Raw genomic sequence first — 57,671 nt, forward strand, 5'->3', positions numbered from 1 at the left:
CGCCGGCATGAAGCCCATCGCCACGATCCCGCACGCGCTGCACACCATCGACGTCGCGACCGGAGAGGACGCTGCCGCGCACCACCAGCGCTCGGACGTCTGCGCGGTGCCCGCTGCGGGTGTCGTTGCCGAGGCCATGGTCGCGCTCGTGCTCGCGGACGCGGTGCTCGAGAAGTTCGGCGGCGACAACGTCGTCGAGACCAAGCGCAACATGGACGCCTACCTCGCGGCCATCCCGGAGACCCTGCAGACCCGCCGCGCCGAGACGACAGCCTCGCCGGCGTCGCACACCTCGGCCTGGTGAGCGAGCAGTCGACGACGACGTCGACCGCTGGTCCGGCCGGGCGGCCCGTCGTCATCATCGGGCCGATGGGCGCCGGCAAGTCGAGCGTCGGCAAGCGGGTCGCGAAGGCGCTCGGACTGCCGTTCACCGACACCGACCGGATGATCGTTCGATCGCACGGACCGATCAGCGGCATCTTCGCCGCGCGTGGTGAGACCGAGTTCCGGGCACTCGAGGCGCAGGCCGTGGCAGACGCGATGACGATCGGCGGGGTGATCTCGGTCGGCGGCGGTGCCGTGACGCACGGAGCCACGCGCGAGGCACTGGCCGGTGCGCGGATCGTGCTGCTGACGGTGTCGCCCGAGGCCGTCGCCGAGCGGATCTCCGGGACCAAGCGCCCGTTGCTCGCGACCGGCGGGATCGATGCCTGGACGACGATCGCCGACGAGCGCGCGGCCACGTACGCCGAGCTCGCCCACGTGGTCGTCGACACCTCGCGCCGTCCGATGTCGCGCGTCGTCGAGGACGTCGTCGCCTGGGTCCGGGCCCACGATCCCGAGTCCGCCGACACCCATCCCGACCAGGAGGAACTGTGACCGCACCCACGAACGACGTCGCCCTGCCCGAGGGCACGACCGAGATCCTCGTCGGCGGGCTCCGATCTGCGGAACCGTCGGCGGTCGGTTCCGCGTCTGACGGGTACGCGGTGTCGGTCGGCCACGGACTGCTCGGCGTCGTGCCCGCGGTGCTCGGTCGCGGTGTCGCGAAGGTGCTCATCGTGCACGCCGGGCCACTCGGTGCGCGCGCGGAACAGCTGCGCGCCGCACTCGTCGAGGCAGGGTACGAGGCGCTCATCGCCGAGGTGCCCGACGCCGAGGCCGGCAAGCGTGTCGAGGTCGCGGCGTTCTGCTGGCAGATCATGGGGCAGGCGGACTTCACCCGCACGGACGCCGTCGTGGGGCTCGGTGGCGGCGCCGTCACTGACCTCGCCGGGTTCGTGGCCGCGACCTGGCTCCGCGGCATCGCGTGCGTGCAGATCCCGACGAGCGTGCTCGGCATGGTCGACGCGAGCGTCGGCGGCAAGACGGGCATCAACACCAACGAGGGCAAGAACCTCGTCGGCGCGTTCTCGGCCCCGCGTGCCGTCCTCGTCGACCTCGACCTGGCGACCACGCTCCCGAAGAACGAGATCCTGACCGGGTTCGCCGAGATCGTGAAGGCGGGGTTCATCGCCGTGCCGGAGATCCTCGACATCGTCGAGGCGGACGTCGACCGGGTGACGGACCCGACCACGCCGGAATTCCGTCGGGTCGTCGAGCTCGCGATCGACCTGAAGGCCCGTGTCGTGTCCGAGGACTTCCGCGAGCAGGGCACGCGCGAGATCCTCAACTACGGGCACACCCTCGGGCACGCGATCGAGCACGCGGAGCGGTACCAGTGGCGCCACGGTGCTGCGGTCGCGGTCGGCATGGTGTTCGCGGCCGAACTGGCACGACTGACCGGGCACCTGGACGACGCCACGGTCGATCGGCACCGTGCGATCCTCGACTCGCTGTCCCTGCCGACGAGCTACCCGTCGGGTCGCTGGCTGGGCCTCCTCGCGACGATGCGCCGCGACAAGAAGGCCAGGGCCGGCATGCTGCGGTTCATCATCCTCGACGCGGTCGGCAAGCCCGTCGTGCTCGAAGGTCCGGAGGACGCGATGCTGTTCACGGCCTACCAGGAGGTCGGCGCGTAGCCGTCGGTCGCCGTCCCGGGCCCGTCCTCACTTCCAGCGGAGCCGGTCCCGCATCCGGCGCCGCCACCAACGGAGCCGGAGCGAGATGGTGATCGGCTCGCCGTCCCACACCCGCCGTGCTTCCTCCTCGGTTCGGCCCAGCGAGCGGAGGGCGCCGAGATAGGTGATGTGGAGCTGTCGTCGCACCGACTCGCTGTACTTGAACTGTCCGGTCATCGTCCGGGATCCCCTTCCGGCGGCTCGTCGCACCGCGTCTCTGTCAGCCCGGCGATCTTCCCTGCGAGGTCACGATCGCTCGGTCCGGCCCACCGTACGAACCGGAGCTGGTCCAGCACAGTTGCGGGGATGTCGTATCTCGCACGATCCGGTCGGTCGAGCTCCTGCACCGCCCAGGACAACCGCTCCCAGAACCGCGCGCGCTCGTTCGACCGCCGTGCACTCCGCGCCGTCGCGACGCTCATCGCGGCTGCGACGAGCGCGCTGCACGCCGCGACCACCGCGGCCACGACCGCGGGTTCCCAACCGTCCATGTGTCCTCCCGTCACCGATGCTGGCCGGTGATGCGTGCCTCCAGGCCGAGTGCCCGGCCACCTGTGGACGTGCGGCCGTCCTGCCGGACCTGTGGAGAACAGCCGTCCGCTACACTCGTCCGAGGCGTTCCCGCCCGTCGCGCACCGCGCACGGCCGTGCGGAACCCGATGGGCGCAGCCCGACCGAAGAGCCCGAGCTGGTCCCGGATCCGGACCGCCGGCACACGACACGCGAAACGGAAGAGAAGCGCATGGCGAGCACCACGGACATCAAGAACGGCGCCGTCCTCAACATGGACGGCCAGCTCTGGAGCGTCATCGACTTCCAGCACGTCAAGCCGGGCAAGGGCGGCGCGTTCGTCCGCACCAAGATGAAGAACGTCGTCTCGGGCAAGGTCGTCGACCGCACGTTCAACGCCGGTGCGCGCCTCGAGTTCGCCACGGTCGACCGTCGCGACTTCCAGTACCTCTACACGGACGGTGACCTGTTCGTCTTCATGGACACCGACACCTACGACCAGGTCAGCATCCCGGCCGAGATCGTCGGCGACGCCAAGAACTTCATGCTCGAGTCCTCCACCGCGACGATCGCGATGAACGAGGGCAACCCGCTCTACGTCGAGCTCCCCGCGAGCGTCGTGCTCGAGGTCACCTACACCGAGCCCGGCCTGCAGGGCGACCGCTCGACGGGCGGCACGAAGCCCGCGACGGTCGAGACCGGCTACCAGATCCAGGTCCCGCTGTTCCTCGAGACCGGCACGAAGGTCAAGGTCGACACCCGCACGGGCGACTACCTCAGCCGGGTCAACTAGGGATGAGCGCACGCTCCAAGGCGCGCAAGCGTGCCCTCGACATGCTCTACGTGGCCGAGGTCCGGGAGCTCCCGATCGGCGAGGTGCTGAGCACCGAGACCGTCCGGCACCTCGACAACCCGGAACGCGCCTCGAGCTGGGACTACGCGCGGCAGATCGTCACCGGCGTCGCCGACTGGAAGTCCGACATCGACCGCATCATCGTCGACCACGCGCAGGGCTGGACGATCGCCAGGATGCCGGTGATCGACCGCAGCATCCTCCGCGCCGGGGTGTGGGAGATCCGGTTCAACGACGAGGTCCCGAACCCGGTCGCGATCGCCGAGGCGGTCGAGCTCGCGCAGTCGCTCTCCACGGCCGAGTCGGCGGGGTTCGTCAACGGCGTGCTCGGTGCCGTGGCGGGGGAGCCGCGGAACGCCGCAGCGACCGCTGCCGGCCCCGGTGACCCGATCGCCGACGGACTCGTCGTCGCCGAGGGCGACGACCCGGAAGAAGACGACGACGACATGACGGCCGGCACCGCGCGCTAGGCTGCTCCCGACAACCACGTCCTTTAATGCCGTCCTGTGAGGCGGGGAAGGAGGTCGCCGTGGGAACCAGAACGGTCCTGCAGCAATCCGACATCACGCGCGCGCTGACGCGTATCGCCCACGAGATCCTCGAGGCCAACTCCGGGGCCTCCGACCTCGTGGTCCTCGGGATCCCCACCCGGGGCGTCGTGCTCGCGGACCGTCTCGGCGCGGTGCTCGAGTCGATCGAACCCGAGACCTTCGGTCCGGCGTCCGAGCGTGTCGGCCGTCTCGACGTCACCATGCACCGGGACGACCTGGGCCGTGGCCTCGGCCGGACACCGCAGCGGACCGTGATCCCGGCCGGTGGCATCGACGGCAAGGTCGTGGTGCTCGTGGACGACGTCCTCTTCTCCGGCCGGACGATCCGGGCGGCCCTCGACGCGATCCAGAACATCGGTCGTCCGCGGGCGGTCCGACTCGCGGTCCTCGTCGACCGCGGGCACCGGGAGCTCCCGATCCGTGCCGACCACGTCGGCAAGAACCTGCCGACCGCGCTCGCGGAGCGGATCTCGTTGCACCTCGCCGAGACCGACGGTGTCGACGAGGTCGTCATCGAGGGCGGGGTGGCCTGATGCGACACCTGCTCTCGACGAAGGACCTGTCCCGCGACGACGCGATCACCCTGCTCGACGTCGCCGAGGAGATGGCCGAGGTCAGTTCGCGCGAGGTGAAGAAGCTCCCCGCCCTCCGCGGCAAGACCGTCGTGAACCTGTTCTTCGAGGACTCGACGCGCACGCGGATCTCCTTCGAGGCAGCGGCGAAGCGCCTGTCCGCCGACGTCATCAACTTCGCGGCCAAGGGCTCGAGCGTCTCGAAGGGCGAGTCGCTCAAGGACACCGTCCAGACCCTCGGCGCGATGGGTGTCGACGGGATCGTCATCCGGCACGGGGCGTCGGGCGCGCCGCGCGTCCTCGCCGACAGCGCGTGGATCGACGCCGCGGTCGTGAACGCCGGCGACGGCACGCACGAGCATCCGACACAGGCCCTGCTCGACGCGTTCACCATGCGTCGTCGGATCCACGGTGTCGGTTCCCGGGGACGCGACCTCGACGGCGTACGGGTCCTCATCGTCGGCGACGTGCTGCATTCCCGGGTCGCACGGTCGAACGCCTGGCTCCTCCGGACGCTCGGCGCACACGTGACCTTCGCCGCGCCGCCGACGCTCCTGCCGTCGACGCCCGAGCCGTTCGGCGCCGCGGTGCACCACGACCTCGACGTCGCCCTCGCGGAGGATCCGGACGTCGTGATGATGCTCCGGATCCAGCAGGAGCGGATGAACGAGGCCTTCTTCCCGAACCCGCGCGAGTACACGCGGCACTGGGGGCTGACGGCGCAGCGGTTCGCCCGGTTCGACGTGCGGACCCTCGTGATGCACCCCGGACCGATGAACCGCGGGCTCGAGATCGCCGGGGTCGCGGCAGACGACCCCCGCTCGACGATCGTCGAGCAGGTCGAGAACGGCGTGTCGGTGCGGATGGCGGCGCTGTACCTGACCATGACGAGCGAAGCGACGCCAGCACCGACGTCCACCAGCCAGGAGGCGACAGCATGACCGCAGCACATCTGATCCGCAGCGCTCAGCTCGTCGACGGCACCCGCGCGGACATCCGCGTCGAGGGCGGCCGCATCCGAGCGGTCGGGTCCGGACTGGACACCACCGGCGCCACGGTCGTCGACGCGGACGGGCTCCTCGCCCTGCCCGGCCTCGTCGACCTGCACACGCACCTGCGGGAGCCCGGCCACGAGGAGTCCGAGACCGTGCTCAGCGGATCGCGCGCGGCCGCTGCCGGCGGTTTCACCGCCGTCAACGCGATGGCGAACTCCTCGCCGGTCGCGGACACCGCCGGGGTCGTCGAGCAGGTACAGGCGCTCGGAGACGCGGCGGGCTACGTGACGGTCCGCCCGATCGGAGCGGTGTCCCAGGGACTCCAGGGCACGCACCTCTCCGAGATCGGCGCGATGGCGACGTCCCGCGCCAGGGTCAGGGTCTTCTCCGACGACGGGTCCTGCGTCGCCGATCCGCTGCTCATGCGTCGGGCGCTCGAGTACATCAAGGGCTTCGACGGTGTCCTCGCGCAGCACGCGCAGGACCCCCGACTCACGGTGGACGCGCAGATGAACGAGGGCGCGCTGTCCGCCGAGCTGGGTCTCGCCGGGTGGCCGTCCGTGGCGGAGGAGTCGATCATCGCCCGCGACGTCCTGCTCGCCGACCACGTCGGGGCCAGGCTCCACGTCTGCCACGTGTCGACCGCCGGCAGTGTCGAGGTCATCCGCTGGGCCAAGTCGCGGGGCATCGCCGTCACGGCCGAGGTCACCCCGCACCACCTGCTGCTCACCGAGGACCTCATCGCCGGGGCCGACGGCGCGGCCGGCTACGACGCCCGGTACAAGGTGAACCCGCCGCTCCGGCGTCGCGAGGACGTCGACGCCCTCCGTGCGGCGCTGGCCGACGGCACGATCGACATCGTCGCGACCGACCACGCGCCGCACCCGGCCGAGGCGAAGTGCTGCGAGTGGCCGGCCGCCGCGAACGGCATGGTCGGCCTCGAGTCCGCGCTGAGCGTCGTGCACGCCGCCGTCGTGAGCACCGGACAGCTCGACTGGACGGACGTCGCGCGGGTGCTCAGCGAGGCACCGGCACGCATCGGCCAGGTCTCCGGCCACGGGCAGGGTGTCGTCGTCGGCGCGCCGGCGGAGTTCACGCTCTACGACCCGTCCGCGGCTCGGGAGTTCGCCGTCACCGACCTCGCCGGCCAGTCGTCGAACTCGCCGTACCTCGGCATGACGCTGCCCGGGCGGGTCGTCGCCACCTTCCATCACGGGTACCCGACGGTCCTCGACGGCACGGTCCGGCCCACCGAGGAGATCGCCGCCGCAGCAGCAGCCGCAGCCGCCGCAGCAGCAGCCGGAACCGCAGGCGTGGCACCGGCGGGGGCCCCCGCATGAGGTGGCTCGCCGGCGCGATCATCCTGCTCGCCGTCGCCGCGCTGTTCCTCGCGATGGCGCGCACCTGGCGGACGCGCAGCCGACGTCAGGCGGAGGTCGTGCCTCCCGTCCGTGTGCCGGCCGACCTCGGAGCCGCGACCGCGGAGTTCGACGGCTTCTACGTGGCGACGACCGTCGCCGACGACCCGCTGCAGCGGATCGCGTCCGGTCCGTGGGGCTTCCGGGGTCGCGGTGGTGTCCGCACCCACGACCGTGGTGTGGTGATGACGCTCGCCGGCGCGGACGACCGCTTCGTGGCGTGGTCCGACGTCCGCGGTGCGGACCGCGCGACCGCCGCGATCGACCGCGTGGTCGAGCCGGGCGGACTCGTCCGACTGCGATGGACGGCGACCGGCGCCGCGGGTGCGACGGACCTGGACAGCTACTTCCGGTTCCCGGCGGGTGACGCGGGCGTGCTCGCAGCGCTCCGGGGACCGATCAGCAACGACACGAAGGACCCGCTTGCGGGCGACGAAGGAGAACGATGACACGCGAACGGGCACTGCTCGTCCTCGAGGACGGCACCGAACACGAGGGATGGGCCTACGGCGCCCGCGGCCGCACGCTCGGCGAGGTCGTCTTCGCCACCGGGATGACCGGGTACCAGGAGACGCTCACCGACCCGTCCTACGCGGGGCAGATCGTGGTGCAGACCGCACCGCACATCGGGAACACCGGCGTCAACGACGAGGACCCGGAGTCCGGGCGGATCTGGGTCGCCGGCTACGTCGTGCGCGACCCGAGCCGCGTCGTGTCGAACCACCGCGCGACCGCGAGCCTCGACGAGCACCTGGAGCGCGACGGCATCGTCGGCATCTCGGGTGTGGACACGCGGGCGATCACCCGCCGCATCCGCGACACCGGTGCGATGAAGGGCGGGGTGTTCAGTGGCGCCGACCTCGACCTCGACGAGGGCGAGCGCCTCCGCATCGTCACCGAGCAGGACGGGATGGTCGGCCGGAACCTGTCCGCCGAGGTCTCCACGGCGGACGAGTACGTGGTCGAACCGGAGGGCGAGCGCATCGGCAGCCTCGGGGTCCTCGACCTCGGGGTCAAGACGAGCACGGTCCGCTACCTCGCCGCCCGCGGGTTCGAGGTGCACGTGCTCCCGCAGGACGTCACCATCGACCGGCTCCGCGAGCTCGACCCGGACGCGCTCTTCTACTCCAACGGGCCGGGCGACCCGTCGGCATCGGACGCGCACGTCGCGCTCCTGCAGGAGAGCCTCCGCGACGGTCGGCCCTTCTTCGGCATCTGCTTCGGGAACCAGCTCCTCGGGCGGGCGCTCGGGTTCGGCACCTACAAGCTGCCGTTCGGGCACCGCGGCATCAACCAGCCGGTGCTCGACACGACCACCGGCAAGGTCGAGATCACGAGCCAGAACCACGGGTTCGCGGTCGACGCCCCGATCGGGGAGACGCTCGACTCGCCCGCAGGGTTCGGTCGCGTCGAGGTGAGTCACCACAGCCTGAACGACGACGTGGTCGAGGGACTCCGCGCCCTCGACATCCCGGCGTTCAGCGTGCAGTACCACCCCGAGGCGGCCGCCGGACCGCACGACAGCATGTACCTCTTCGACCGGTTCCGGGACATGGTCGTGGCGCGGAAGGCCGGGGAGCCGCTCGACGCGGCGACGGCTGACGCCACCACACCGGCAGGGTCACCGGCAGGGACGGACGGGAGGCCCGGGGCCGGGTCCGGCGCACCGGTCCCGACCGCCTCGACGAACGCACCCATGCCCGCACCGACGATCGCCTCGACGACCGCACCGACGACCGCCTCGACGAACGAAAGCAGCAACTGATGCCGAAGCGCGCAGACATCTCCTCCGTCCTGGTGATCGGCTCCGGGCCGATCGTCATCGGGCAGGCCGCCGAGTTCGACTACTCCGGTACCCAGGCGTGCCGCGTCCTCCGCAGCGAGGGCATCCGAGTCATCCTGGTCAACCCGAACCCGGCGACGATCATGACCGACCCGGACTTCGCCGACGCCACGTACATCGAGCCGATCACGAACGCCTCCCTCGAGGAGATCATCAAGCTCGAGCGTCCGGACGCAGTGCTCCCGACCCTCGGCGGCCAGACCGCCCTCAACGCGGCGATCGCGCTCGACGAGGCCGGGATCCTCGAGCGGCACGGCGTCGAGCTCATCGGTGCGAAGGTCGACGCGATCCAGCGCGGTGAGGACCGGCAGCTCTTCAAGACGCTCGTGCTCGAGTCCGGCGCGGACGTCGCCAGGAGCCACATCGCGCACACCGTCGACGAGGCCAAGGCGTTCGCCGAGGACCTCGGGTACCCGCTCGTCATCCGGCCGTCCTTCACCATGGGCGGTCTCGGCTCCGGTCTCGTGTACACCGTGGACGAGCTCGTCCGGATGGTCGGCGACGGCCTGCACGCGAGCCCGACGACCGAGGTCCTGATGGAGGAGTCGATCCTCGGCTGGAAGGAGTACGAACTCGAGCTGATGCGGGACAACTTCGACAACACCGTCGTCGTCTGCTCGATCGAGAACGTCGACCCGGTCGGCGTGCACACGGGGGACTCGATCACGGTCGCCCCGGCCCTGACGCTCACCGACCGCGAGTACCAGAACCTCCGCGACATCGGCATCGACATCATCCGCCGTGTCGGGGTCGACACCGGTGGCTGCAACATCCAGTTCGCGATCGACCCGGCGAACGGCCGGGTGATCGTCATCGAGATGAACCCGCGCGTCTCACGGTCGAGTGCCCTCGCGTCGAAGGCCACCGGGTTCCCGATCGCCAAGATCGCGGCGAAGCTCGCGATCGGCTACCGGCTCGACGAGATCCAGAACGACATCACGGGCGTCACACCGGCGAGCTTCGAGCCGACGCTCGACTACGTCGTCGTCAAGGTCCCGCGGTTCGCGTTCGAGAAGTTCCCGGCGGCCGACGCCACGCTGACCACGACGATGAAGAGCGTCGGCGAGGCGATGGCCATCGGCCGGAACTACGTCACCGCCCTCCAGAAGGCGCTCCGCAGCCTCGAGAAGCGCGGGTCGAGCTTCCACTGGGACACCCCGGCCGCGGAGCTCGACAAGGCCCACCTGCTCGAGGTGGCCTCGGTCCCGACCGACGGCCGCATCGTCACCGTGCAGCAGGCGCTGTACGCCGGCGCCACGAGCGCCGAGGTCTTCGACGCCACCGGCATCGACCCGTGGTTCATCGACCAGATCGTGCTCATCAACGAGGTCGCCGCCGAGGTCCGTGACGCCCCGGAACTCGATGCCGACACCCTCCGCTGGGCGAAGCAGCACGGGTTCAGCGACCTGCAGATCGCCGGCCTCCGGAGCGGGCGCGCGACGGGTGCCGACGGGACCGTGACCGACGAGCTCGCGGTCCGGGCCGCCCGGCACGCGCTCGGTGTCCGCCCGGTCTTCAAGACCGTCGACACGTGCGCGGGCGAGTTCCCGGCCCTGACGCCCTACCACTACTCGAGCTACGACTCCGAGTCCGAGGTCGTGCCGAGCGATCGGAAGAAGGTCGTCATCCTCGGGTCGGGACCGAACCGCATCGGGCAGGGCGTCGAGTTCGACTACTCCTGCGTGCACGCGTCGTTCGCGCTGAACGACGCCGGGTTCGAGACCATCATGATCAACTGCAACCCCGAGACGGTCTCCACCGACTACGACACGTCCGACCGCCTGTACTTCGAGCCGCTCACCGCCGAGGACGTCCTCGAGGTCATCGAGGCCGAGTCGGCGTCCGGCGAGCTCGTCGGCGTCGTGGTGCAGCTCGGCGGGCAGACCGCACTTGGCCTCGCGAAGCCCCTCGAGGCGGCCGGGATCCCGATCCTCGGCACGACCCCGACGGCGATCGACTCGGCCGAGGAGCGCGGGCAGTTCTCCGCGATCCTCGACGAGGCCGGGCTGCTCGCGCCCCGCAACGGCACGGCGCACGACCTGTCGAGCGCCACCGCGGTCGCCGAGGAGATCGGCTACCCGGTCCTCGTCCGTCCGTCCTTCGTGCTCGGTGGTCGCGGCATGGAGATCGTCTACGACACCCCGTCGCTCAGCGACTACTTCGACCGCGTCGAGGACCAGGCGATCATCGGCCCGGACCTCCCGCTCCTCGTCGACCGGTTCCTCGACGACGCCGTGGAGATCGACGTCGACGCACTCTTCGACGGCGAGACGCTCTACGTCGGCGGCATCATGGAGCACATCGAGGAGGCCGGCATCCACTCCGGCGACTCGGCGTGCACGCTGCCCCCGGTCGGCCTCGGACGCGGTGAGATCGACGCCGTCCGGGTCGCGACCGAGAAGATCGCCCGCGGCGTCGGCGTGAACGGCCTGCTCAACGTGCAGTTCGCGATCGCCGCCGGGGTCCTCTACGTGATCGAGGCGAACCCCCGCGCGAGCCGCACGGTGCCATTCGTCTCGAAGGCGCTCGGGATCGCCCTGGCCAAGGCCGCCGCGCGCGTGATGACCGGTACGAGCATCGGCGAGCTCATCGCCGAGGGCCTGCTGCCCGAGCGCGACGGGTCGGTCGTGCCGATGCAGGCACCGGTCGCGGTCAAGGAGGCCGTGTTGCCCTTCCGCCGGTTCCGCACCAAGGACGGCCAGGTCGTCGACAGTGTGCTGAGCCCGGAGATGCGCTCCACCGGCGAGGTGATGGGCATCGACCGCGACTTCCCACGGGCGTTCCTGAAGAGCCAGATCGCGGCGTACGGCGGACTGCCGACGTCGGGCACGGTCTTCGTGAGCGTCGCCGACACCGACAAGCGCGCGATCGTCCTGCCGGTGCACCGCCTCCAGCAGCTCGGCTTCACGATCATCGCGACCGAGGGCACCGCGGAGATCCTCCGTCGGAACGGGATCGAGGTCGGGCTCGTCGGCAAGTACAGCGCCGGCGGCGAGAGCGTCGTCGACCTGCTCGCGCGCGACGAGGTCGACATCGTGATCAACACGCCGTCGGGTGCGGCGGGTCGCGCGGACGGCTACGAGATCCGCGCTGCGACCGTGGCGGCGGACAAGCCGATCTTCACGACCATCGCGCAGCTCGGCGCCGCCGTCGCGGCGATCGAGACGATCGGGACACCGCACTCCGTGCGGAGCCTGCAGGACTACGCGCTCGAGCGAGCGACCTGGTGACCAGCGCAACCGCAGGGCGGACGGGAGGCGCGGTGTCGTTCGGCACGCGCCTCCAGTCCGCCATGCGGTCGCGTTCGGCGCTCTGCGTCGGCATCGATCCGCACGTGGCCACGCTCGACGCGTGGGGGCTGTCGCGCGACGAGGCGGGCCTGACCGAGTTCGGTGCGGTCCTCGTCGACGCCGCGGCGGGGCGCGCCGCCGCGGTGAAGCCCCAGGTGGCGTTCTTCGAGGCGGCCGGCTCGAGCGGGTACCGGGCGCTCGAGACGACCATCCGGCGGGCACGGGACGCCGGCCTCCTCGTCATCGCGGACGCCAAGCGCGGTGACATCGGCACCACGGGGGACGCCTACGCGGCCGCGTGGCTCGACGCCGGGTCGCCGCTGGCCTCCGACGCGCTGACGGTCTCGCCGTACCTCGGGTTCGGCGCGCTCGCGGGCACGATCAGGACCGCCAGGACGAACGGCGCCGGGCTCTTCGTCCTCGGCGCGACGAGCAACCCCGAGGGCCGGTCCGTCCAGACGGCGCTCGTGCAGGAGGGGCCGCGTTCCGGGGTGTCGCTGGCCGCCGGTATGGTCGATGACGTGGCAGACGACAACCGACGTGCGGACGGGGCGGGGATGGGATCCCTCGGCCTCGTGCTCGGCGCGACCCTCGACCTGACGGACTTCGGCATCACCGAGCGTGCCGTGGCGACCTCGCCGGTCCTCGCACCGGGGTTCGGTGCACAGGGCGCGCGCATCGAGGACCTCCGCACGGTGTTCGGTGGGATCGCCGACCAGGTGCTCGTCAACGAGTCCCGTGGGCTCCTCGGGGACGGCCCCGCCGGCGTGCGGCGTCTCGTCGCCGACCGCGCCGAGCGGATCGCGGCGGCCCTGGCGTGAGCGGCACGGACGCCCCTGGTCAGACACCCCCCGACGTCGATCGCGTCGCGGCCGCACGTGCCGCCGTGGCCGCTCGTCGCGCCCGCGCCGCGGTGAAGGCCGACGTCGCGGCCGGGGTCCGGACCCCGCTCGAGGTGGCCCAGGCCGCCTGGACCCCGCTGCCGGTCGACACCGCCGACGCGGATCCCGCATCGGCCGAGCGGTCCATGCGGGTCCGCGACCTCCTCACGAGCATCCAGGGCATCGGCCCCGCGCGTGCGGAGATCGTGATGGGGTCGCTGCGCATCGCACCCTCGAAGCGGCTCGGCGGCCTCGGAGTCCGACAGCGGGGTGAGCTCGCCGACTGGTTCGTCGCCCGGTCCAGCAGGTCTCGCGGCTCGTCCAAGCTCGTCGTGCTCGCCGGACCGACCGCCGTCGGCAAGGGCACCGTCTCGGCCTACATCCGCGAGCACCACCCCGAGGTGCTGTTGAGTGTCTCCGCGACGACGCGCGCGCCGCGTCCGGGCGAGATCGACGGCGTGCACTACTACTTCGTCGACGACGCAGAGTTCGACCGCATGGTCGCCGACCACGAGATGCTCGAGTGGGCCGTGGTGCACAACTCGTACCGCTACGGCACGCCCCGCCCGCCGATCGACGCCGCGCTCGACGACGGCAAGAAGGTCATGCTCGAGATCGACCTGCAGGGCGCCCGACAGGTGCGCACCGCGATGCCGGAGGCCGTGCTGGTCTTCCTCCTGCCGCCGACGTGGGAGGAACTGGTCCGCCGGCTCATCGGCCGCGGCACCGAGGAAGCCGCCGAGCAGCAGCGCCGGCTCGACACCGCGAAGGTCGAGCTCGCCGCGCAGGACGAGTTCGACGTGCGGATCGTGAACTCGGATGTCAGCACCGCGGCGCAAGAGGTCGTAGACTTGTTCCTCGCGCGCTGAGACCGTTCGTCTCGCGCGCCCGCACGCATCAGCACCTGTTCGCATCGCACATCGAGGAGTCACCATGGCCGACCGTTCCAAGGGCATCATCGACCCGCCCATCGACGACCTGCTCTCCAAGGTCGAGTCGAAGTACGCCCTCGTGATCTTCGCGTCCAAGCGCGCCCGGCAGATCAACGACTACTACGCCGACCTGCACGAGGGTTCGCTCTTCGACAACGTCGGACCGCTCGTGGACTCCACGATCGACGACAAGCCGCTGTCCGTGGCGATGCACGAGATCAACGAGGACAAGCTCACCGCGACGCCGCAGGCCGCCGCTCCCGTCGCCTGACCCGGCTCATCGACACGTTGCGTCCTGATCACGTGCCTGCCGCACTGCGCCTCTTCACGTCGGAGTCCGTCACCGAGGGCCACCCGGACAAGATCTGCGACCAGATCTCGGACCGGATCCTCGATGCCCTCCTGACGGTCGACCCGGCGAGTCGTGTGGCGGTGGAGACGCTCGTCACCACCGGCCTCGTGCACGTGGCGGGTGAGGTCACGACGTCCGGGTACGTCGACATCCCGACGATCGTCCGTGACGTCATCACCGGCATCGGCTACAACTCGTCGGAGGTCAGCTTCGACGGCCGGACCTGCGGCGTCGAGGTCTCGATCGGATCGCAGTCCCCGGACATCGCGCAGGGCGTGGACGTCTCGCTCGACGCACGGACCGCCGCCGCGACGGGTGTCGACGGGGGAGACCCGCTCGACCGCCAGGGTGCCGGCGACCAGGGGATCATGTTCGGGTTCGCGACGAACGAGACGCCCGAGTACATGCCGGTCGCGATCTGGCTCGCCCATCGCCTCGCCGAGCGGCTCGCGGCCGTCCGGAAGTCCGGCGAGCTGACGTTCCTCCGTCCCGACGGCAAGACACAGGTCACCGTCGGGTACGACGGCGTCGTGCCCAGGACGGTCGAGACCGTCGTGGTCTCGACCCAGCACGCGCCGAGCATCTCCCTCGACGACCTGACCGCCGAGGTCACGGAGCACGTGATCACTCCGGTGCTCGCACAGTCCGACCTCGACTGGTCGCACGTCGAGATCATCGTGAACCCGACGGGCAAGTTCGAGATCGGCGGCCCACAGGGTGACGCCGGGCTCACCGGCCGGAAGGTGATCGTCGACACGTACGGCGGTGCATCGCGGCACGGTGGTGGCGCGTTCAGCGGCAAGGACCCGTCGAAGGTCGACCGCTCTGCCGCCTACGCCATGCGCTGGGTCGCGAAGAACGCCGTCGCGGCGGGGCTCGCGGACCGGCTCGAGGTGCAGGTCGCCTACGCGATCGGTCGCGCGGCCCCCGTCGGGCTCTACGTGGAGTCCTTCGGCACCGGACACGTGGCGGACGACGTCATCACCGAGGCGATCCGGTCGGTGTTCGACCTCCGCCCCGCGGCGATCATCCGCGACCTCGACCTGCTCCAGCCGAAGTACGCGGTGACGGCGACGTACGGCCACTTCGGGCGGGAGCTCCCGGGGTTCACCTGGGAGACGCTCGACCGCGTCGAGCAGCTCCGCGTCGCAGCCGGGCTCGTCCCCGTCGCGGTCTGACCACTCGATGAGCGGGGCCGACGCCGGACCGCCGGTCGCTGACGTCCAGCGTGCGGTCGGGGACCGGGCGGTCGACGATGCCCGTCGGCCGGTGATCGCTCGCGTCGTCCTGGATTCGCCGCTCCCGCAGCTCGACCGGCTGTTCGACTACCGCATCCCGGACGCCATGGCGGAGACCTGCGTCCCCGGTGTGCGGGTGAAGGTGCCCCTCCGCACCGGGAACCGGATGGCGGACGCGTACGTCGTCGAGACGCTCTCCGAGAACGCCTACCCCGGTGAGCTCAGCGTCATCGAGGACGTCGTGTCCGCGGTGCCGGTGCTCGCGCCGGAGATCTGGCGACTCGCGCGTGCGGTCGCCGACCGAGCGGCGGGCGTGGCCAGCGACGTCCTGCGTCTCGCGGTGCCGCCACGGCAGGTCCGCGCAGAGAAGGCGTTCCTCGCCAGGGACACGTCGGTGGTCCGCCCCGCGGTCCTCGCCCCGTCGATCAGCGCGTACCCCGACGGCGTCGTCGAACGGCTCGTGGTGAACGGCGGTCGCGCGGCGCTCACCGCGGTCGCGCACCCGATGCGCCTCGCCGACGACTCCTGGGTGTCCGGCTGGGCGATGACCATGGCGCAGGCCGCCGCCAGGACGATCGCCACCGAACGCTCCGCGGTGCTCATCGTGCCGGACTTCCGCGACCTCGCCGAACTCGAGCGGGCCGTCACGTCGTTCGTGCCCGCCGAACGCGTGGTCCGGTTCGACGCCAAGCAGACGAACGGCCAGCGCGCCAAGGCCCTGCTGCAGGCGTCGTCGGAGGCCGTCGTCGCGATCGGGAACCGCACGGCCGTCTACGCGCCGGCGACGGACCTCGGACTCATCGCGATGTGGGACGACGGTGATCCGTCGTTCGTCGAGCAGCGTGCGCCGTACGTGCACACCCGGGACGTCGCCCTCGTCCGGACGGCGCAGTCCGGCGCGTCGCTGCTGCTGGCGGCACACGCCAGGACGACCGACGTGCAGCGACTCGTCGAGCTCGGCTGGCTCGAGGACGTCCGTCCTCTCCGTGCCGTCACGCCGCGCGTGGTCCCGACGGCGCAGCAGACCGCTGCAGAGGGCTGGCTCGCCCACGCCAGGATCCCCTCCTCCGCGTGGAAGGCGGCCAGGGACGCCAGCCGTGACGGGCCCGTGCTCGTGCAGGTCGCCAGCCCCGGGTTCGCGACCGGACTCGTGTGCGCGGACTGCGGCGAGCGGGCCACGTGTCGACGGTGCGGCGGCCCGCTCGGCAACCAGATGTCCGGCGGTGCTCCGGAGTGCCGCTGGTGCGGCGCACTCGCCGTCGCGTACCGCTGCCCGACGTGTGGCGGTGGCCGGCTGAAACCCGTCGGCAACGGCGCGCAGCGCACCGCGGACGAACTCGGGCGCGCGTTCCCCGGCACGCGGATCGTCGTCGCGGACGGCGGCCGGCCGATCGACGCCGTCGACGAGCGGCCCGCGATCGTCGTGGCGACCCGCGGTGCCGAGCCCGCGGCTCCCGGCGGCTACGCGTGCGTGCTGCTCCTCGACGGGGAGCGGATGCTCGCGCGCGAGGGTCTCCGCGTCGCCGAGGACGTCCTGCGCATCTGGGCGAACGCCGCGGCGCGCGCATCCCGCGGCGGGACCGTGTACCTCGTCGGGATCGGTGGTCGGCTCGCGACGGCCATGGCGACGTGGCGGTTGGACGTCCCGGCGCACGAGGAACTCGGCGACCGGCGACAGCTGCACTTCCCGCCGGCGGTGCGGGTCGCGACCCTGACCGGCACCGAGGACGCCGTCTCCGCGGCGGTCGAGGCGCTCGGCGACGCCACGGTCGGGCCGGTGCTCGGTCCGGTCCCGGTCCTCGACACGGCGGGCAGCGTCCCGGCGGGAACGGTCCGGGCGATCGTGCGGTTCCCGTACGCGCACGGCACCGAGGTCGCGGCGACGCTCAAGGCCGAGGTCATCCGCCGGTCCTCCACCAGACGGGTCCTGCCGGGCGGGAACCGTCGCCGCGCGGCACCTACACTCAGGGTGCGGTTGGACGACGTCGAGCCCTTCGCCGAGGCCTGAGCCCCGTGCCCGCCCGCCGCACCCCCACCATCGACCCACGACCGTCTCGGAGCCCATGCGCCTCGTCGTCGCCGGCAGCCCGGCCGCAGCAGTCCCCACCCTCCGTCGCCTCGCGGCCTCCGACCACGAGGTCGTCGCCGCGCTCACCCGACCGGCCTCGCCGCAGGGGCGGAAGCGCGTCATGACACCGACGCCGGTGTCGAGCGTCGCCGCGGAGCTCGGGATCCCCGTGATCGAGGCCACCCGCGTCGACGACGAGGTCACGGCCAGGATCGCGGAACTCGACGTCGACCTCGGCGTCATCGTGGCGTACGGCGCACTCCTCCGTCGCGCGGCACTCGACACCCCGCGGCACGGGTGGGTCAACCTGCACTTCTCGGACCTCCCCGAGTACCGCGGTGCCGCACCGGTGCAACGAGCCGTCCTCGCGGGCGACCGCGTGACCGCCGCGACGGTGTTCCAGCTCGTGGAGGCGCTCGACGCGGGCCCGGTGTTCGCCACCTCGCCGTTCACGATCGACCCCGAGGCGACCTCGGGCGACGTCCTCGCCACGATGGCGGACCTCGGTGCCGACGTCGTCGCCGACGTCGTGGACGGCATCGCGGACGGATCCGCGGTGGCGGTGGCGCAGACCGGCACCCCGACGCTCGCCCCGAAGCTCACCATCGACGACGGCCGGGTCCGCTTCGACCGCCCGTCGGCCGCCGTGCACGCGCACGTCCGTGGGGTCACGCCGGAACCGGGGGCGTACGCGTACGTGGGCGAGCAGCGCGTCAAGATCCAGCGGGTCGCGCTGGTCGCGCCCGAGGGCGGTCGGACGGGAGGCACGTCCTCCTCCGACGCATCGCTCGCGCCCGGCGCCCTCCGGCTGGACGGAGCGCGGCTGGTCGTCGGTGCGACCGACGGCGTCGTCGAGCTGGTCGAGGTCCAGCCCGCGGGCAAGACGCCCATGGCGGGAGCGGCGTGGGCCAGGGGCCTCGGCGACCTCGAGGGGGTGTCGTTCGCATGACGGACTCTCGACGCGGCTCGGGCTGGGGCAACCGCGGCGCGGGGACCAGCGCACGGCGCGTGGCCCTCGACGTCATCCGCGCGGTGCAGGCCGACGACGCCTACGCGAACCTGCTGCTCCCGGTGCGGATCCGCCGTGCCGGGCTGACCCCGCGCGACGCCGGGTTCGCGACCGAGCTCACCTACGGCACCATCCGGATGATCGGCACCTACGACGCGGTCATCGAGGCGGCGTCCGGGCGTCGGGTCGCGAACATCGAGGCGGACGTGCTCGACGTGCTCCGTCTCGGCGTGCACCAGCTCTGCGGGATGCGGGTGCCGTCGCACGCGGCCGTGTCCCAGACGGTCGAGCTGACGCATGCGATCGGGGCGCGCCGCGCGAGCGGGTTCGTGAACGCGGTGCTCCGGAAGGTGGCCGCCAAGGACCTCGAGGCCTGGGACGCCGAGATCACCCGGGGACTCACCGGGGACGACCTGCTCGCCACGCGCTGGTCACACCCGCGATGGGTCGTCGGTGCACTGCGGGACGCCCTCGCGGCGGAACGCTCCCGGGACGAACTCGTCGCACTGCTCGCGGCGGACAACGCGGCACCCCGGGTGAGCCTCGTCGCGCTCCCCGGCCTCGCCGAGCCGACCGACCCGATCACGCGCGACGACGCTGCGGAGGAGGCCGTGCCTCCCGTCCTGGTCGACGACGCGGCGGCGGATGCGACGGGGGCCGACCTGTCGGTGTCGCCGATCGGCATCCGTGGGGTCGCCGGCGACCCCGCGCGCATCCCCGCCGTCGCCGACGGCCGCATGCGCGTGCAGGACGAGGGCTCGCAGCTCGCCGCCCTCGCGTTGAGCCGGTCGTCCGAGGTCCGTCCGGGGGAGCGCTGGCTCGACCTCTGCGCCGGCCCCGGCGGCAAGGCGGCGCTCCTCGCGGCGGAAGCCAGGCGGACCGGTGCCAGTCTCGTGGCGAACGAACTCGCCCCGGCGCGCGTCGGACTCGTGCGGCAGGCGCTCTCCCGCTTCGACGACGTCGTGACGGTGGTCCAGGGCGACGGACGACGCTTCGGGATCGACGACGCGACGGGGGTCGAGGCCGCGGGTGGGTACGACCGGATCCTCCTCGACGCGCCGTGCTCCGGCCTCGGTGCACTCCGTCGTCGACCGGAGGCCCGGTGGCGGAAGGTCCCGGAGGACGTCACCGAGCTCGCCGAGCTCCAGTCGGACCTCCTCGACGCAGCCGTCCGGTCGCTCGCACCCGGGGGGACACTCGCCTACGTCACGTGTTCGCCGCACCTCGCCGAGACCCGGGGCCAGGTCGACGCCGTGATGCGCCGGCACGGAGCGGTGCTCGAGCAGCTCGACACGGCGGAGGTCGTCCGCGCCGTCGCAGCCCGGGACCCGCAGGTCGCCGACGGTCGGACGGTGCAGCTCTGGCCGCACCGGATCGGCACCGACGCGATGTTCGTGGCCCTCCTCCGCCGGCGCTGACCCGCCCCGCAGGTCCGTGGAGTTCGGGCTGGCCGGTCCCGCACGTTCGTGCAGTCGTGGATCGGTAGGCTCGCACGGTGACGATCCGCATCTCCCCGAGCATCCTGTCCGCCGACTTCGCGAACCTCGAGCGCGAGCTGCAGCGGATCAGCACCGCCGACATGGTGCACGTCGACGTCATGGACAACCACTTCGTGCCGAACCTGACGCTCGGGCTCCCGGTCGTCGAGCGCCTCCAGCAGGTGTCACCGATCCCGCTCGACGTGCACCTCATGATCACCGACGCGGACCGGAACGCCCCGGCCTATGCCGAGCTCGGAGCGGCGAGCGTGACGTTCCACCTCGAGGCAGCGACCGATCCCGTGGCCACCGCCCGGGCGATCCGCTCGAACGGCGCGCGTGCTGCCGTCGCGGTCAAGCCCGGGACCGACGTCGCGCCCGTCCTCGAGCACCTCGACGCGTACGACATGATCCTGCTCATGACCGTCGAGCCGGGCTTCGGCGGGCAGTCGTTCATGCCCGACGTGATGCCGAAGCTCAGCCGTGCGCGGGCCGCGGTCGACGCGTCGGGGCTCGACGTGTGGCTCGAGGTCGACGGCGGGATCGCACTCGACACCGTCGATCAGGCCGTCACGAGCGGTGCGGACACCCTCGTCGCCGGGTCCGCGGTCTTCGGCGGGGCGCCCGAGGAGCGCATCGCCGGGCTCCGTCGTGCCGCGGAGTCCGCTGGACGGGCCGCCGCCGACGGACGGGTAGCCTAGGACCGTGAAGACTTTCGACGACCTGTTCGCCGAGCTCTCCGAGAAGGCGCTGTCGCGTCCCGAGGGCTCCGGCACCGTCGCCGAACTGGACGCCGGCGTGCACCAGATCGGCAAGAAGATCGTGGAAGAGGCCGCCGAGGTGTGGATGGCTGCCGAGTACGAGGGTGACGTCCGGACCGCGGAGGAGATCTCCCAGCTGATCTACCACCTGCAGGTGCTGCTCGTCGCCAAGGGCCTGACCCCGGAGGACGTCTGGCGACATCTCTGATGTCGCACGGTGACCCCGCGTCACCGTGACCATCGGGATCGACCCGGCCCCGTCCCTCCAGGCAGCACCGACCGAAAGCAGCAAGAAGATGCTCCGCATCGCCGTGCCCAACAAGGGCTCGCTCTCCGAGACCGCAGCCGACATGCTCCGCGAGGCCGGTTACGCCGGTCGCCGCGACCCGAAGGCGCTCCACCTGGTGGACGAGCGGAACGGGGTGGAGTTCTTCTTCCTGCGGCCGCGCGACATCGCCACGTACGTCGGCTCCGGCGCGCTCGACGTCGGCATCACCGGGCGCGACCTGCTGCTGGACTCCGGGTCCGCCGCGCACGAGATCGAGGAGCTCGACTTCGCGGGATCGACCTTCCGGTTCGCCGGGACCCCCGGGCGGTTCCAGGAGCTCGCGGACCTCGACGGCGTCCGGCTCGCGACGAGCTACCCGGGGCTCGTCGGGGACTTCCTCGCCGAGCAGGGCGTCACGTCGACCCTGGTCAAGCTCGACGGTGCCGTGGAGAGCGCGGTCCGGCTCGGGGTCGCGGACGCGGTCGCGGACGTCGTGTCCACGGGCAGCACGCTCCGCGCGGCCGGACTCGAGATCTTCGGGCCGGTGATCCTCGAGTCGACGGCCGTGCTCATCTCGACGGACAGCTCGATCAAGGGCATCGACGTGCTCCAGCGGCGGCTCCGTGGGGTGCTCGTCGCGCGCGGCTACGTGATGCTCGACTACGACATCCCCTCGGCGCTCCTCGAGCAGGCGACGGCGATCGCCTCCGGCATCGAGTCCCCGACGGTCTCGCCGCTCCACGACCGGGACTGGTCGGCGGTGCGGGTGATGATCCCGACGGCGGACACGAACCTCATCATGGACGCGCTGTACGACCTCGGTGCGCGGGCGATCCTCGTCAGTCCGATCGCCGCGGCACGGCTCTGACGGCGGGGGACGACCAGTGACCGTCGCAGTCCGTGTCATCCCGTGTCTCGACGTCGCGGCCGGCCGTGTCGTCAAGGGTGTGAACTTCCTCGACCTGCAGGACGCCGGTGACCCGGTCGAGCTCGCCGCGCGCTACTACGAGCAGGGTGCCGACGAGCTGACGTTCCTCGACGTCTCCGCGACGGTGGAGAACCGCGCGACCATGTACGAGACGGTCACCCGGACCGCCGAGCAGGTCTTCATCCCGCTGACCGTCGGCGGCGGGGTCCGGAGCGTCGATGACGTCAGCCGGCTCCAGCAGTGCGGCGCCGACAAGATCGGCGTGAACAGCGCCGCCATCGCCCGCCCGGAGCTCGTCGGCGAGATCGCCGACCGGTTCGGCGCGCAGGCCGTCGTCCTGTCGCTCGACGTGGCGAGGAGCGACCGGATGCCGTCCGGGTACGTGGTCACCACGCACGGCGGTCGTCGTGCGACCGAGATCGACGCGGTGTCCTGGGCTCGGGAGGCCGTGGAACGCGGTGCGGGGGAGCTCCTCGTCAACTCCATCGACGCCGACGGCACGAAGGCCGGCTTCGACCTGGACCTCGTCCGCGCGGTCCGCGCGGTCTCGAGTGTGCCGGTGATCGCGTCGGGAGGCGCTGGTCGCCTCGAGCACTTCGCCCCGGCGATCGACGCGGGTGCCGACGCAGTGCTCGCGGCCAGTGTCTTCCACCGCGCCGAGATGACCATCGGAGCCGTCAAGGACGCGCTCCGCGCATCGGGCCACACCGTACGCTGAGGAGCGAGATGGTCACCAGCACGGACACCCCCAGCCCCCGGGCCGACAGCGACACCGAGGCGGTCCTCGACCGCGCGCGTTTCGCCGACGACGGCCTCCTCCCCGCGATCGTGCAGGAGGCCTCCACCAGGGACGTCCTGATGCTCGGCTACATGGACCGGGAGGCCCTCCGCCGGACCCTGACAGAGGGTCGCGTCACCTTCTGGTCGCGTTCCCGGCAGGAGTACTGGCGGAAGGGCGACACGTCGGGGCATGCCCAGTACGTCCGTGGAGCGGCCCTCGACTGCGACGCGGACACGCTCCTGGTGACGGTGGAGCAGGTGGGTGCCGCGTGCCACACGGGTGCGCACCGGTGCTTCGACGTGGACCCGCTCGACCCGGCCACCGCGAGTGCGCCCACCGCGAGTGCGCCCACCGTGAGTGCGCCCACCGCGGGTGCGCCCACCGACGACGAGGGGACGGCCGACCGTGGCTGAGCCGCAGGCCCACACGACCACCCGTGCCGAGTTCGACGGCCTGGTCACCGACCACCGTGTCGTCCCCGTCGTCCGTGCGCTCTTCGCCGACGGCGAGACCCCCGTCGGTGTGTACCGCAAGCTCGCCGACGGCCGCCCCGGGAGCTTCCTCCTGGAGTCGGCCGGCCAGGGCGGGCTGTGGTCCAGGTGGTCCTTCGTCGGCGTCCGGAGCTTCGGCGTCCTGACGCAGGACGGCGCGGCCGCGCGCTGGATCGACACCGGCATCGCCGCCGACCGTGCCGTCGGTGCGGACGGCCTCGACGGAGCGCCGCTCGACGTCCTCGCCCGACTCCACGACCGCTGGGCCACGGCACGCATCCCGGGGATGCCGCCCCTCGTCGGTGGGACGGTCGGCTTCATCGGGTGGGAGGCGGTCCGGCAGCTCGAGACGCTCCCGGACGCCCCGCCCGCGGAGTTCGCCGTGCCCGGTCAGGCGATGGCCTTCGTGTCCGAGCTCGCGGCGATGGACCACCGGACCGGCACGGTGCTGCTGGTCGCGAGCGTCCTCGCCGACGGCACCGACGATCCCGACACCATGTGGGGCGACGCGCAGGACCGGCTCGACCGCCTGCAGTCCGACCTCGTGCAGCCGACACCGTCGTCGGTCACCGAGCCGTTCACCGCGACCGACCCGACCCCGGTCGCCCGATCGACCCCGGCGGAGTACGCGGCGGCGATCGAGCGCTCCAAGCAGTACATCCGCGACGGCGACGTGTTCCAGGTGGTCATCTCGCAGCGGTTCGACCACGAGGTCACCGCCGACCCGCTCGACGTCTACCGTGTGCTCAGGACACTGAACCCGAGCCCGTACATGTACTTCCTCAGTCTCGAGGGCATCGCCGACCCGTCGTCGGCGCCGGGGACCCGGGGACGTCCCTACTGGATCGTCGGTGCGTCACCCGAGGCCCTCGTGCGGGTGCAGGACGGGCGCGCGCTGACGCACCCCATCGCCGGATCACGTCCGCGCGGTGCGACCCCGGACGAGGACGTGCACTTCGCCGAGGACCTGCTCGCGGACCCCAAGGAGCGTGCGGAGCACCTGATGCTCGTCGACCTCGCCCGGAACGACCTGCAGAAGGTCTGCGAACCCGGGTCGGTGGCCGTGACCGAGTTCATGCAGGTCGAGCGGTTCAGCCACATCATGCACCTCGTGTCGAGCGTCGAGGGCACCATCCGCGACGGTGCGAGTGCCATCGACGTCTTCCGCGCGACGTTCCCGGCGGGCACGCTCTCCGGCGCCCCGAAGCCTCGGGCGCTCGAGATCATCGACGAGCTCGAGCCGGCGCAGCGCGGTGTCTACGGCGGCGTCGTCGGGTACTTCGACTTCGCCGGGTCCGCCGACGTGGCGATCGCGATCCGCACGGCGCTGATCGAGGGCGGGGTGGCGCACGTGCAGGCGGGCGCCGGTCTCGTGGCGGACTCCGACCCGGCGTCCGAGCACATCGAGGCCCAGAACAAGGCGGCCGCACCGCTCCGGGCCGTCGCCACGGCGAACGGCATGACCGCGGTGCGCGCATGAGACGTCCCCTCGTCGTCGTCATCGGGATCCTGGTCACCGGGGTCGTGCTCCTCGCGTGGACCCAGACCTGGTTCACGGCGCACCTCGACGCCACGAGCGCCACGGCGACGACGGTGACCGCCGACGGGTCGGTCGCGGCGACCTCGTACTCCGCCCTCGCGATCGCGAGCCTGGCCGTGCTCCTGGCGATGACCATCGCCGGGCGTGTCGTCCGGATCGTGCTCGGTGCCGTCGAGGTCCTCCTCGGGATCGGGGTCGTGGTGACGGGTGTCAGTGCGCTCGCGGATCCGGTGCGTGCGGCGTCCGGTTCGATCGGCGACGTCACGGGCGTCAGCGACCTGACGGCGATCCGCGGTGTCGTGACGCGCATCGACACGACCGTGTGGCCGATCGTCGGGATCGCCGGCGGCGTGCTCGTCGCCCTGCTCGGCGTCGTCGTGCTCGTCGTGCAGCGGTCCTGGCCCGGGCCGAGCCGGAAGTACGGCGCGACGACGAGCCGGACACGCCCGGCCGATCAGCCGCGCGACGCCGTCGTGGACTGGGACGATCTCAGCGCAGGCGTCGACCCGACGGACGGCACGGTAGGATCGACTGGCCAGGAAGACCGGCCGGACGACCGGCCGGACGACCAACCGAACCACGAGGAGCACCGTGAGCAACACTGAGCCCGAAGAGCTCGGCGAGGGACACTCGCCGGCGGCCTGGACCGCCGTGATCATCATGCTGGTGGCGTTCGCCGTCGGCACGATCGCCTTCTGGTTCGCGATCGCCTGGGTCGTGTGGGCCGCCGCCGCACTCGCGGTCGTCGGACTCATCACCGGCGGTGTCCTCGCGAAGGCCGGCTACGGGGTCAACGGTCCGAAGTACGTCACGCGCACCCACGAGTAGTGGCGCCCGTGGCAGGACCGATGCAGAACGTGCTCGCCGGTCTCGTCGCCGGTGCCCTCGAGGACGCCGCGACCCGGCGGGCCGACCGCCCGTACGGAGACGTCGAACGCGACCTCGACCGGGTGGCCTCGCCGCTCGACGCCCTGGAGTTCCTCGCGCCGTCGGAGCGGGTCAGGGTGATCGCCGAGGTCAAGCGGGCCAGTCCGTCGCGCGGCTCGATGGCCCCGATCGAGGATCCGGCAGCCCTCGCCGCGGAGTACGAGCGCGGCGGAGCCTCGACGATCAGCGTCCTCACCGAGGGACGGAAGTTCCTCGGCTCGCTCGCCGACCTCGAGTCCGTCAAGGCCAGGGTCCGGATCCCGGTGCTCCGCAAGGACTTCATCGCCGACCCGTACCAGGTGCTCGAGGCGCGCGCGTCGGGCGCCGACGTCGTGCTCCTCATCGTCGCGGCCCTCGAGCAGCCGCAGCTGGTCGAGCTGCACACCCTCGCCGAGGAGCTCGGCATGCGGGTCCTCGTCGAGGCGCACTCCGCGGACGAGCTGGCACGCGGCGTCCATGCCGGCGCCAGGATCCTCGGTGTGAACGCCAGGGACCTCACCGACTTCTCGCTCGACCGCGATCTCTTCGGGTCCATCGTCGACCGCATCCCGGACGGCGTCATCCGCGTCGCCGAGTCGGCCGTCGCCGGCCCGGCGGACGTCGCGCACTACCGCGCGGCGGGCGCCGACGTGGTGCTGGTCGGCGAGGCGCTCGTCACCGGTACCGACCCGGCAGCGACTGTCGAACGGTTCATCGCCGTCGGTTCCGACGCACCCCGTCCCGCGAACTGAGCGCGCGCGGCCGACGCCGCCCCGTCCCTCCAATCCGATCACGCACCACCGCCCGGCGCAGCCGGGCCGAACCCCTCGGAGCCACCCGTGACCTCCTACCGTGACATGCAGGGCCCCTACTTCGGCGACTTCGGCGGACGCTACGTCCCGGAATCGCTCGTCCTGGCGCTCGACGAGCTCGAGGCGGAGTTCCGGAAGGCGTGGGCCGACCCCGAGTTCCACGCCGAGTTCGACACCCTCCAGCGCGACTACACGGGCCGCCCGTCGATCATCACCGAGGTCCCGCGGTTCGCGGAGCACGCCGGGGGAGCGCGGGTCATCCTGAAGCGCGAGGACCTCAACCACACGGGCTCGCACAAGATCAACAACGTGCTCGGTCAGGCGCTCGTCGCACGTCGTCTCGGCAAGACCCGGCTCATCGCGGAGACCGGCGCCGGGCAGCACGGTGTCGCGACCGCGACCGCAGCGGCCCTGTTCGGCATGGAGTGCGTCGTCTACATGGGTGCCGTCGACACGGAGCGCCAGGCGCTGAACGTCGCGCGCATGCGGCTGCTCGGCGCCGAGGTCGTGAGCGTCGAGACCGGGTCGCGCACGCTCAAGGACGCGATCAACGAGGCGCTCCGCGACTGGGTCGCGAACGTCGACTCGACGCACTACCTGCTCGGCACGGTCGCCGGCCCCCACCCGTTCCCCGAGATGGTCCGTGAGTTCCACAAGGTCATCGGGGTGGAGGCGCGGCAGCAGGTCCTCGACCTCGCCGGTCGTCTCCCGGATGCCGTGAGCGCCTGCGTCGGCGGGGGGTCGAACGCGATGGGCATCTTCGAGGCGTTCCTCGACGACGAGTCCGTCGCGCTGTACGGCTTCGAGGCCGGTGGTGACGGCGTCGAGACCGGTCGCCACGCCGCGAGCATCACCCTGGGTCGCGAGGGCGTCCTGCAGGGTGCGAAGAGCTACCTCATGCAGGACGAGGACGGCCAGACGATCGAGAGCCACTCGATCAGCGCCGGGCTCGACTACCCGTCCGTCGGTCCGGAGCACGCGTACCTCGCCTCGACCGGTCGCGCGACCTACGAACCGATCACGGACACCGAGGCGATGGAGGCGTTCCGCCTCCTCACCCGGACCGAGGGGATCATCCCCGCGATCGAGTCCGCACACGCGCTGGCAGGGGCGATGAAGCTCGGGCAGCGTCTCGGACGGGAGGCCCTGATCCTGGTGTCCCTGTCGGGTCGCGGTGACAAGGACGTCGCGACCGCAGGCCGGTACTTCGAGGTCCTCGACGAAGGAGCGCAGCAGCTGTGAGCCAGTCCACCACCGTCGAACCCACGGGGTCGGTCGCGCACGCGATCGACACCGCCAACGCGGAGCGTGCCGGCGCGGTCATCGGGTACCTGCCGGCCGGGTTCCCCGACGTCCGGACGAGTGTCGAGGCAGCGATCGCCCTCGCCGAGAACGGCGTCGACGCGATCGAGTTCGGCCTGCCGTACTCGGACCCCGTGATGGACGGACCGGTCATCCAGCAGGCGGCCGAGACGAGCCTCGCGAACGGGTTCCGGGTCGCCCAGGTCTTCGAGGCCGTCCAGTCGATCCGCGCCCGCGTCGACGTCCCGGTCCTCGTGATGACGTACTGGAACCCGGTGCTGCGGTACGGCGTCGAGCGGTTCGCCGACGACCTGCAGGCCGCCGGGGGCGCGGGGCTCATCACCCCGGACCTGATCCCGGACGAGGCCGCGGCGTGGATCGCGTCGTCCGAACGCACCGGGCTCGACCGGGTCTTCCTCGCCGCGCCGTCCTCCTCCGACGAGCGCATGCGCCAGGCCGTCACCTCGAGCCGTGGGTTCGTCTACGCCGTCTCGACGATGGGTGTGACGGGTGCGCGGGTCGGTGTCGACGCCGCCGCGACCACGGTCGTGTCCCGACTCCGCGACGCCGGCGTCGCACGCACGTGCGTCGGACTCGGGATCTCGACGGCGGAACAGGTCTCCGAGGTGCTCGCCTACGCGGACGGTGCCATCGTCGGTTCCGCGTTCGTCCGGTCGCTGATGGACGACGGTGTCGCCGGGGTGGGACGCCGAGCGGCGGACCTGACTCGTGGCGCTACAGTGATCCGGGACGATCGGCCTGCAACACCGTCCGTCTGACGCGACACCCTGCACCGCACGCACGACCCCGCGACGAAAGGCCAAGCACCTCCATGCTTCCCCTGAGCATCCCGAGCCCGAGGCTTCCCCTGAGCATCCCGAGCCCGAGCACGGCCTGGCAGTACTTCGACCTCACCGACTGGCTCCGCAGCACGTTCGGCTGGACGATCGGTCTGGACTTCCGGATCCACGCCTACGCCATCTGCATCCTCATCGGGATCGTCGCCGCCGTCGTGATCACGAACATGCGGCTGAACCGTCGGGGTGCCGAGCGCTGGATCATCATCGACATCGCCATCCCGACCGTCGTGTTCGGGATCATCGGGGCCCGCGCGTTCCACGTCCTGACGCACATCAGCGACTACTTCGGCCCCGGGATCGAGTGGTGGCGGCCGTTGGCGATCTGGGAAGGGGGGCTCGCGATCTTCGGTGCGCTCATCCTCGGCGCGGTCGGCGCGTACATCGGCTGCCGCTACACCGGGATCCGCTTCACGACGTTCCTCGACTCGCTGGCCCCGGCCATGCTCGTCGCACAGGCGTTCGGTCGCCTCGGCAACTACTTCAACCACGAGCTCTTCGGCATGCCGACCAGCCTGCCGTGGGGCCTCGAGATCGAGTCGTCGAACCCGGCGTACCCGGTCGGACTGCCGGCCGGCACGCTGTTCCACCCGACGTTCCTCTACGAGATCATCTGGAACCTCGTCGGGTTCGCGGTGATCGTGCTCATCGACCGCCGCTTCCAGCTGCAGTGGGGCCGCGTCCTGTCGCTGTACCTCATCTGGTACGGCATCGGCCGCTCCGTCCTCGAGTCGATCCGTGTCGACACGAGCGAGACGTTCTTCGGCGTCCGCACGAACGTCTACGCCGCGCTCTTCGCTGTGCTGCTCGGGATCGTCATCTTCATCGTGCAGTCCCGACGGCACACCGGCAAGGAGCCGAGTGCCTACATGCCGGGTCGCCAGCCCCGTCCGAGCGCCGGTATAGACTCCGACGACACGTATTCGGAGACCGACGACGACACTGTCGACGCGCGGGATCCGGAACCGGTCGCCACCGTCGCCGACCGCAGCTGAGGCATCCGCTCCCGCGCGAGCACCCTCTCGGCTGAACGAGCACGTCGCTCGGCTCCAGTAGCTCACGACCGTGCGCTCGGCGGACCCACAGCCTCCTCCGCCGGGCAGTCCGTCGCCTCCAGCGGCAAACCGTCGTAGGGTCACCACAAGCGACCCGACACCACACATGCCGCCAGGGCGCACCTCCGCTGGCGTCGTGATCGAGCACCAGTCTCCGTCCAGCCGGGCGGGACGACCCCCGGGCCAGTGTCGGATTCCCCGGCGTCGTCGGACAGCAGTTCCGACGGTGTCACGACAGCCCTGTTCCACTTCCTCGTGAGGACGGTTCCCCACCATGGCGCTCCAGCCACCTGTGCTTCTCCCCGCCCACCAGCGTTTCAGCTCGGTCCCGTCCGCCGTCGGCGCGTACGACCCGGTCAACGAGAAGGACGCGTGCGGCCTCGCGATGGTCGCGACGCTCCGCGGGACCCCGGGGCACGACATCGTCGATGCCGCGCTCGGAGCACTCCGGAACCTCGAGCACCGCGGTGCCGTCGGGTCCGACGCCGGGACCGGCGACGGCGCCGGCATCCTCTGCCAGGTGCCGGACGCGTTCTTCCGCGAGGTCGTCGATTTCACGCTCCCGGAGGCCGGCGAGTACGCGGTCGGCACGGCCTACCTGCCGGTCGACGACGACGCCCGCGCCGGTGTCAAGGCGGCCATCGAGTCGATCGTGGCCGAGGAGGGCCTCGCGGTCCTCGGCTGGCGCGAGGTCCCGGTCCGTCCGGAAGAGCTCGGCTCACTGGCGCGCGCCGCGATGCCCGCGTTCGAGCAGCTGTTCGTCACCAGCACGCGCCACGACACGGACGGCTCGCCGTGGTCGGGGATCGCACTCGACCGGCAGACCTACCGCGCGCGCAAGCGGATCGAGCGCGACAACGAGGTCTACTTCATGTCGCTGTCGAGCCGGACCATGGTCTACAAGGGCATGGTCACGACGCTCCAGCTCGAGCCGTTCTACCCCGACCTCAGCGACGAGCGGTTCGCGTCCCGCCTCGCCATCGTGCACTCCCGCTACTCGACGAACACGTTCCCGTCGTGGCCGCTCGCGCAGCCGTTCCGGATGATCGCGCACAACGGTGAGATCAACACCGTGCGCGGCAACCGAAACTGGATGCGCGCCAGGCAGTCCCAGCTGGAGAGCGAGCTCCTCGGCGACCTCGCACCCCTGCTGCCGATCGTCAGTCCCGCCGCGAGCGACTCGGCGTCCTTCGACGAGGTCGTCGAGCTGCTGTCCCTGAGCGGGCGCAGCATGCCGCACGCGGTGTCGATGATGGTTCCCGAGGCCTGGGAGAACCGCACCGACATGGACCCCGACCTCCGGGCGTTCTACGAGTACCACTCGATGCTCATGGAGCCGTGGGACGGGCCCGCCGCGATCACGTTCACCGACGGGTCGCTCGTCGGAGCCACCCTCGACCGGAACGGGCTCCGCCCCGGGCGCTTCCTCGTGACGGACGACGGCCTCGTCGTGCTCGCGAGCGAGATCGGTGTGATCGACGTCCCGGCGTCGCGGATCGTCCGGAAGGGCCGTCTGCGCCCCGGTCGGATGTTCCTCGTCGACACCGATGCCGGTCGGATCATCGAGGACGACGAGGTCAAGCAGGGCCTGGCGTCGTCCGGGCCGTGGGCCGAATGGCTCGAGGCCGGCCGCATCAACCTCCGCGACCTGCCCGACCGTGAGCACATCGTGCACACCCCGGCGTCCGTCACACGGCGCCAGCGTGCCTTCGGGTACACCGAGGAGGAGGTCCGCATCCTCCTCCGTCCGATGGCGCAGACCGGCGCGGAGCCGCTCGGGGCGATGGGGTCGGACACGCCGATCGCGGTGCTCTCCGAACGCCCGCGGCTCCTCTTCGACTACTTCACGCAGCAGTTCGCACAGGTGACCAACCCGCCGCTCGACTCGATCCGCGAGCAGGTCGTCACGAGCATGGGCCTCGGGCTCGGCCCGGAGCGGAACCTCCTCGACGCGACCCCGGAGCACGCCAGGCAGATCGTCCTCGACTTCCCGGTCATCGACAACGACCAGCTCGCCAAGGTGCAGCACTTCGAGACGGCGTCCGGTCGGAACCTCACCGTGACGGTGAAGGGGCTCTACCGCGTCGACGCCGGTAAGAAGGCCCTGCAGAAGCGCATCGCCGCCATGTGCGACGAGGTCGACGAGGCGATCGCCGCCGGCAAGCAGTTCATCGTGCTGTCCGACCGCGACGGCAATGCCGAGTACGCGCCCGTCCCGAGCCTCCTCATGCTCGCCGCCGTCCACCACCACCTGATCCGGACCGAGCAGCGCATGGCGGTCGGCCTGGTGCTCGAGGCCGGCGACGTCCGCGAGGTGCACCACGTCGCGACCCTGATCGGCTACGGCGCGTCGGCGATCAACCCGTACCTCGCGATGGAGACGTGCGAGAACCTCGTGCGGAGCGGCATGCTCCCGGGGCTCACGCCGGAGCAGGCCGTCAAGAACGTCATCAGGGCGCTCGGCAAGGGCGTCCTGAAGATCATGTCCAAGATGGGCATCTCGACGGTGTCGAGCTACGCCGCGGCGCAGGCGTTCGAGGCCGTCGGGCTCAGCCAGGCGTTCGTGGACAAGTACTTCACCGGGACGTCCTCGATCCTCGGCGGCGTCGACATCGACGTCATCGCGAAGGAGAACGCCGAGCGGCACGCCAGCGCCTACCCGCAGGACGGGGCCGTCGTCGCGCACGAGCGGCTCGCGACCGGCGGCGAGTACCAGTGGCGCCGCGAGGGACCGCCGCACCTGTTCAACCCGGAGACGGTCTTCCGCCTGCAGCACGCCACGCGCGCCCGCCGGTACGACATCTTCCGGGACTACTCGAAGGCCGTCGACGACCAGGCCGAGCAGCTGATGACCCTCCGCGGGCTCTTCAACTTCAAGACCGGGATCCGTCCCGCCGTGCCGCTCGACGAGGTCGAGCCGATCGAGTCGATCGTCAAGCGGTTCAACACCGGGGCGATGAGCTACGGCTCGATCTCCCAGGAGGCACACGAGTCCCTCGCGATCGCGATGAACCGACTCGGCGGCCGCTCGAACACGGGCGAGGGCGGCGAGGACGTCGAGCGCCTCCTCGACCCCGAGCGGCGGAGCGCGATCAAGCAGGTCGCATCCGGGCGCTTCGGCGTCACGAGCATGTACCTGACGCACGCCACCGACATCCAGCTGAAGATGGCGCAGGGCGCCAAGCCCGGCGAGGGCGGTCAGCTCCCGCCGACCAAGGTGTACCCCTGGGTCGCGCGGACGAGGCACGCCACGGCCGGCGTCGGGCTCATCTCGCCGCCGCCGCACCACGACATCTACTCGATCGAGGACCTCAAGCAGCTGATCTTCGACGTCAAGCGGGCGAACCCTGCCGCGCGCGTCCATGTGAAGCTCGTGAGCCAGTCCGGGATCGGCGCCGTGGCCGCCGGCGTGACGAAGGCACTCGCCGACGTCGTGCTCGTCTCCGGCCACGACGGCGGAACCGGCGCGAGTCCACTGAACTCGCTGAAGCACGCGGGCACACCGTGGGAGATCGGCCTCGCCGAGACCCAGCAGACGCTCATGCTCAACAAGATGCGTGACCGCGTCGTCGTGCAGGTCGACGGCCAGATGAAGACCGGTCGCGACGTCGTGGTGGCCGCACTCCTCGGCGGCGAGGAGTACGGGTTCGCGACGGCGCCGCTCGTGGTCCAGGGGTGCATCCTGATGCGCGTCTGTCACCTCGACACCTGCCCGGTCGGCGTCGCCACACAGAACCCGGAGCTCCGTGCGCGGTTCTCCGGCAAGCCGGAGTTCGTGGTGAACTTCTTCGAGTTCCTGGCGCAGGAGGTCCGCGAGTACCTCGCCGAGCTCGGCTTCCGGTCCCTCGAGGAGGCCATCGGCCACGCCGAGTTCCTCGACGTCGACCGCGCCGTCGAGCACTGGAAGGCGTCGGGCCTCGACCTCGCGCCGGTCCTCCGCGGACCGGACTTCCCCGAGGACGAGCCCCGCCGGAACACCCGCGCACAGGACCACGAGCTCGAGGACCACTTCGACAACCAGCTCATCCGCGCCGCGGCCGACGTGCTCGACCACGGCGGGACACTCGAGCTCGACCTGCCGATCCGGAACACCGAGCGCGCCGTCGGCACCATGCTCGGGCACGAGGTGACGGTGCGGAAGGGCGAGCACGGGCTCCCGGCCGGTTCGATCGACATCACGCTCCGCGGTTCGGCCGGGCAGTCGCTCGGTGCGTTCATGCCCGCGGGGATCCGCCTCCGGCTCTTCGGCGACAGCAACGACTACGTCGGCAAGGGCCTCTCCGGTGGCGAGATCATCGTGCGACCGGCCGAGGGTGCGGCGTTCGTCGCGTCGGAGAACGTCATCGCCGGGAACGTCATCGGCTACGGCGCGACCCAGGGTTCGATGTTCATCAGCGGCATCGTCGGCGAACGGTTCCTCGTCCGGAACTCCGGCGCGACCGCGGTCGTCGAGGGCGTGGGGGACCACGCACTCGAGTACATGACCGGCGGGCTCGCACTCATCCTCGGCGAGACCGGCCGGAACCTCGGTGCCGGCATGTCCGGCGGGACGGCGTACGTCCGTGGGCTCCGCACCGACGACGTCAACGCGGACGCCATCGCCTCGGGGGAGCTCGTGCTCTCCGGACTCGACAGCGCCGACGTGGAGATCGTCACCGACATGCTCGAGCGTCACGCCACCGAGACCGGGTCGGTCCTCGCCACGGAGATCCTCGGCGACCTCGACCGCGAGCTCGAGGGCTTCGTCAAGGTGGTGCCGCGGGACTACGCGGCCGTGCTGCAGACGCGGAAGGACGCCGTCGACGAAGGGCTCGACCCCGACGGTGACGTCGTCTGGAACCGCATCCTGCAGGTGACCGTTGGCTGACGCGACCCCGCGCCGGACCACCGCCCGCGTGGCGGAGGCCAGCCGCGCCTCCCGTCCGACCCGCGTCGCCGACGTGACGCACCCGACCATCCCGACACGCAACGAACAGGAGGCAGCACGTGGCTGACCCCAAGGGGTTCCTGAAGGTCCAGGAACGCGAACTGCCCGTCCGTCGTCCGGTCCCGGTGCGGCTGATGGACTGGAAAGAGGTCTACGAGCAGCAGGAGTCCGGCCAGCTGCGTCGGCAGGCCGGCCGCTGCATGGACTGCGGCGTGCCGTTCTGCCACCAGGGCTGCCCGCTCGGCAACCTCATCCCGGAGTGGAACGACCTGACGTGGCGGAACGAGGGTCGTCAGGCCATCGAGCGGCTGCACGCGACGAACAACTTCCCGGAGTTCACCGGTCGGCTCTGCCCGGCGCCGTGCGAGGCCTCGTGCGTGCTCGGCATCAACCAGCCGCCGGTCACCATCAAGCAGGTCGAGGTGTCGATCATCGACACCGCGTTCCAGAACGGCTGGGTCACGCCGCACCCGCCGGAGCGACTGACCGGCAAGACCGTCGCCGTCGTCGGTTCCGGGCCGGCCGGGCTCGCCGCCGCGCAGCAGCTGACCCGCGCCGGGCACACCGTCGCCGTCTACGAGCGGGACGACCGCATCGGCGGGCTCCTCCGCTACGGCATCCCGGACTTCAAGATGGAGAAGCGCCAGATCGAGATGCGGCTCGCGCAGATGCAGGCCGAGGGCACGCGGTTCCGTGCCGGCGTCGAGATCGGCGTCGACATCACTTGGGACGACCTGAAGACCCGCTACGACGCCGTGGTCGTCGCGACCGGTGCCACGGTGCCGCGCGACCTGCCGATCCCCGGGCGCGACCTCGAGGGCGTGCACTTCGCGATGGAGTACCTCGTGCAGCAGAACCGCGCGGGTGCCGGCACGACGGTCGACAACCAGATCACCGCCGAGGGCAAGCACGTCGCGGTGATCGGTGGCGGCGACACCGGCGCGGACTGCATCGGCACCGCGCACCGTCAGGGCGCGCTGAGCGTGACGAACCTGGCGATCGGCCAGCAGCCGCCGACCGACCGACCGGACGACCAGCCGTGGCCGATGTTCCCGTCGGTGTTCGAGGTCACGAGCGCGCACGAGGAGGGTGGGGAGCGGAAGTTCCTCGCATCGACGGTCGAGTTCCTGTCGAACGAGGCGGGCGAGGTCCGTGCGCTGCGTGTGGCCGAGACCGAGTACCTCGACGGGCGCCGTGTCCCGAAGGCCGGCACCGAGCACGAGATCCCCGCCGACCTCGTCCTCATCGCGATGGGGTTCACCGGCCCGGAGCGCGACACGCTCGAGCCGCAGCTCGGACTGCCGTTCACCCCCGCCGGGGCACTCGACCGCGCCGCCGACTACACGACGAACGAGCCGGGTGTGTTCGTCGCCGGGGACGCCGGTCGTGGCCAGTCGCTCATCGTGTGGGCGATCGCCGAGGGCCGTGCGGCAGCGGCCAAGGTCGACACCTACCTCGAGGGCTCGACGATCCTGCCGGCCCCGGTCAAGGCGACGGACCGGGCGATCTCGGTCTGAGACGGCGACCGGACGGATCCGGACCCCGCGATCCGACACCGGCCGCCGTGCGGTGCACCGGGTGGCCACTCGCAGTCGCTAGGCTGCGAGTGGCCTTCGCCATGCAAGACCGAACATCCACCACACGAAGGAACCCATGAGACGCGCAAAGATCGTTTCGACGCTCGGACCGGCCACCTCGGACTACGAGACCGTCAAGCAGATCATCGAGGCCGGTGTCGACGTCGCCCGTCTGAACCTGAGCCACGGTGACTACAGCGTCCACGAGGCCAACTACGAGAACGTCCGGCGTGCGGCAGCCGACCTCGGCAAGCCCGTCGCGATCCTCGTCGACCTCCAGGGCCCGAAGATCCGGCTCGCACGGTTCGCCGATGGCCCGCACACCCTCGCCGTGGGTGACGTCTTCACCATCACGACCGAGGACGTCCCCGGCACCAAGGACATCTGCGGCACGACGTTCAAGGGCCTCCCGCAGGACGTCAAGCCCGGCGACCCGCTGCTCATCGACGACGGGCGCGTGCGTCTCCGCGTGCTCGACACCGACGGGGTCCGGGTCCGCACGGAGGTCGTCGTCGGCGGCGCCGTCTCGAACAACAAGGGCATCAACCTGCCGGGCGTCGCGGTGAACGTCCCAGCGCTCTCCGAGAAGGACGAGGCGGACCTCCGCTGGGGACTCCGGATCGGTGCCGACCTCATCGCGCTGTCGTTCGTCCGCAACGCGGCCGACGTCGACCGTGCGCACGAGATCATGGCGGAAGAGGGCATCAAGGTCCCGGTCATCGCCAAGGTCGAGAAGCCGCAGGCCGTCGACGCGCTCGAGGAGATCATCGACGCGTTCGACTCGATCATGGTCGCCCGCGGTGACCTCGGTGTCGAGCTGCCCCTCGAGGCGGTCCCGATCGTGCAGAAGCGCGCCGTCGAGCTGTCCCGCCGCATGGCGAAGCCGGTCATCGTCGCGACGCAGATGCTCGAGTCGATGATCTCGAGCCCGATCCCCACCCGTGCGGAGACCTCCGACGTCGCGAACGCCGTCCTCGACGGCGCCGACGCGGTCATGCTCTCCGGCGAGACGAGCGTCGGCGAGTACCCGGTGCAGACCGTCCGGACCATGGCACGCATCATCGAGTCCACCGAGGACCACGGTCTCGAGCGGATCCCCCCGCTCGGCACGAAGCCGCGCACCCTCGGTGGTGCCATCACCCTCGCCGCGGTCGAGATCGCGGACTTCACGGACGCCTCCTACCTCTGCGTGTTCACCGAGTCCGGCGACTCCGCGCGGCGCATGTCGCGCCTCCGGCACGGTCTGCCGATCATCGCGCTGACGCCGAACGAGTCGACCCGCCGTCGCATGACACTGACGTGGGGTGTCCAGTCGTTCCTCGTCGAGCGGAAGACGCACACCGACGAGCTCTTCGCCGAGGTCGACGACGTGCTGCTCGGCAACGGGCTGGCCGCCCCGGGCGACCGGGTCATCGTGACGGCCGGGTCCCCTCCCGGGATCCCGGGGTCGACGAACGACCTCCGCGTGCACCGGGTCGGCGACGCGCACGCCGAGGCAGCGCCGGCGTACGTCCGCAACTGACGGCCGTCCGGACTGGAGGGACGGCGCATGCCCGGAACGACGACCGCCGGCCCGGCGGGTCCACGCGACCCGGCGGGTCCCCGCGACCCGTCGGGTCCTCGCGACCCGTCGGACATCCGGCGCTGGCGGCGGTACCTCGCTGACGAACGCGCCGAGGAGTCGGTCTACCGGAACCTCGCCGGACGTCGCGATGGCGAGGAACAGGACATCCTCCTGAGCCTCGCCGACGCGGAGGGCCGTCACCAGCAGCACTGGATCGACCTGCTCGGCGACGACGTCGGGCGGCCGCTCGCGGGGGACGTCCGGACACGGGTCCTCGCGGGGCTCGCGAAGCGCTTCGGGTCGGTCTTCGTCCTCGCGCTCATGCAGCGCGCCGAGGACCGCTCGCCGTACGCCTCGGACTCCGACGCGTCGGCGGCGATGGCGGCCGACGAGCGCATCCACGGCGAGGTGGTCCGCGGACTCGCGAACCGTGGACGCCTCCGACTCTCCGGCACGTTCCGCGCAGCGATCTTCGGAGCGAACGACGGCCTCGTGTCGAACCTCGCCCTCATCATCGGCATCAGTGCCTCCGGCGCCGATCGGCACATCGTGCTGCTGAGCGGCATCGCCGGGCTGCTCGCCGGAGCGCTCTCGATGGGCGCGGGGGAGTACGTCTCGGTCAGGTCCCAGCGAGAACTCCTCGAGGCGTCGGCGCCGCACCCGGACGCCGGCCGTGCCGTGGTGGACCTCGATGTGGACGCGAACGAGCTGGCACTGGTCTACCGCGCCCGCGGAATGGACCCGGAGGCAGCCGAGCAGCACGCCGCCGAGGTCCTGGCCGGACTCGTGCAGTCGGTCGACGCGACGGCGACGCCGGACGGCCAGGGTGTCGACGAGCACGAGGCGATCGGCACCGGCATGAGTGCGGCGATCTCGAGCTTCCTGTTCTTCGCGTCGGGGGCGATCATCCCGATCATCCCGTACCTGTTCGGGCTCGGCGGGTGGGCGGCGCTCACGATCGCGGCGGTCCTGGTGGGCATCGCGCTGCTCGTGTCCGGTTCGGTGGTGGGGGTGCTCTCCGGGGCATCGCCGGCCAAGCGTGCGCTCCGGCAGTTGGCGATCGGGTTCGGGGCCGCCGCGGTCACCTACGTGCTCGGCCTGCTCTTCGGCACCGCCGGCGTCTGATCCCGGCCGGGCCAGCGGGACACCTCGTCAGCGGCGGGTCGCGGCGCGTGCGGGGTGCAGCAGCAGCGCCGCGATCCCGACGAGGATGAGCACGATACCGGCGACCACGACGAACACCGTCAGGGCGAGCCCCGGCAGGACGAGCACCGCGACCCCGCCGAGGACCGACAGAACGCCGCTGACGAGCGCGGGTGCCCGGGACGACCCCGGGTGGCCGACGACCGCCCCGACGACGGCGGCGACCCCCTCGACGACGAACCCGAAGCCCGCGAGGATCGCGAGGACGAGGAGCGGAGCAGCGGGATCGAGCAGGCACACGAGCCCGCCGATCGCGACGAGCACACCGACGACACCGGACACCCAGCGCCAGGTGCCCACCGCGCCGCGCCCGTTCAGGGCCGCCACGACCCGGAGCACGCCGGCGACGACGAGGTAGACGCCGAACACGATCGCGACGAGCACCAGCGCCGGTCGTGGCCAGACGATGGCGATCACCCCGAGCACGATCGCGACGGCTGCGGTGACGATCACGAAGACGCGGAACGACCGGACGGCTCGGGAGTCCATGCAGGGACGCTATCCATGGCGGATGCGCGATACCCAGTGACTCCACAGCGTGCAACGAGATGCAACCCCCTCGGCCGTAGGGTGCGAGCACGTGATCCCGACCCGGGTGATCGCGAACCGACAACGTCGTCGAGAGGGCAACCACCATGACCATCGCATCTGCGCCCACCACCTACGCGGCACCCGGGACCGAGGGCTCCCTCGTCCGGTTCCGCGACCGGTACGACCACTTCATCGGCGGCGAGTACGTCCCACCGTCGTCCGGTCAGTACTTCGAGAACCCGACACCCGTGACGGGCACGGTCTTCACGGAGGTCGCCCGGGGCAACGCCCAGGACGTCGACCGGGCGGTGGAGGCCGCCTGGCGCGCGTTCGACTCGTGGGGGAAGACGAGCGCCACCGAGCGTGCCGTGATCCTCAACAAGATCGCGGACCGCATGGAGGCGAACCTCGAGCTGCTCGCCGTCGCCGAGACCTGGGAGAACGGCAAGCCGATCCGCGAGACCGTCGGTGCGGACATCCCGCTCGCGATCGACCACTTCCGGTACTTCGCCGGGGCGATCCGTGCACAGGAGGGTTCGACGGGCGAGATCGACCACGACACCGTCGCCTACCACTTCCACGAACCGCTCGGGGTCGTCGGGCAGATCATCCCGTGGAACTTCCCGATCCTCATGGCGGTCTGGAAGCTCGCGCCCGCGCTGGCCGCCGGCAACTGCGTCGTGCTGAAGCCCGCCGAGCAGACCCCGGCGTCGATCCACGTCCTGATCGAGCTCATCCAGGACCTGCTCCCGGCCGGTGTGCTGAACGTCGTCAACGGCTTCGGCATCGAGGTCGGCGCTCCGCTCGCATCGCACCCGAACATCCGGAAGATCGCGTTCACCGGTGAGACGACGACCGGTCGGCTCATCATGCAGTACGCGTCGGAGAACCTGATCCCGGTGACGCTCGAGCTCGGCGGCAAGAGCCCGAACGTGTTCTTCGGGGACGTCGCGGACGCCAAGGACTCGTACTACGACAAGGCGCTCGAAGGGTTCACGTTCTTCAACCTCAACCAGGGCGAGGTCTGCACGTGCCCGTCGCGGGCGCTCGTCGCGGCGTCGATCTACGACGGCTTCGTCGCCGACGGGCTCGAGCGCGTCAAGGCGGTCAAGCAGGGTCACCCCCTCGACATGTCGACGATGATCGGTGCGCAGGCATCGAACGACCAGCTCGAGAAGATCCTCAGCTACATCGACATCGGCAAGCAGGAGGGTGCGACGCTGCTGACGGGTGGTGAGCGGAGCGACCTCGGTGGCGAGCTGTCCGGCGGGTACTACGTCCAGCCGACGATCTTCGAGGGCAAGAACTCGATGCGGATCTTCCAGGAGGAGATCTTCGGGCCGGTCCTGTCGCTCACGAGCTTCCAGGACTACGACGACGCGATCAAGCTCGCCAACGACACCCTGTACGGCCTCGGGGCCGGGGTGTGGAGCCGGAACGCGACGACGCTCTACCGCGCGGGCCGGGACATCCAGGCCGGTCGCGTGTGGTCGAACACCTACCACCAGTACCCGGCGGGTGCGGCGTTCGGCGGGTACAAGCAGTCCGGGATCGGCCGCGAGAACCACAAGATGATGCTCGACCACTACCAGCAGACGAAGAACCTGCTCGTGTCGTACGCCGACGGTCCGATGGGGTTCTTTTGATCACGGGGACGTCCGCCGCCGGCACCGTGCCAGACGGGGGCTTCTCGTGATCGACACGTCCGGCCGTCCTGCGGCGACGGAACTCGCGTCACCGCCGGGTGCACCACCCCGCGTCGTCTCGACCCCGGTCGCGGACGACCTCCTCCGCCTGCTCGCAGCACGGCATGGCCCGCTCATGTTCCACCAGTCCGGCGGCTGCTGCGACGGGTCGAGCCCGATGTGCTACCCCGTCGGGATGTTCCGCACGGGTGCGTCGGACGTCCACCTGGGCACCCTGACGGTGGCGGGCATCGACGCCGTGGCGTTCTTCATGTCCCGGAGCCAGTTCGAGTACTGGAAGTACACCGCCCTGACCGTCGACGTCGTGGACGGCCGGGGGAGCGGCTTCAGCGTCGAGGCGCCGGAGGGCAAGCGGTTCATGATCCGCTCCCGCATGTTCACCGACGAGGAGTCCAGGACGCTCGGACTCGTCTGAGCGGCGGCCGCGGAGACGGACTGGAGGGACGGTGTCAGCTGGCACCGTCCCTCCGGTCCGTCACCGGGTCGCGTCGCTCAGCTGCGCAACCAGGCGGTCGTCGCGCCCGGCAGGGCGACCGCGTCTCCCGACGGGTCGAGCGGAGCGCTCGCGAGGAGCACCTCGCCCTCGGGGAGGACGAACGGTTCGGTGCCGAAGTTCGTGACGCTCGTCCATCCGTTCGGGCGCCGGAACGCGAGCACGTCGCTCCGCCCGGTCTCGGACCAGGTGAGCGACTCCTCGGCCTGCAGCTCGCTGCGGAGCGCCAGGGCCTCGCGGTAGAGCGACAGCGTCGAGGCCGGGTCGGCCTCCTGCACGGCGACGGACACGCCACCGAACCAGGCGGGCTGCGGCAGGTGCGATCCACCGGCGCCGAAACCGTACGACGGACCGGAGTCGCTCCACGGCAGCGGCACGCGGCAGCCGTCGCGGCCGATGTCGACGCCGGGGTTCCGGAAGAACGCCGGGTCCTGTCGGTCGGCGTCGGGGATGTCGGCGACCTCGTGGAGGCCGAGCTCCTCACCCTGGTACAGGTACGCCGAGCCCGGCAGCGCGAGCTCGAGGAGCGTCGCCGCCCTGGCCCGCCGGAGGCCGAGCTCGGCGTCGAGACCCGACGGGTCGCCGCCGGCGAGCAGCCAGAGCCCGCCCTGCTTGGCGGTGCGCGCCGACTCGTCCGCGAGGGATGCACGGGCCGGGAGCCCGTACCGCGTCGCGTGGCGGACGACGTCGTGGTTCGAGAACACCCACGTCGTGGAGGACCCGGACGAGGCCGCGAGGTCGAGGTTGAACGCGATGACCTCGCGGAAGTGGTCGGCGTCGAAGTCGGACTCGAGCAGGTCGAAGTTGAACGCCTGGCCGAGGCCCTCGGCACTGGCATACCGGGCACGACGATCCGCGGGGACCCATGCCTCGGCGACCGCGGTCCTGGCCGGGGTGTACTCGTCGAACAGCCGACGCCACTCCGCGTAGATCTCGTGGACGTCGTCACGGTCCCACATCGGGTGCGAGCCGTCCTTCGGCAGGGTCTCCAGCTCGGCCTGCGTCGGGAGCACGTCGCCGAGGTCCTTCGCGAGCCCGTGCGCGACGTCGATGCGGAACCCGTCGACCCCGCGGTCCGACCAGAACCGCAGGGTGCGGAGGAAGTCGTCGCGGACCTCCCGGTTGTCCCAGTTCAGGTCCGGCTGTTCCGAGGCGAAGTTGTGCAGGAACCACTGGCCGTCGCCGACCGCGGTCCACGACGGTCCGCCGAAGATCGAGGTCCAGTCGGCCGGCGCCCCCGACCCGTCGGGGCCGGTGCCGTCGCGGAAGACGTAGCGGTCGCGTGCGAGGGACCCGGCCGGTGCCGCGAGTGCCTCCTGGAACCAGACGTGCTGGTCGGAGGTGTGGTTCGGCACGATGTCGACGATGAGGCGGATGTCGGCGTCGTGGAGCGCAGCCGTCATCCGGTCGAAGTCGTCGAGGGTGCCGAGCCGCGGGTCGACGTCGCGGAAGTCCGCCACGTCGTACCCGCCGTCGGCGAGCTCGGACGGGTAGAACGGGCTCAGCCACACCGCGTCGATGCCGAGCTCGCGGAGGTACGGGACGCGGGAGGTCACCCCCTGGAGATCGCCGATGCCGTCGCCGTTCGAGTCCGCGAAGGACCTGGGGTAGATCTGGTAGACGCTCGCCTGGCGCCACCAGGTCTCGTCGGTGGTGTCGATGGGGGTGCGGTCCGGGAGGACGTCGGTCATCATGCTCTTTCCGGTGGGGCGGTGGGTGGGTTCGGGCTGGGCTGGGCTGGGCGGGGTGCTGCGTCGCGCTACTTGATCGCGCCCTGGGTGACGCCGGACATCACCCATCGCTGCGTGATCAGGTACACGATGATCGCCGGCGCCATCGCCATGAGGTAGGACGCGAACGACACGTTGTAGTTGTTGCTGAACTGCGTCTGGAAGATCTGCTGGAGCACGGGCAGGGTCTGCATCGCCGGGTCGGCCGTGATGAGCGCCGGCATCATGTAGTCGTTCCATGACGCCAGGAAGGCGAAGATGCCGACCGTGGCGCTCATCGGCGCCAGCAGGGGGAACACGAGCCGCCAGAAGACCTGCGTCGAGCTGGCGCCGTCGATCCGGGCGCTCTCCTCGAGCTCCGCCGGGATCGAGCGGAGGAACGCGGTGAAGAGCATCACCGAGAACGACAGCTGGAACATGACGTGGAGGATCCCGACACCGATCGGGTTGTCGAGGTGGACCATCCCGGTGAGCTTGACCTGCGAGAGCGCGAGCACCGGGAACGGCAGGAACATCGCCGCGAGCAGGTAGAAGAACGACCAGCGGAACACGCGGTTCTGCCAGTTGTGCGAGATGGCGTACGCGGCGAGGGACGCCAGCATGATCGTGCCGACGACGGTGATCGCTGCCACGAGGATCGAGACCCCGAACGCCCGGGGGAACTCGGTGAGCTGCCACGCCTGGACGAAGCCGTCGACGCTGAACGGTGCCGGGAGCGAGAACGCGTTCCCGTCGACGGCCTGGCTCGTCGTCTTGAACGCCATCGAGATCGTGACGTAGAGCGGCACGAGGACGGTGAGCGAGCAGATGACGAGCAGGATCGTCGTGGTGGTGCCGGGTCGACGTCGCCCGCCGCGCCCGATGGTGCGGTCGGCATCGACGGAACGGACGCTCCCGGTGGCCGTGGACTGTGCGCCGAACGGGATCTGCGTGGTCATCAGAACGCCGCCTTTCCGCGGGTGATCCGCAGCTGGATGATCGCGATGACGACCGCGATGAGGAAGAAGATCGTGGCGTTCGCCATCTGGTAGGAGTAGTCGCCGTTCGAGAAGCCGTTGAAGATCGACATCGCGACGGAGGTGGTCGACGTGCCGGGGCCGCCGTTCGTGAGGCCGACGATGATGTCGTAGGCGTTCAGGTAGTTCTTGAACCCGATCACCATGTTGATCACGATGTAGCCGGAGATGAGCGGCGCGGTGATGGACCGGAGCTGGCGCCAGCTCGAGGCGCCGTCGAGCGACGCGGCCTCGTACACCTCGCCCGGGATCGAGAGCACGCCGGCGATGTAGATGAGGAGCGTCGACGGGATCGACTGCCATGCGGTGACGATCACGATCGAGATCCACGCGAGGTCCGGGTTCGCCAGGATGCTCTGCTCGAGCGGCGCGAACCCGATGGACGTCGCGAACGCCGGCAGGCTGTTCGAGAACAGGAAGCTGAACACGTACGCGATGACGATGCCAGAGATCACCATCGGCAGGACGAACACCCCGCGGAGCGCGACCTTCGCGCGGATCTTCGCCGTCAGGCCGATGGCGAGGAGCAGTGCGACGGCGTTGACGAGCACGACCGTGACGAGCGCGAACAGGATCGTGAACACGTACGCCGCGAGGATGGCCGGGTCCGAGAACACGGCCACGTAGTTCGTCAGGCCGATGAACCTGGACTCGCCGAAGCCGACCGAGTCGGTGAAGCTCAGGACGATGCCCATGACGGCGGGCAGCGTGATTGCGAGGGTGAACAGCACGATCGTGGGGAGAAGGAACAGGTAGAAGACCGGCTCGACGCGGCGACGTCTCGCCCGGATGCCCGCCGACGACCGCGGCGATGCGGTCCGGCGTGACGTCGACCGAGCCGTCGACGAGGTGGTGGTGGTGGTCGCCATGGTCGCGGACTCGTTTCCGTCGAGGGCTGCGGGGGTGGGTGTCGTGCTCATGCGGATCGGAGCGCGAGTCGGGACCAGTCGGCGTCCATCGACCGCAGCTGCGGCTCCGGGGCGCCGCCGAGGGCGATCGACTGCGTGTAGCTCGCGACCGGGATCTCGGCCGGGATGAGCTGTGACGCTCCGAGGTAGAACGCGGCGTCGTCGTAGTACTGCTGCATGCCCTCGAGCGTCGGGTTCGTCGTCGGTGCCGCGTTCTGCCGGACGCCGAAGCCGTTGTTGTCGCGGTTGTACTTGTCATTGACCGCCGGCTGCATGAGGTAGCTCAGGAACTCCCGCGCCGCCTCCTGCTTCCGCGAGGCCTCCGGCACCCAGAGCGCGAGGTCGACGTTGACGCGGACCTTCCGGTCGTCCGGGTCGTCCGTCATGGGGAGCGGGAAGGTCCCGAGGTCGAGCTTCGCCGTCGTCTTCGCGATCTCGCCGAGTGCCCAGGGCCCCTGCAGGTACATGGCGGCCTTGCCCTTGGCGAACGCGAGGTTCCCGTCGCCGTACCCGCGGCTCGCGGCGTCCTCGTTGGCGTACTTCGTCAGCTCGGTGACCTTGGCCATGGGTGCGGCGAGGTCCTTCTGGAACGACACGGAGGACGACGACCCGACGCCGGTGCCCTCGCGGTCGAGCGCGGTGAACAGCCGCGGGACGTCGACCATGCCGCCGATGGAGTAGTCGAAGAGGCCCTGGGCGATGGTCCAGGTGTCCTTGTAGGTGTTGTAGAACGGCGTGACGCCGGCGTCCTGGAGCGTGGTGCACACCCCGATGAGCTCGTCCCAGGTGGTGGGGACCTGGACGCCGTGGTCCGCGAAGAGCTGCTTGTTGTAGATCACGGACGCGGCGGTGATCGAGTACGGGATGGCGCTGCGTCGGCCGGGGTAGTCGGCGGTCTGCTTGAGGAGTGGCCAGAGGTCGGGGTTGATCGAGGAGGCCTCGGACATGTCGCCGAGGTCGCTCAGGGCGCCGTGCTCGACGAACGACACCATCGAGAAGTTGTAGTTCCAGCACCCGAGGTCCGGTGGCTGGTTCCGGACGAAGTTCGCCGACATGTTCGAGGTCGAGTCCCGGATCACCCGGATCTTCGACTGGCTGTCGTGGAACTTCGCGATGAGCGTGTCGAAGTACCCGATCACCTCGGGCTTCGACACGTAGAAGCGGATCGTCTCCGGCCTCGCCGATGAGGCCGAGAGCGGGGCGCAGCCGGCGAGGGCCAGTCCTGCGCCGATGCCGCCCGCGCCGAGCAGGAACCCTCGCCTGCTCAGCTGCGCCGCGGTCTTCGTTGCCTGTGGATGCACGTCATCGTCTCCGTTCGGAACGGACGCAGCATCCCGGTGCCACGTCGCGAGAGTAAATATAGCCACAAAATCTATTCACGCAACAAAAACCTCGCGATCGGGGTCCCGCCGGGCGATATGGTCGGCAGATGACCGACGAGCAGGCGATGCCGCCCGTGCCGACCCCCCGGCGCTCCAGCGCCGCGGCACTGCTCGACCACGCGTTCGCGACCGGCCCCTTCACGGCCAGCGAGGCGATCGTCGCCACCGGCCTGACCCGCTCGACCGTGCTCGCGGCCTGCGACGAGCTCGTCCGGCTCGGCTGGATCCGCGAGCTCGACGACACCCGCACCGCGGGGGAGTACCAGAAGGGGCGGCCGGCTCGCCGGTACGCACTCGACGAGCACGCCGGCCACGTCCTCGGCGTCGACGTCGGGCAGCACCGTGTCACCGCGGTGCTCGCGACGCTGCGCGGGACGATCACGGCGCGGTGCCGTCGTTCCCTAGGCGAGGCCGGGGAGGACCCGGCGGCTCGCCTCCGCGTCACGGCGGAGACCGTCGACGCGGTGCTCGCCGACGCGTCCGTGGATCCCGAGCGGATCTTCGTGACGGCGATCGGCGTGCCCGCCCCGGTCGATGCCGCCGGCAGGTCGCCCGTCGGGGACGACGGCTACTGGGCGCACATGAACCCCGGGTTCCCGGACGCGCTCCGGTCGCACGGCGTGGTCCTGGTCGAGAACGACGCGAACCTCGCGGCCGTGGCGGAGCGGTCGATCGGCCACGGTGCCGGTGCGTCCTCGTTCGCCGCACTGCTGTCGGGCGAGCGGTTCGGCGCCGGACTCATCGTCGACGGTGCCCTGCTGCGCGGCGCCCACGGCGGTGCCGGTGAGATGCGCGTGCTCGACCTCGTCGGCGGTGCGGGGTCGACGGACGGGATCGCGGCACTCGCGCGCCGGTGGGGGATCGAAGCCATCCGGACGACCGGGGTGGGGCGCACGACGTCGCTGAGTGCGATCGGCGCGGACGCGCTCACCGCGGCGGACGTCCTCGGCGCCGCGGCAGCGGGCGACCGGGTGGCCGGACGGATCGTGGAACGGCTCGGCGACCGACTCGCTCGGGTGTGCCTCGTCCTCGGGAGCCTGCTCGACATCGAACGCGTCGTGGTCGCGGGGGCGATCGCCGAGGCAGCCGGTCCGGTGATCGCCCGGGCACGGGCGATCCTCGACGCCGACCACTACGCGCCGGTCCCGGAGATCGTCGCGTCGGACCTCGGCGCGGACATCGTCGTCGTCGGCGCGGTGGCCCGGGCGCTCGACGCCGTCCGCACCGAGCCGTTGGCCTACGCGCCCGCGGTCGTCACTGTCGGCGTCTGAACCCCGCGGGCGTCGCCGATGGTGCGGGCGTCGCCGACGGCGCCGGGGTCATCGGGGTCACCGGGTTCGCCGGGTGGTCATCCGGAGCGTGACGATCTGGAACGGGCGGAGCTGCAGCCGGATCGGTTCCGCACCGTCGCCCTCGACCAGGGCGGTGCCGTCGAGCGGGTCCTCGAGGAGGTCCACCTCGTGCACCCCGTCGATCGGCACGTCGAGCGTGATCGTCGCGGACGCCCTGGCACCGTTCGGTTCGTAGAGCCGCAGCACGAGGTCACCGGAGGCGTCGTCGGCCAACTTCGTCGTCTCGAGGACCACCCGGCCGTCGATGGCGACGAGCGGAGCGACCGCGTGGTCACCGTGCAGCGATCGCTCGGGGATCCCGAGGTCGTACCCGTGGCGGACGGCGTCGTCGATCCCGGCGCCGATCAGCAGCGCGCCGTGGAACTCGTGGGCCCCCTGGTCGGTCTCCGGGTCCGGGAACACCGGCCCGCGGAGGAGCGACTGCCGCACCGTGGTGAACGTGCCCCCGTGCGGGTGCTCGTGCCGGGTGACGTCGTGCCCGTAGGAGCCGTCGTTCAGCACCGCGGCGCCCCAGCCCGCTTCGCCCACGTGCACCCACCGGTGCGCCACGACCTCGAACCGTGCCGCGTCCCAGCTCGTGTTCTCGTGCGTCGGTCGCACGAGGTGCCCGAACTGCGTCTCGAAGGCGGCCGTGTCACTGTGCACGTCGATCGGGAACGCGAGCTTCAGGATGTGCTCGCGCTCGTGCCAGTCCACGCTCGTCCGGATGTCGACGCGAGGGGCGTCCGGGGCGAGCGCGACCTCCTGGACGACGCTCGACGCGCCGTCCGCACCGAACGTGCGACGGATGCGGAGCGCGGGTCGTCCGTCGTCGAGCGTGACCGTCTCGAGCGACTCGGTCGCGTCCACGTCGACGACGGTGTTCCGGTAGTACTCGTCGACGTCCCAGGCGTCCCACTCCACCGGCAGGTCCTGGTGCACCTGCAGCAAGTTGCCGCGCGCTCCCGGCGGGATCGTCTCGCGTCCCGCGGCGTCCTGCACGGAGACGAACGTGCCGTCGTCCGCGACCACGAGGCGGACGTGGGCGTTCTCGAGGACGTGCCCCCGGGCCTCCCGTCCGATGGTCGCCGCGGCAGGCGACGGAACGGTCACCGCGACGCCGCCGGCGCCGATCCCGCGCCGTGCGGACGGCGACGCGTTCGCGGTGAGCGCGACGGTGCCGTCACCGACGAGGGCCGCCAGGGAGGCCCGGATCACCTCGTCGAGGACACGCGCGATCTCCGCGTGGCGGCGCCGGGTCTCCTGGTGCACCCAGGCGATGCCGGTCCCGGGGAGCATGTCGTGGAACTGGTGGAGGAGCAGGGTCTTCCACTGCGCGTCGAGCAGCTCGTACGGGTAGTCCCGCAGCCCCCGGACCGCCGCGGCGGCAGCCCATGTCTCGGCCTCGTGCAGGAGTCGCTCCGAATGACGGTTGCCCCGCTTGACGTCCGCCTGGCTCGTCAGCGTCCCGCGGTGCAGCTCGAGGTACAGCTCGCCCTTCCAGACCGGTGCGTCCGTGTACTCGGCCTCGGCTTCCTCGAAGAACGCACGAGGGCTCCGGACCACGACCTTCGGTGCACCCTCGAGGTCGGCCGACCTCGCCGCGCGCTGCAGCATCTCGCGCGTCGGACCGCCACCGCCGTCGCCCCAGCCGAACGGCAGCAGCGAGTGGTTCGACGACCCCTTGTCGCGGAACTTCCGCACCGAGCGCGTCAGCTCCTCGGCGCTGAGCGTGCCGTTGTAGGTGTCGGCCGGCGGGAAGTGCGTGAAGACCCGCGTGCCGTCGATGCCCTCCCACCGGAAGCTGTGGTGCGGGAAGTCGTTCGTCCGGTTCCACGAGATCTTCTGCGTGAGGAACCACCGGATGCCCACGAGCCGGACGATCTGCGGGAGGGCGGCGGAGTAGCCGAAGGTGTCCGGGAGCCAGGCCTCCCTCGCGGTGATGCCGAACTCCTCGCGGAAGAACCGCTGGCCGTGCGTGAACTGGCGGACCATCGCCTCCGAGCCGACCATGTTCGTGTCCGACTCGACCCACATCCCGCCGACCGGGATCAGCCGACCGCCCGCGACGGCCGTGCGGACGCGGTCCCAGACCTCCGGGCGGTGCTCCTTGAGCCACGCGTACTGCTGGGCGGACGACATCGCGAAGTGCAGGTCCGGCTCGCGGTCCAGGAGGTCGACGACGTTCGAGGTGGTCCGCGCCACCTTGCGGATCGTCTCGCGGACCGGCCAGAGCCAGGCGGAGTCGATGTGGGCGTGACCGATCGCGGTCACGGTGTGGGCGCTCGGGACGGCGGGCTGTGCGAGGACCTCGACGAGCTCTGCGCGCGCACGGTCCGCGGACCCGACGACGTCGCCGAGGTCGAGTGCGTCCATGCTCCGCTCGAGGGCGCCGAGGACGTTCCACCGTCGTGGGTCCCCGAGGTCGAGCGTCGCCTGGAGGTCGACGAGGAACTCGACGTCGGCGGCGAGCTCGGCGAGGGCGTGGTGCCGGACGGTGACGTCCGCGCGGACGAGACGGGCCAGCGGGACGTCGGTCGATGTCGCGCGGTCGCCCTGCACAGAGCGTTGGAAGTTCCGCGGGCCCTCGAAGAAGTTCGGGTTCGCGGCGGCCTCGACGTACAGGTCGACCGATGCCCCGGGGGTGGCGTCGAGGGGGATCCAGGCGTTGAAGGGGTTCAGCGCCTTGACCGCCGTGCCATCGGGGCGGTAGACGAGCCCCTCGGCCTGCATGCCGGACTGCACGCCGTTCCAGCCGAGGTCGACGACGGCCTCGACGGTGTCGGTGCCCGTGGCCGCCGTCACGACGTCGGGGATCGTGCCGGTGAGGTGGAACCAGGTCGTGGACCACGCGGGACCCCACGGGGTGCCGACGGCGAACGGTCGGTAGTCGACCCCCGCAGCGGCGGCGGCGTCGGGGTCGAGGCCCGGCAGTGCCGTCCGCGGTGACACCGGCTCGGCGCGGTCCTCGCCGACGGCGTCGTCGCCGACGTGCCACGCGGTGACCTCGAGCCCACCGACGACCTCGTGCACCGCCGGGACGATGCGCTCGACGAGGACCCGGCGGACGCGTCCCTCGACGAGCGCCGGATCGGCGTGCATCAGATGACCACCTTGTCGTAGTCCTTCGGCAGCTTGAACGGCGTGTACGTCTGCATCATCGGGTTGACCCGCGCCTGGGCGCGCTCGACCGCCTCCTGCGGCCCGGCCGAGCCGAGGAGGACGCTCGACCGCGCGTCGGCGAGGGAGTCCCACCACGCGCCACCGACCGGCAGCGGCGGCCGGCAGGTGGAGTCCTTCATCGCGTTGACGAAGTACTTGATGCCCTTGTCGGTCGCGTTCGGGTCCTTCAGCACGCTGCGCTCGGACGGCACACCGGTCGCGGGCTTCATGTACGTCGTCTGGCCCTTGACGCCCGTGTAGTACTTCATGAACTCCCAGACCGCGGCGTTGTGCTTCGAGCCCTTCGGCATGCAGAGCGCGAACCCGCCGGACCACGTGAACGGGTCGTCACCGGCCTGCATGACCGGCAGGTTCGCCGTCGTGTAGTCGAGGTCCTTCGGCCCGTAGTCCCGGAACGTCGACACGTTCGCCGGCACGGTGACCATGAACGCCATCCGGTTGTTGAGGAATGCGAGCTGCCCCGGGGGGTGTCCCGTCGGCTCGTAGGTCGCGATGAACGTGTCCGCGTCCTTGTAGCCGAGGCGCTTCGCCCAGTCCTCGTAGAACTCGTAGATCGACCGGACGTCGGGCGAGTCCATCGTCATCGCGCCCTTGCTCTGGTCGTAGTAGCTCGCGCCGAGTCCGAGACCCCACGTGAAGGGCCACCCTTCGCCGTACCAGGGGATGAAGCCCATCTCGGTGTAGTCGCCCCCGCCGTCCTTCTTCGACAGCTTGTCGTTGACCTCGGCCATCCGGTCCATCGTGACCGGCCCGTTGTGCTGCCAGTCGAACTCGTCCGCGTCGATGCCGGCCTTGCCGAGCATGGTCCGGTTGACGAACATGCCGCGGGCGTCGGTGTCCATCGGGAGTCCGTAGGTGTCGCCCTGGTAGGTGAGCTCCCCGATCGTGAACCCGAGCCAGTTCGACAGGAACTCGGCCTTGTCGTCCTCGTACTTCTCGATGAGGTCGTCGATCGGCTCGATGAGCCCGATGGCGGCGTACTGCGCGGCGCTGAAGCGGTCGAGCAGCCACAGGTCGGGCGCCGTGCCGCCCCGGACGGCCGTGATGACGCTCGTGGCGTCCCCGGTGCCCTGCGACGGCACCTCGTTCACGCGGACGTTGATCTCCGGGTGCGCCTTCGAGAAGTCGCTGATGATCTTGTCCTGGAACTTCACGAACGTGCCGGTGACGCCCCAGAGCGACACCGAGTCCGGCGCGCTGCTGCCCTGACCGGCGCAGGAGGCCAGGAGCAGGGCGAGTGCGCCCGCACCGCCGGTGGCGGCTGCGCCGCGGAGGAACGTGCGGCGGTCGAAGGCGTTTCCGACGTTGGTGGAGGTCACTTGAAGCTCCCGATCTGGATGCCCTTGAGGAAGGTGCGCTGGAAGACGAAGAACAGGACCACGAGCGGCGCGATGATCATCACCGCGGCGGCCATCAGCTGGTTGAACTGGAAGTCCTGCGTGTTGTTGAGGCGGAACACCTGCAGACCGATCGACAGCGTCTGCACGTTCTGGTCCTGCAGGTAGATGAGCGGTCCGAGGAAGTCGTTCCACGCACCCACGGCGGCGAAGATGCCGACGGTGACGAGTGCGGGCTTGGCCGACGGGAACACGATCCGCCACAGGACGCGCCACTCGGACGCGCCGTCCATCCGCGCAGCGTCGAGGAGGTCCTTCGGGATCTGCAGGAGGAACTGGCGGAGCAGGAAGATGTAGAACGCGGAACCGAAGAGGCTCGGGACCACCAGCGGCAGGAACGTGTTGATCCAGCCGAGGCGCGCGTACAGGTCGAACATCGGGATGAGCGTCACCGGGAACGGGATGAACAGCGTCGCGAGCACGACGTAGAAGAGCTTGTCCCGACCGCGCCACTCGATGCATGAGAACCCGTAGGCGATGACGAAGTTCGACACCATCGAGAAGACCGTCACGAGCGCCGTGATGATCACGGTGTTGCGGAAGAAGGTGAAGAACGGCATCGCGTTGATCGCCTTGCCGAAGTTGCTCCAGTCGATCCAGTTCGGGAACCAGGTCGCGGGGAACTGGCCGAGCTCTTGGTTGCCCTTGAGCGCGGAGATGATCATCCAGTAGATCGGGATGAGGAACAGCAGGCTCATCGCGATGAGCACGACGCGGGCGATCACCGAGGACCAGATCGACCGGATCGATCCGTCCGCGTTCCGGGATTTCTCACCGCCGCCCTTCGCCGGGCGGACGGTCTCGATCGAGGACGTCGTCGTGTGGTGGGTGCGATCAGTGGTGGTGGTCATGTCACTCTCCCGAGACGTCGTAGTTGACGAAGCGCCGCGACAGCCAGTAGACGAGTCCGGACAGGATCATCCCGGCGAGGAACAGCAGCACGGCCATCGCGCTCGCGAACCCGAGCTGTGCGTAGCTGAAGGCGTTCTTGTAGAGGTAGAGCATGTAGAAGAGCGTTCCGTTGTCCGGTGAGCCGAGCCCACCGGTCCCGGACGAGATCACGTAGGCCTCGGTGAAGACCTGGAGGCCGTTGCTGATGCCGGTGATGAGGTTGAACAGGATCGCGGGGGAGATCAGTGGCAGGGTCAGCGCGAAGAACTGGCGCATCCGCCCGGCACCGTCGACGCGCGCTGCTTCGTAGAGGGTCTTCGGGATCCCGCGCATGCCCGCGAGGAACACCAGGGCCGCGTTCCCGGCACCCATCTGCGCGAGTGCGACGATCACGAGCTTGGCGGTCGTCGGGTCGCCGAGCAGGTTCGTCGTCGGGACGCCGACCGCCTTGAGCACCTCGTTCACCAGCCCGGACTGCGGGTTCACCAGGACGACGAAGATGAACGAGAGGGCGAACGTCGGGACGAGCGACGGGATGTACAGGGCCGTCCGGTACCAGGAGATCTCCTTGACGTCCTGGTTCATCGCGAGCGCGATGACGATGGCGACCACGATCCCGATCGGCACCGCGAGGACGGCGTAGAACAGGGTGTTCCCGACCGCGGTGTGGACGAGCGGGTCGATGAACGTCGCGACGTAGTTGCCGAAGCCCACCCACGTCGGGGTGTTCATGCCCGAGTACCGCGTCAGGCTGATGATGAACGAGTAGATCAGCGGGTAGCCGATGAAGACGAGGACGCCGACGATCCACGGGGAGATGAACAGCAGCCCCATCCGGATCCGGCGCTTCTCCGCGTTGCTGAGCGGAACGTGCTGTCTGCGGAGGCGAGGCACCTTCGCACTCGTGGATCGGGCCGCGGCATCGCTGCCGACGGCCCCCGGTCGTGTCGTCGTCGTCACGTCATCCCTCTCGTCGTCGAGCGGCCGGGGACTGTCGGCCGTGGGGTGGGTCATCATCCCGATGAATTAATCATTCCAATTGATTGACAAATTCACCTGAACACGGATGCTATGGAGACAACACGCCGTCCGTCAAGCGTGCTCCTCCGCATCGGCGGGCCAGTTCTGCAGGGAGGAACGGCTGATGGAACAGGGAACCAACCTCACCAAGGTGGCCGGTTTCAACCGGTCCGTCGTCCTCGATGCGGTGCGCCGTGCTCCGGACGGCGTCACCAGGATGGCGATCAGCGACCGCAGTGGTCTGACCCCGCAGGCGGTCTCGAACATCGTCAACCGGCTCCTCGACGACGGTCTCGTCCGGGAGGCAGCCCGGGGCGTGGACCGCACCACCGTCCGCGGGGCTCCGGCCCGACGTCTGGAACTCGTCGGGGCGGCCAGGTACGCCGTCGGAGTGCACCTGGACCCCGCGCACATCGAGGTCGTGCTCCTCGACCTCGGCGGGGACCGCGTCGGCGCAGCTGCGCTCGACGACGTGGACGTCTCGACACCGGAGCGGACCGTGGGCGCGATCGCCGGGGCGGTGGACCGGCTGGTGTCCGGAGCGGGGATCGCGGACGACCGTGTGCTCGGCATCGGCCTCGCGGTCCCCGGACCGATCGACGAGACCGGCACGACGCTCCTCGGTCCCTCGCAGCTCCGCGGTTGGGGCCGTGTCCCGCTCGTCCACGACCTGGCCGAGGCGACGGGTCGGCCGGTCCGGCTCGAGAAGGACGCGGTGGCTGCCGCGCTCGGGGAACGGTGGATCGACACGGCGCGGTCGACCGAGGACGTCGTCTACCTGTACGTCGGACACGGGGTGAGCGCGGGTCTGGTCATCGGCGGTTCGGTCGTGCGCGGTCGGAGCGGGAACGCGGGGGAGTTCGGCGACGTGCCGGTGCAGGCGCACGGGATGTGGGGGCCGCTGTGGCAGGCGTGTCAACCGCTCCAGCTGCTCCAGCGCGCCGACCGTACACAGCCGGTCGTGCACGCCGATCCGCTGACGACCGCGGGCCTGGCAACGACGGCGACACCGGCCGACGTGCGACGTGCGTTCCGGGCGCTCGTCCGCCGCGCCGACACCGACGACCGGATCGCCGTGCTGCTCGCCGGCGCCGGCGACGCCCTGGGACAGGCGCTCGCGAGCGTCGTCGACCTGCTCGACGTCGACCGGGTGGTGCTCGGCGGGAGCACGGTGCTCGCGGCCCGGTCGTTCCTCGTGCCGTCGCTCGTCGCGGCGCTCGACCGGCGCGTCAAGTCGATCGGACCGATCCGCGTCGACGTCACCGACCTCGGCGAGACCGCCGTGGCGTGCGGCGCGGCCTGTGCCGTGCTCGAGGCGGCGTTCGCCCCCACCGCATCGGGGCTGGCACTGCTTCCGCGCCGTGGGACCGGCGGCGCGCCCGTCATCGTGCGTCGCGACATCGCCAGACCGCTCTGACGCGGTGAACGCGGTGAGCGCGGCGGCCGGAGCGCGTCACGATCCGGCCACGGCACGGATCCGGTCCGCCGCGGACCCACCTCCGGGCGGGCCCGCACCGAATGGGGAGCACCACCACCACGACGTGGCCGACGACAGGACGGTGACACCATGCTCGAGCCAGGCACGTACCGGAACGAGCGCGACGCCGTGATCGTCGTCGAACGAGTCCTCGTCGGCGTCGGTGCGCACGGCTCCGGCAGCGGTGGTGAGCTCGTGTACGCGGCCCGCGCCGTCGACACGACGGGGACGATGCCCGACGAGGGGCTGCTCGTCACCGAGCACGCCCTGCACGACGCGGGGTACCGCCTGCTCGGAGCTCGGTGACGCGTCCTCGTTCCCAGACTTCTCCAGGACCGCTGAACGCGCGCCCGGTAGTCTGAACGCGAGCACAGAACGTCCCGAAGGTTCCTGCTGTTCCGTCCCGTTGCATCCGTCTCCCCGCTCCAGAAGAGGTGACCCCTGCTCCTCGTCCTCGCAGCCTTCGCCGTCGCGGCGGTCGTCATCCCGATGCTCGTCCGCGTCCTCGGCACGCGTGCGTTCGCGGTCGCGGCGATCGTGCCAGCGGCGGCCTTCGTGTCGGCGATCGCGATGACCCGGTCGGCGTTCGACGGCGGTGTCGAGACGATCGTGCCCTGGATCCCGCAGCTCGACATGTCGCTCGCGTTCCGGCTCGACCCGCTCTCGTGGCTGCTGACGCTCGTCGTCACCGGGGTCGGCGCGCTCGTGCTTCTCTACTGCACCCGGTATTTCTCGCGGACCGAGCCGAACCTGGCACGTTTCGCCGGGGTCTTCACGGCGTTCGCGGGGTCGATGTACGGACTCGTCGTGGCCGACGACGTCTTCCTGTTGTTCGTGTTCTGGGAGGCGACGACCGTCTTCTCGTACCTGCTCATCGGGCACGACCCGAGCAAGCGGACGAGCCGGGCCTCCGCGATGCAGGCACTCATGGTGACGACGTTCGGCGGCCTCGCGATGCTGGCGGGGCTCGTGCTGCTGTCCGTGCAGGCGGGGAGCTCACGGCTGTCGGACATCGTCGCCGCGGCGCACGACGGCGCAGCGGGCATGACGGCGCCGATCGTCACGGTCGCGATCATCCTCGTGCTGGTCGGCGCGCTGTCGAAGTCCGCGATCGTGCCGTTCCACTTCTGGCTGCCGTCCGCCATGGCCGCACCGACCCCCGTGAGTGCGTACCTGCACGCGGCGGCCATGGTCAAGGCGGGGATCTACCTCATCGCCCGGCTCGCGCCCGGCTTCGCGGAGGTCCCCGGCTGGCGCGAGACCATCGTCGTCCTCGGCGTCACCGGCATGCTGCTCGGCGGGATAGTCGCACTCCGTCAGACCGACCTCAAGCTGCTCCTCGCCTACGGCACCGTCGCGCAGCTCGGGTTCCTGGTCACCGCCGCGGGCTGGGGGAGCGAGGCGGTCGCACTCGGTGCGGTCGTGCTGCTCCTCGCGCACGCCTGCTTCAAGGCCACGCTGTTCCTGACGGTCGGCGCGATCGACCACGCGACGGGGACGCGCGAGCTGACCCGGCTGAGCGGCCTCGGTCGCCGGTCGCCGGCCCTCGCGGTCATCGCACTGCTCGCGCTGGTCTCGATGGCC

Annotated in this window: 51 protein-coding genes (2 of these 51 running past the window's edge); 41 read left to right on the forward strand and 10 right to left on the reverse strand. The window is 70.8% G+C overall.

Features of this window, described 5'->3' with window-relative positions; genetic code table 11:
- The 3 genes in view from aroC to aroB are tightly spaced (at most 23 nt apart) and all read left to right on the forward strand, a layout consistent with a single transcriptional unit that may run on beyond the window.
- Positions 1-304, forward strand: the end of a protein-coding gene (aroC, locus tag ASF23_RS00490) for a chorismate synthase (protein ID WP_055947478.1). 929 nt of this gene lie to the left of the window's left edge; only the last 304 of its 1,233 coding nucleotides appear in the window; its start codon lies beyond the left edge, outside the window; the stop codon is at positions 302-304.
- On the forward strand, positions 301-879 hold the full coding sequence (locus tag ASF23_RS00495; protein WP_326998983.1) for a shikimate kinase: 579 nt from the start codon (positions 301-303) through the stop codon (positions 877-879). The genes aroC and ASF23_RS00495 overlap by 4 nt, the downstream gene beginning before the upstream one ends.
- 23 nt (positions 880-902) lie before the next feature.
- Entirely contained in the window at positions 903-2,021 is a 1,119-nt protein-coding gene (gene aroB, locus ASF23_RS00500) for a 3-dehydroquinate synthase (protein WP_442855002.1), read from the forward strand.
- Between the two features lie 27 nt (positions 2,022-2,048).
- Here the strand turns inward: aroB and ASF23_RS00505 are convergent, their stop codons facing one another.
- A complete protein-coding gene (locus ASF23_RS00505) occupies positions 2,049-2,237 on the reverse strand; it encodes a hypothetical protein (RefSeq protein WP_055947481.1) in 189 nt (62 codons plus the stop codon).
- Positions 2,238-2,366: 129 nt separating this feature from the next.
- Between ASF23_RS00505 and ASF23_RS18070 the strand changes: the two genes are divergently transcribed.
- The 32 genes from ASF23_RS18070 to ASF23_RS00665 all read left to right on the forward strand — a co-directional run bounded on the left by ASF23_RS18070 (position 2,367) and on the right by ASF23_RS00665 (position 38,944).
- Entirely contained in the window at positions 2,367-2,582 is a 216-nt protein-coding gene (locus ASF23_RS18070; RefSeq protein ID WP_156364025.1) for a hypothetical protein, read from the forward strand.
- Positions 2,583-2,802: 220 nt separating this feature from the next.
- Complete coding sequence (gene efp, locus ASF23_RS00515; protein WP_055947488.1) at positions 2,803-3,363, forward strand: elongation factor P; 561 nt, start codon at positions 2,803-2,805, stop codon at positions 3,361-3,363.
- A gap of 2 nt (positions 3,364-3,365) precedes the next feature.
- Complete coding sequence (gene nusB / locus ASF23_RS00520) at positions 3,366-3,893, forward strand: transcription antitermination factor NusB (protein WP_082473662.1); 528 nt, start codon at positions 3,366-3,368, stop codon at positions 3,891-3,893.
- 59 nt (positions 3,894-3,952) lie between these two features.
- Complete coding sequence (gene pyrR, locus ASF23_RS00525; RefSeq protein ID WP_156364027.1) at positions 3,953-4,507, forward strand: bifunctional pyr operon transcriptional regulator/uracil phosphoribosyltransferase PyrR; 555 nt, start codon at positions 3,953-3,955, stop codon at positions 4,505-4,507.
- Entirely contained in the window at positions 4,507-5,487 is a 981-nt protein-coding gene (locus tag ASF23_RS00530; RefSeq protein ID WP_055947493.1) for an aspartate carbamoyltransferase catalytic subunit, read from the forward strand. The genes pyrR and ASF23_RS00530 overlap by 1 nt, the downstream gene beginning before the upstream one ends.
- Complete coding sequence (locus ASF23_RS00535; RefSeq protein WP_055947495.1) at positions 5,484-6,881, forward strand: dihydroorotase; 1,398 nt, start codon at positions 5,484-5,486, stop codon at positions 6,879-6,881. The genes ASF23_RS00530 and ASF23_RS00535 overlap by 4 nt, the downstream gene beginning before the upstream one ends.
- Complete coding sequence (locus ASF23_RS00540) at positions 6,878-7,408, forward strand: PH-like domain-containing protein (RefSeq protein ID WP_055947498.1); 531 nt, start codon at positions 6,878-6,880, stop codon at positions 7,406-7,408. The genes ASF23_RS00535 and ASF23_RS00540 overlap by 4 nt, the downstream gene beginning before the upstream one ends.
- A complete protein-coding gene (carA, locus tag ASF23_RS00545) occupies positions 7,405-8,724 on the forward strand; it encodes a glutamine-hydrolyzing carbamoyl-phosphate synthase small subunit (RefSeq protein ID WP_082473663.1) in 1,320 nt (439 codons plus the stop codon). The genes ASF23_RS00540 and carA overlap by 4 nt, the downstream gene beginning before the upstream one ends.
- Complete coding sequence (carB, locus tag ASF23_RS00550) at positions 8,724-12,032, forward strand: carbamoyl-phosphate synthase large subunit (protein WP_055947500.1); 3,309 nt, start codon at positions 8,724-8,726, stop codon at positions 12,030-12,032. The genes carA and carB overlap by 1 nt, the downstream gene beginning before the upstream one ends.
- Positions 12,029-12,913: an orotidine-5'-phosphate decarboxylase gene (gene pyrF / locus ASF23_RS00555; protein ID WP_082473664.1), complete on the forward strand. Its 885-nt coding sequence runs from the start codon at positions 12,029-12,031 to the stop codon at positions 12,911-12,913. The genes carB and pyrF overlap by 4 nt, the downstream gene beginning before the upstream one ends.
- A complete protein-coding gene (gmk, locus tag ASF23_RS00560; RefSeq protein WP_055947503.1) occupies positions 12,910-13,842 on the forward strand; it encodes a guanylate kinase in 933 nt (310 codons plus the stop codon). The genes pyrF and gmk overlap by 4 nt, the downstream gene beginning before the upstream one ends.
- A gap of 64 nt (positions 13,843-13,906) precedes the next feature.
- A complete protein-coding gene (gene rpoZ / locus ASF23_RS00565; RefSeq protein ID WP_055947506.1) occupies positions 13,907-14,176 on the forward strand; it encodes a DNA-directed RNA polymerase subunit omega in 270 nt (89 codons plus the stop codon).
- Between the two features lie 32 nt (positions 14,177-14,208).
- A complete protein-coding gene (metK, locus tag ASF23_RS00570; protein WP_055947510.1) occupies positions 14,209-15,435 on the forward strand; it encodes a methionine adenosyltransferase in 1,227 nt (408 codons plus the stop codon).
- A 7-nt stretch (positions 15,436-15,442) separates the two neighbouring features.
- On the forward strand, positions 15,443-17,503 hold the full coding sequence (locus tag ASF23_RS00575; protein WP_162236665.1) for a primosomal protein N': 2,061 nt from the start codon (positions 15,443-15,445) through the stop codon (positions 17,501-17,503).
- Between the two features lie 55 nt (positions 17,504-17,558).
- Positions 17,559-18,512: a methionyl-tRNA formyltransferase gene (locus ASF23_RS00580; RefSeq protein WP_055947513.1), complete on the forward strand. Its 954-nt coding sequence runs from the start codon at positions 17,559-17,561 to the stop codon at positions 18,510-18,512.
- A complete protein-coding gene (locus ASF23_RS00585; protein ID WP_055947517.1) occupies positions 18,509-19,990 on the forward strand; it encodes an RsmB/NOP family class I SAM-dependent RNA methyltransferase in 1,482 nt (493 codons plus the stop codon). The genes ASF23_RS00580 and ASF23_RS00585 overlap by 4 nt, the downstream gene beginning before the upstream one ends.
- Before the next feature lie 77 nt (positions 19,991-20,067).
- Positions 20,068-20,751, forward strand: a complete 684-nt coding sequence (gene rpe, locus ASF23_RS00590) for a ribulose-phosphate 3-epimerase (RefSeq protein ID WP_055947520.1) — start codon at positions 20,068-20,070, stop codon at positions 20,749-20,751.
- 4 nt (positions 20,752-20,755) lie between these two features.
- Positions 20,756-21,019, forward strand: a complete 264-nt coding sequence (locus ASF23_RS00595) for a phosphoribosyl-ATP diphosphatase (protein ID WP_055947523.1) — start codon at positions 20,756-20,758, stop codon at positions 21,017-21,019.
- An 88-nt stretch (positions 21,020-21,107) separates the two neighbouring features.
- Positions 21,108-21,947 (forward strand): ATP phosphoribosyltransferase, encoded by an 840-nt coding sequence (gene hisG / locus ASF23_RS00600; RefSeq protein ID WP_055948977.1) that lies wholly within the window; start codon positions 21,108-21,110, stop codon positions 21,945-21,947.
- 16 nt (positions 21,948-21,963) lie between these two features.
- Complete coding sequence (hisF, locus tag ASF23_RS00605; RefSeq protein WP_055947525.1) at positions 21,964-22,725, forward strand: imidazole glycerol phosphate synthase subunit HisF; 762 nt, start codon at positions 21,964-21,966, stop codon at positions 22,723-22,725.
- Positions 22,726-22,733: 8 nt separating this feature from the next.
- Positions 22,734-23,201, forward strand: coding sequence for a phosphoribosyl-AMP cyclohydrolase (gene hisI, locus ASF23_RS00610; protein ID WP_055947527.1), 468 nt, complete (start codon positions 22,734-22,736; stop codon positions 23,199-23,201).
- On the forward strand, positions 23,194-24,759 hold the full coding sequence (locus ASF23_RS00615; protein ID WP_055947531.1) for an anthranilate synthase component I: 1,566 nt from the start codon (positions 23,194-23,196) through the stop codon (positions 24,757-24,759). Before hisI ends, ASF23_RS00615 begins: the two co-directional genes overlap by 8 nt.
- A complete protein-coding gene (locus ASF23_RS00620; protein ID WP_055947534.1) occupies positions 24,756-25,424 on the forward strand; it encodes a Trp biosynthesis-associated membrane protein in 669 nt (222 codons plus the stop codon). Before ASF23_RS00615 ends, ASF23_RS00620 begins: the two co-directional genes overlap by 4 nt.
- Positions 25,411-25,647 (forward strand): DUF6704 family protein, encoded by a 237-nt coding sequence (locus ASF23_RS00625; protein WP_055947537.1) that lies wholly within the window; start codon positions 25,411-25,413, stop codon positions 25,645-25,647. The genes ASF23_RS00620 and ASF23_RS00625 overlap by 14 nt, the downstream gene beginning before the upstream one ends.
- A 29-nt stretch (positions 25,648-25,676) precedes the next feature.
- Positions 25,677-26,477, forward strand: a complete 801-nt coding sequence (trpC, locus tag ASF23_RS00630) for an indole-3-glycerol phosphate synthase TrpC (protein ID WP_055948979.1) — start codon at positions 25,677-25,679, stop codon at positions 26,475-26,477.
- 87 nt (positions 26,478-26,564) lie between these two features.
- Positions 26,565-27,779 carry a tryptophan synthase subunit beta gene (trpB, locus tag ASF23_RS00635; RefSeq protein WP_055947540.1) on the forward strand — a complete coding sequence of 405 codons (1,215 nt, stop codon included), beginning with the start codon at positions 26,565-26,567 and terminating at the stop codon, positions 27,777-27,779.
- Positions 27,776-28,618 carry a tryptophan synthase subunit alpha gene (trpA, locus tag ASF23_RS00640; RefSeq protein WP_055947542.1) on the forward strand — a complete coding sequence of 281 codons (843 nt, stop codon included), beginning with the start codon at positions 27,776-27,778 and terminating at the stop codon, positions 28,616-28,618. Before trpB ends, trpA begins: the two co-directional genes overlap by 4 nt.
- Before the next feature lie 53 nt (positions 28,619-28,671).
- Entirely contained in the window at positions 28,672-29,691 is a 1,020-nt protein-coding gene (gene lgt, locus ASF23_RS00645; protein WP_055947552.1) for a prolipoprotein diacylglyceryl transferase, read from the forward strand.
- Between the two features lie 334 nt (positions 29,692-30,025).
- Positions 30,026-34,618, forward strand: a complete 4,593-nt coding sequence (gltB, locus tag ASF23_RS00650) for a glutamate synthase large subunit (RefSeq protein ID WP_055947555.1) — start codon at positions 30,026-30,028, stop codon at positions 34,616-34,618.
- Between the two features lie 119 nt (positions 34,619-34,737).
- A complete protein-coding gene (locus ASF23_RS00655; protein WP_055947557.1) occupies positions 34,738-36,195 on the forward strand; it encodes a glutamate synthase subunit beta in 1,458 nt (485 codons plus the stop codon).
- 136 nt (positions 36,196-36,331) lie between these two features.
- A complete protein-coding gene (gene pyk / locus ASF23_RS00660; protein ID WP_055947560.1) occupies positions 36,332-37,777 on the forward strand; it encodes a pyruvate kinase in 1,446 nt (481 codons plus the stop codon).
- Positions 37,778-37,804: 27 nt separating this feature from the next.
- Positions 37,805-38,944 (forward strand): VIT1/CCC1 transporter family protein, encoded by a 1,140-nt coding sequence (locus ASF23_RS00665; protein WP_082473665.1) that lies wholly within the window; start codon positions 37,805-37,807, stop codon positions 38,942-38,944.
- 27 nt (positions 38,945-38,971) lie between these two features.
- Here ASF23_RS00665 and ASF23_RS00670 read toward each other — a convergent pair whose 3' ends face one another.
- The gene (locus ASF23_RS00670; protein ID WP_055947563.1) at positions 38,972-39,511 is read right to left on the reverse strand and encodes an HdeD family acid-resistance protein; all 540 of its coding nucleotides are present in this window, start codon (positions 39,509-39,511) and stop codon (positions 38,972-38,974) included.
- A gap of 146 nt (positions 39,512-39,657) precedes the next feature.
- Here ASF23_RS00670 and exaC point away from each other — a divergent pair, with 146 nt between their 5' ends.
- Together exaC and ASF23_RS00680 are read left to right on the forward strand one after the other, a co-directional pair.
- Positions 39,658-41,199, forward strand: a complete 1,542-nt coding sequence (gene exaC, locus ASF23_RS00675; RefSeq protein ID WP_055947566.1) for an acetaldehyde dehydrogenase ExaC — start codon at positions 39,658-39,660, stop codon at positions 41,197-41,199.
- 49 nt (positions 41,200-41,248) lie between these two features.
- The gene (locus ASF23_RS00680; RefSeq protein WP_055948983.1) at positions 41,249-41,674 is read left to right on the forward strand and encodes a DUF779 domain-containing protein; all 426 of its coding nucleotides are present in this window, start codon (positions 41,249-41,251) and stop codon (positions 41,672-41,674) included.
- Positions 41,675-41,751: 77 nt separating this feature from the next.
- Here the strand turns inward: ASF23_RS00680 and ASF23_RS00685 are convergent, their stop codons facing one another.
- The 4 genes from ASF23_RS00685 to ASF23_RS00700 form a co-directional block, all read right to left on the reverse strand.
- Positions 41,752-43,443 carry a glycoside hydrolase family 13 protein gene (locus ASF23_RS00685; protein WP_055948985.1) on the reverse strand — a complete coding sequence of 564 codons (1,692 nt, stop codon included), beginning with the start codon at positions 43,441-43,443 and terminating at the stop codon, positions 41,752-41,754.
- 68 nt (positions 43,444-43,511) lie between these two features.
- Positions 43,512-44,420, reverse strand: a complete 909-nt coding sequence (locus ASF23_RS00690) for a carbohydrate ABC transporter permease (RefSeq protein WP_082473666.1) — start codon at positions 44,418-44,420, stop codon at positions 43,512-43,514.
- Positions 44,420-45,367, reverse strand: coding sequence for a carbohydrate ABC transporter permease (locus ASF23_RS00695; protein ID WP_055948991.1), 948 nt, complete (start codon positions 45,365-45,367; stop codon positions 44,420-44,422). The genes ASF23_RS00690 and ASF23_RS00695 overlap by 1 nt, the downstream gene beginning before the upstream one ends.
- A 47-nt stretch (positions 45,368-45,414) precedes the next feature.
- Positions 45,415-46,707: an ABC transporter substrate-binding protein gene (locus ASF23_RS00700; protein ID WP_055947568.1), complete on the reverse strand. Its 1,293-nt coding sequence runs from the start codon at positions 46,705-46,707 to the stop codon at positions 45,415-45,417.
- A 128-nt stretch (positions 46,708-46,835) separates the two neighbouring features.
- Between ASF23_RS00700 and ASF23_RS00705 the strand changes: the two genes are divergently transcribed.
- On the forward strand, positions 46,836-48,059 hold the full coding sequence (locus tag ASF23_RS00705; protein WP_055947571.1) for an ROK family protein: 1,224 nt from the start codon (positions 46,836-46,838) through the stop codon (positions 48,057-48,059).
- A 57-nt stretch (positions 48,060-48,116) separates the two neighbouring features.
- Here ASF23_RS00705 and ASF23_RS00710 read toward each other — a convergent pair whose 3' ends face one another.
- From ASF23_RS00710 to ASF23_RS00725, 4 genes are read right to left on the reverse strand one after another with little or no spacing between them, the layout of a single operon-like run.
- Positions 48,117-51,221, reverse strand: coding sequence for an alpha-mannosidase (locus ASF23_RS00710; protein ID WP_055947575.1), 3,105 nt, complete (start codon positions 51,219-51,221; stop codon positions 48,117-48,119).
- Complete coding sequence (locus tag ASF23_RS00715; protein WP_055947579.1) at positions 51,221-52,621, reverse strand: ABC transporter substrate-binding protein; 1,401 nt, start codon at positions 52,619-52,621, stop codon at positions 51,221-51,223. Before ASF23_RS00715 ends, ASF23_RS00710 begins: the two co-directional genes overlap by 1 nt.
- The gene (locus tag ASF23_RS00720) at positions 52,618-53,550 is read right to left on the reverse strand and encodes a carbohydrate ABC transporter permease (RefSeq protein WP_055947581.1); all 933 of its coding nucleotides are present in this window, start codon (positions 53,548-53,550) and stop codon (positions 52,618-52,620) included. The genes ASF23_RS00715 and ASF23_RS00720 overlap by 4 nt, the downstream gene beginning before the upstream one ends.
- 1 nt (position 53,551) lies before the next feature.
- Positions 53,552-54,550 carry a carbohydrate ABC transporter permease gene (locus ASF23_RS00725; protein ID WP_235510730.1) on the reverse strand — a complete coding sequence of 333 codons (999 nt, stop codon included), beginning with the start codon at positions 54,548-54,550 and terminating at the stop codon, positions 53,552-53,554.
- A gap of 184 nt (positions 54,551-54,734) precedes the next feature.
- Here ASF23_RS00725 and ASF23_RS00730 point away from each other — a divergent pair, with 184 nt between their 5' ends.
- The 3 genes from ASF23_RS00730 to ASF23_RS00740 all read left to right on the forward strand — a co-directional run.
- Positions 54,735-56,027 carry an ROK family transcriptional regulator gene (locus ASF23_RS00730; RefSeq protein ID WP_055947583.1) on the forward strand — a complete coding sequence of 431 codons (1,293 nt, stop codon included), beginning with the start codon at positions 54,735-54,737 and terminating at the stop codon, positions 56,025-56,027.
- A 150-nt stretch (positions 56,028-56,177) separates the two neighbouring features.
- Positions 56,178-56,393: a hypothetical protein gene (locus tag ASF23_RS00735; RefSeq protein ID WP_055947584.1), complete on the forward strand. Its 216-nt coding sequence runs from the start codon at positions 56,178-56,180 to the stop codon at positions 56,391-56,393.
- A gap of 135 nt (positions 56,394-56,528) precedes the next feature.
- Positions 56,529-57,671 carry the start of a Na+/H+ antiporter subunit A gene (locus ASF23_RS00740; RefSeq protein WP_055947588.1) on the forward strand. 1,878 nt of this gene lie beyond the right edge of the window, so the window shows 1,143 of its 3,021 coding nt (coding positions 1-1,143); it begins with the start codon at positions 56,529-56,531; its stop codon lies off the right edge, out of view.

Origin of the sequence: Curtobacterium sp. Leaf261, from assembly GCF_001422205.1 — a bacterium.
In the GTDB taxonomy this organism is placed as follows: Bacteria; Actinomycetota; Actinomycetes; order Actinomycetales; family Microbacteriaceae; genus Curtobacterium.

What these genes read in the sequence shown, in the direction of transcription:
- ASF23_RS00665 (WP_082473665.1), top strand. Translation starts at nt 37,805, where the DNA reads ATGCCCGGAACGACGACCGCCGGCCCGGCGGGTCCACGCGACCCGGCG.
- ASF23_RS00720 (WP_055947581.1), bottom strand. Translation starts at nt 53,550, where the DNA reads ATGACCACCACCACTGATCGCACCCACCACACGACGACGTCCTCGATC.
- ASF23_RS18070 (WP_156364025.1), top strand. Translation starts at nt 2,367, where the DNA reads ATGTCGTATCTCGCACGATCCGGTCGGTCGAGCTCCTGCACCGCCCAG.
- efp (WP_055947488.1), top strand. Translation starts at nt 2,803, where the DNA reads ATGGCGAGCACCACGGACATCAAGAACGGCGCCGTCCTCAACATGGAC.
- pyk (WP_055947560.1), top strand. Translation starts at nt 36,332, where the DNA reads ATGAGACGCGCAAAGATCGTTTCGACGCTCGGACCGGCCACCTCGGAC.
- ASF23_RS00585 (WP_055947517.1), top strand. Translation starts at nt 18,509, where the DNA reads ATGACGGACTCTCGACGCGGCTCGGGCTGGGGCAACCGCGGCGCGGGG.
- ASF23_RS00730 (WP_055947583.1), top strand. Translation starts at nt 54,735, where the DNA reads ATGGAACAGGGAACCAACCTCACCAAGGTGGCCGGTTTCAACCGGTCC.
- nusB (WP_082473662.1), top strand. Translation starts at nt 3,366, where the DNA reads ATGAGCGCACGCTCCAAGGCGCGCAAGCGTGCCCTCGACATGCTCTAC.
- ASF23_RS00530 (WP_055947493.1), top strand. Translation starts at nt 4,507, where the DNA reads ATGCGACACCTGCTCTCGACGAAGGACCTGTCCCGCGACGACGCGATC.
- rpoZ (WP_055947506.1), top strand. Translation starts at nt 13,907, where the DNA reads ATGGCCGACCGTTCCAAGGGCATCATCGACCCGCCCATCGACGACCTG.
- lgt (WP_055947552.1), top strand. Translation starts at nt 28,672, where the DNA reads ATGCTTCCCCTGAGCATCCCGAGCCCGAGGCTTCCCCTGAGCATCCCG.
- hisG (WP_055948977.1), top strand. Translation starts at nt 21,108, where the DNA reads ATGCTCCGCATCGCCGTGCCCAACAAGGGCTCGCTCTCCGAGACCGCA.
- ASF23_RS00620 (WP_055947534.1), top strand. Translation starts at nt 24,756, where the DNA reads ATGAGACGTCCCCTCGTCGTCGTCATCGGGATCCTGGTCACCGGGGTC.
- ASF23_RS00710 (WP_055947575.1), bottom strand. Translation starts at nt 51,221, where the DNA reads ATGCACGCCGATCCGGCGCTCGTCGAGGGACGCGTCCGCCGGGTCCTC.
- ASF23_RS00685 (WP_055948985.1), bottom strand. Translation starts at nt 43,443, where the DNA reads ATGACCGACGTCCTCCCGGACCGCACCCCCATCGACACCACCGACGAG.
- ASF23_RS00670 (WP_055947563.1), bottom strand. Translation starts at nt 39,511, where the DNA reads ATGGACTCCCGAGCCGTCCGGTCGTTCCGCGTCTTCGTGATCGTCACC.
- ASF23_RS00735 (WP_055947584.1), top strand. Translation starts at nt 56,178, where the DNA reads ATGCTCGAGCCAGGCACGTACCGGAACGAGCGCGACGCCGTGATCGTC.
- hisI (WP_055947527.1), top strand. Translation starts at nt 22,734, where the DNA reads ATGGTCACCAGCACGGACACCCCCAGCCCCCGGGCCGACAGCGACACC.
- gltB (WP_055947555.1), top strand. Translation starts at nt 30,026, where the DNA reads ATGGCGCTCCAGCCACCTGTGCTTCTCCCCGCCCACCAGCGTTTCAGC.
- ASF23_RS00705 (WP_055947571.1), top strand. Translation starts at nt 46,836, where the DNA reads ATGACCGACGAGCAGGCGATGCCGCCCGTGCCGACCCCCCGGCGCTCC.
- ASF23_RS00690 (WP_082473666.1), bottom strand. Translation starts at nt 44,420, where the DNA reads ATGACCACGCAGATCCCGTTCGGCGCACAGTCCACGGCCACCGGGAGC.
- ASF23_RS00505 (WP_055947481.1), bottom strand. Translation starts at nt 2,237, where the DNA reads ATGACCGGACAGTTCAAGTACAGCGAGTCGGTGCGACGACAGCTCCAC.
- carA (WP_082473663.1), top strand. Translation starts at nt 7,405, where the DNA reads ATGACACGCGAACGGGCACTGCTCGTCCTCGAGGACGGCACCGAACAC.
- ASF23_RS00580 (WP_055947513.1), top strand. Translation starts at nt 17,559, where the DNA reads ATGCGCCTCGTCGTCGCCGGCAGCCCGGCCGCAGCAGTCCCCACCCTC.
- ASF23_RS00540 (WP_055947498.1), top strand. Translation starts at nt 6,878, where the DNA reads ATGAGGTGGCTCGCCGGCGCGATCATCCTGCTCGCCGTCGCCGCGCTG.
- ASF23_RS00535 (WP_055947495.1), top strand. Translation starts at nt 5,484, where the DNA reads ATGACCGCAGCACATCTGATCCGCAGCGCTCAGCTCGTCGACGGCACC.
- ASF23_RS00695 (WP_055948991.1), bottom strand. Translation starts at nt 45,367, where the DNA reads ATGGCGACCACCACCACCACCTCGTCGACGGCTCGGTCGACGTCACGC.
- carB (WP_055947500.1), top strand. Translation starts at nt 8,724, where the DNA reads ATGCCGAAGCGCGCAGACATCTCCTCCGTCCTGGTGATCGGCTCCGGG.
- ASF23_RS00575 (WP_162236665.1), top strand. Translation starts at nt 15,443, where the DNA reads ATGAGCGGGGCCGACGCCGGACCGCCGGTCGCTGACGTCCAGCGTGCG.
- exaC (WP_055947566.1), top strand. Translation starts at nt 39,658, where the DNA reads ATGACCATCGCATCTGCGCCCACCACCTACGCGGCACCCGGGACCGAG.